Genomic DNA, 40,791 nt, shown 5'->3' on the forward strand with positions numbered 1-40,791 from the left:
ATGACGAAAGCAGGTATGCCTGAAAGTGTGCGTATTGCCTGAAAACACAACCCGCTACGGGGGAGACTTACCCGAAATCTGATTTATTCAACAAAGCCGTCAGGTGATTGAAACACGCCGCCAAGATATTCAAGCGGCAGGAGGAATCATCAATGCTATTCATGACGGCAAAGAAAAGGTTCGAAAAGTACAATCAAATGGTGGCAAAAATGGTGGCCGCCCAGGGATATTTGAGTCTTATATCAGAACATATCTTGACGCGATTGAAGAGGGTACGCATGCGCTGCCCAAAAAAAAGCCAGAAGATGATTTTATTAACTGGCTTAAAGAAAAATATAAAGATGCCGTGACAGAAAAGCCGGATGGCCTAGTTGAGCTGGCCGTTGAAGATGATGATGTGAGAACCGCACAGAAAGATTCGATAAGGCAATCGATAACGAGAGTGAAAAAAAAAACGGGAGGCGGACGATAACTGACTTATCTCGATATCTGGGGTGGCATTCTTAGCTCTACGGACTACCCGTGATACTAACAAGCTATCGAGGCATATATGTTAAAACCGAGCTATATCAGACCGAAAAATCTTGCTGAAGAATTAGGTATTTCAATGCCGTCATTATGGCGCTGGGTTAAAGCTGGAAAGATGCCGAAGCCGGTGAAACTATCCCCCAGAGTGGCGGCGTTCTCAACTGCGGAAATCAACTCATGGCTGGCGGCCAAAAAATGAAGAACTGGGAGAAAATCCTGATTACTGCGCCGTTGCACACTATCCCTAAGCCAGGCACAAAGGCATATCGAATCTGGCGCGCGCTGGTTGATGGCCCTGTTTGTGAAGACGAATTACTTCAAATAGCAGGTAAACACTATCGCTCACCATTGCAGCAATTAATGAACGATAAGCATGGCTGGTGGTTCATTCATGAGGATACGGATGAAAGAGGCGTTATCGTAAGCAGGTATCTAGATGGCCGCCACCTTTCATGCGATTGGGAGTTGGATGCTCAAGCCAGAGCCGAAAGGCGCGAACAGTTAGCCAAAAAATCAGCCGACAAAGCTGAAGCAGAGGCAGCGCGGACAGCAAAGGCAATCAGAGAATTGGTTAAGGCTGAAGACTTGCTGGAGGAAATTAATGACCGGATAAAGCAAAACGGCACCCCAAAGGATGCCGATTAGCACTACTAAAAACATATTAATTCATTCGCTGGCGGTGAAGTTTGGCGACCAATCCGCCAGCGCATAACAGGTAAAAGTATATATGAGTACACTTCAAAGACAATCACTGTCTGACACCATGCGCGAAGCTGGTGTAATTCCTTGCGAGCTGCCGGAACTAATACCCGGTAACGTAGTCCGCTTTCGTATCGAGGGCGATAAATCCGGCTCACTTAATGGCTGGGCTTACCCATTCCCTGATGGCGCGGGCTGTGCTTTTGGTAGCTGGAAAACTGGCATAACCGCGTGTCACTTTGCCGATGGTGTACAGGTCAACAGCATTGAACGTAAGCGCGTGATGATGGAAGCACGCCGGGCAATTGGAGCGATACAGCGTAAAGCTGAGGTTGCCGCCGCTGCCGAATGTAGAGCCAAGATTAGTAGCGCAGTTCCCGCCAGTGATAATCACCCTTACCTATTGCGCAAAGGTGTTGGGGCGCATGGCATTTATCAATCTGGTGACTGGTTACTGATTCCAATCCATGATCAGTACGGAAGTGTACAGTCCATTCAGTACATTATGCCGGACGGCACAAAGCGCTTTAAATCTGGCGCACTATTGAAAGGTGGACGCTATTGGCTGGGCGGGTTAGTCGTCAATGACAAAACCATTTTCATCGCTGAAGGCTATGCCACCGCCGCCACCGTTCGAGAAGTAACGGGCTGCCCGGTCTGTGTCGCCTTTACTGCCGGAAACCTGCGAGAGGTATCTGAGAGTGTGCGCAGTGAATTTCCACGCGCCCGCATCATCATTGCTGCTGACAATGACGCCAATACTGACGGCAACCCCGGCTTAACTAAAGCGCTGGACGCCGCACGGCGCTACCGTGCGGAAATACTCACTCCATCATCTAACGGCGACTGGAACGACCATAAAGACGAACTGGCGGAACAATGGAAGGTGATGGCATGAGCACGAACAACGTGATTGATTTATCAGTCCACAAAGACAACCCGCCAGCCGAAAAGCTGCCGCCGTTTTACTGGGTACATCGGGAGTACGACAGGGAACGCGGGGATGCTGGCGTTTACTTCTACAGAGCACCAACGGAGAAAAACCCCAATCCGGCACCCGTCTGTATATCTGATGTTATTGAGGTCACTGCGGAAACCAGAGACAACGATAACGAGTCGTGGGGCAAACTTCTGTCATGGTGTGACCGTGACGGGATGCCAAAGAAATGGGCGATGCCTGCGACTTCACTTTACGCAAATGGCGGAGCTGAAGCCATTAGCATTCTGGTTAACGGCGGCCTGCGTATCTGGGATGAGAAGGCTTTTATCCGTTACCTCAAAGGGCAATCCCACCAAAACCGATTAACCTGCGTTACGCGCTGTGGCTGGTTTAAGCCTGCTGTATACGTGACCCCGGTACGGACATTTAACCCAATCGATAAAGATATGGTTGTCTATCAGGTGAATGCCCGCGTCAAACCAGAGCCATTCTGCGGCACGCTAGATACATGGCGTGATGAGGTAGCGGCGTTGTGTGTTGGCAATAGTCGTCTGGTTCTGGCTGTGTCTACTGCCTTCCTGTCCCCTATGCTCACCATGCTGGGAGTTGATGGGTTCTGCTTCCATTATGTAGGGGCGTCATCTTCAGGCAAATCCCGCTCAATGACAGTTGCTGCTTCCGTTTTATCTGACCCTAAAGAATATATTCGCTCATGGAGGGCTACCGATAACGGGCTAGAAGGTATCGCCGCACGCCATAATGACGGCCTTCTGTGCCTTGATGAAATCGCACAAGTAGACGCAAGCAAAGCCGGGGAAATCGCGTACATGCTTCCGAATGGGAAAGGCAAGCAACGAAGCACCAAAAACGGAACAGCCAAAGAGATTCAGCAATGGTGTTTAGCGCTATTATCCAATGGTGAAATTGATCTCAAATCCCATGCTGATTCGGTTCGGAAAAGTACATATGCCGGGCAGGAAATGCGAGTGATTAACATACCTGCTGATAACTGCGAATTTGCCTGTTTTGAGCATCTTCACGGGGAAGCTAACGGAGCTTTGTTTGCCGACCTTCTGGACAAGGCAGTAAGAGAAAATCACGGTACAGCGTTTAACGCATGGCTTGATCACCTGACTATCAATTACGACACCATTAAGGAGGGCTGGCGCGATTTTAAATCGGCCTTTCTTAATTCTGTAGCTGAAGACCCTTCCGGTCAGATCGGGCGTGTTGCTGAGAAGTTCGCCATAGCGGCCTATGCTGGCGAACTGTCTTCTGAGATAACGGGTTGGAGTCCGGGAACTGCGACAGAAGCGGCGAAAGTCTGCTTTACCGCATGGATTGAGCGTAGAGGAGGTACGGAAAGCCATGAAGATAATGAAATCGTTGAACGTATCAGACAAACCATAGTGCGTGACGGGGCGCGTTTTCAGGACGTAAATAAACCATGCGAAGTGCCAACGGCACGCATAGGCTTTATCGACAATGATGATTATGTTATCCCGGCTGAAGGCTGGAAAATTATCTTTGCCGGACTTGATGCCAGACGAGCGGCTAACGTTCTGCAAGAGAAGGGAATAGCTAAGAATGAGCGGCGATACCTCCCCGGCCTGTCCCGAATCAGGTGTTATGTCATTCATCGTGACAGCCTCGCAGACTAACAACCGATACCCGCCACCGAGCGGGTATTTTTTTGCCCGAACCGCTCAAAGTACAACCGCCACAACATTCAATGGAAAACTTTTGTCCCGCTCTGTCCCGTGTTTTGTCCCGGTTTTGTCCCATGCAACTGCTAGTAACTAATTGAATTTATTTAATACTTACAAAACGGGACAGATGGGACACGTGGGACAGACAAAAACAACAATCTTATTTTCTGCCAGACTTTTAAGTAATTGCGTGCTTAAAGCGTGTATGTTGTATCCAGCCATTGGTCGGAGGTTCAAGGAATGAAAAAAATTGCTATAGCAACGCTATTGTTATCAACGGGCGCAGCGCAGGCTATGAGTGAGTATTACTTAGAGTCAATTGCCACAGCTCAGCAAGAGCTGTTAATCGCAGCTACTGCTGCCTTTGGTAAAGCAGATGGCGAACGTTTTAGTTCTGCTCACATCGCAACCATTAAAAATACTATTGATGGGTTTTTGGCAACGAATCTCGATGCTAACTGTAACCAAGTTAAAAATTGGACTGAGACTGAAACAAAACATCTTTTTCTTGGGGATGATGCCAAGGATTATATGAAACAAGGTTTGAAGGGCAAAGCAGCTGAAATGACTGTCGTAATGAAAAAATCAGGATGGTTGGCATTTGAGTATTGTAATGCCAGGCAATCAGATGTTGGTTAAGCAAGATTATCTCAGGACGCCACTGACCCATTTACTAGAAGCCCTCTAATTCGCGCCACCTGAAGCAGGCGTTTAGCAGGAGGGGAAACATAGCTTGCGGATAAATCTTCAATAGGCTGGATTTTTTGTTGCCCTACTGACCCCAGATTAACCTTTGGTTGATAGCGGGAGGTCGCCATCGTGCTTGCTTTTGATATGTTACTGACGTCAGATTAATCGTCGCTCGATAGAGAAAGCCTTCGTTCTGGTCAGGGTAATGTCAGGGTGATGCTTACATTTTATGACTATTTTAGTTAGCAATAGTTAGCAGCCTACTCAAATCAAAACTTCTCAAAGTTAATTCCTAAAACGAAAAAGCCCCCACATTTCTGTAGGGGCCGTTTCGTCATTCTGCGCTTGATGGTCGGAAGGATGGCCGACAAATATATACTATCTCTTTATGTACTCATGAACCAGTACGATAGTACAATAAGCCGTCAATTCTTCAAAATGATGGTGATAGCGATGAACGAAGTAGATTCAATTCTGGCAGAGCAGAAAAGAGCCGCAGAACAACGCCGCTTGGCTAATGAGAAGAAGCGCCATCCATCCGGCCTGTACGCTGCGGGTGATGGGTGGTATGTGAAGCAAATCGAAGAGCTTCACTCCCCGCTGGGTCTCAGTAAGGTGGTTCTGGTAAGCCCTGATGATGTTTGTGTGAGATATCAGCGCCAATATGGCAAAGCACTCACCACTGCCAAATTGAAGGAATGGAGCAGGGACGGGAACTTCCCGTTGCCGCGCTCTATTAATGGGGTTATCGGTTGGGAATCGAAGGTTGTGACCAATGGCCTGAATGAACTGAGCAAAGCAGCCGGTCGAGGTTACACCAGTATTACACGAGGGTTTGCACGATGAGTAAAGCATCCGTAATCGAGGCATTGAGAAAAGCGCGTGAAGCGCGAGAGGGCAAAACTGGCACTTCCTTCAGTGGTAGCAGTCAATCTGACTTTAACAAGGCTTTTTATTCTGGTGGCAAAGCGGATAGTACGGGGATGAGTCAGAAGCTATTTAACCAGAACTTCTATGCGGGGAAATCATGACTGAGGCATATGCGCTCTGTGTGATGCTGTACTGCTACCTGATGCTTATCTGCCCGTAACCTTCCCTCACTGCCAAGCGCCGCCGAAAGGCGGTTCTTTTTTATCTGACGGAGTCCACTATGCTGAATGTGAATCGCCTGCCGAATAGTACACGTCTTGAAATCGCAGCAGCTATCGCTGATGAGGTGTACGGACTGGAACTGGATGAAGAGGCGCTAATACATGAGCTACGGCGGTATGGCTTTACCCAGGCATGGGCTGAGGCGGCGACTTATCGCTTTATGACGACAGCATTTGAAATCGCAGATCCACGGCGCGAACGTAAAACAAAAATGCCAGCGCCCACCTCTCACCCCGAATGGGTTTTTGTTGATAATGTTTTAATGAAGATCACGGCGTGACTTACACAAAATTACAATTGACCATAAATCACACAATAAAAATTGTAATCCCTGTAAATCCATGTACCCCTACGTGTACACAAGCAAAACAAGAAAAACAAAAATCATTTAAATATCAATACACATAACCCATTACTCAACATTCAGATTCAATATCGAGTAAGTGCTCCACTTTCGGGGCCGGCTTATCTGCGCGGCCCCGTTACTGCATTATGTCGCGTTAATTCGCGCTTTCTGTTTTTTGCTTATAAATATCCCGGTAGTGCTCCAGCCTTTCCAGATAAAACGCTATTTTTTCAGGGGGAACGGACTCCATCGCCTCATCTTGCTCTGGTGCTTTGTCTAAATACTCCATAAAAGCCTGAGTCGATGCCATAAAATCAACCATCTTATCTATAATACGATTCGCATTACTTCCGATAATAGCCACAGCGCCTCCCTTTCCATGAAAGATGTAGCTTTATAGATAGTTAAAAATATCCCCAGGCGCTTAGCGATTTCTGCTTATTTACACTCGGGAAAATAAGAATATAACGGCTACCGGTGAGTATGCGTTATTGGTCTATTCGTGGCCGTCATATTGATGCCTCACCCCTATAGATGGCGCCCGTCACCCGCAGGCATTACGCCAGGTAGCGCGCACTCACATGGCATTATATTTTCTAATCCAAAAGACAAAACAAAAAACCAATAACCCACTAAGATAATTAATGAAAACAATCACAATACATTAATTATTGTACTGCGAATAACCTCGCCTTAGAAAATCTCAATCGAGATAACCATCACGACTCGTTACCCTGCCTGCATCGGCCTTCAGGACTTACAGAATCACTCAACTATCATGTTACTGCATATTCTCTACTTGATCGGTATTACCGCAGAAGCGATGACCGGCGCCCTGGCAGCGGGTCGCCGCCGGATGGACACCTTTGGCGTTATTATTATTGCCACGGCTACCGCCCTCGGCGGGGGGTCCGTGCGCGATATCTTACTGGGTCACTACCCGCTGGGCTGGGTTCGCCACCCGGAATACGTGGTGATCGTTGCCGTCGCTGCTGTCTTAACCACTATTTTTGCCCCGGTAATGCCGCACCTGCGCAAATTATTCCTGATTCTGGACGCCCTCGGCCTGGTGGTCTTTTCCATTATTGGCGCGCAAATTGCGCTGGATATGGGGGAAGGCCCCATTATTGCCAGTATCGCAGCGGTAGTTACCGGTGTATTTGGCGGTGTACTGCGCGATATGTTCTGTAAGCGTATCCCGCTGGTATTTCAGAAAGAGCTGTATGCGGGGATCTCTTTTGCGTCCGCCGTGCTGTACATCGCCCTGGAGCACTGCGTCAGCAACCACGATGTTATCGTGATATCGACATTGTTATTTGGCTTTATTACCCGCCTGCTGGCCATCAAATTGCGCCTCGGCCTGCCGGTATTTCATTACCGCCATGCCAGTGAGTAGCCGCAGGCAGGGGAACAAACACCGGCACCTGCTGCGCCTGTAGCCACGCGATCAGGCGCGCAACCGCCGGTAACCGTAATGCCCCAGCCAACTGGTGCGCCCGCGTAACCCCCATCCCCGGAACACGCCGCCACTGGTGTTCATCCCGGGCGTAGAATTCCCTCCAGTGGCTACCCGCGCTGGCATTCAGGGCCGCCGCACTAACCGGCAGCCCCATCGCCATCACCCAGCGTGCCAGAGGTTGCCTGCGCGCCATATTAAACCGATGCCACAATTGCAGCCCCCGGGCGCTGGATAGTCCCGGCGTGGACTGGAGCTGTTCACGGCTTAGCCCCAGCCAGGAGAAGATGTGCTCAAACCCCCATGCCTGATGCAGTAGCCGCCAGGTTGACGGCCCGATGCCGTTAATATCCAGCCCACCGGGGGAGCCAAGCCAGAGTAGCCGCGCCAGAAACTGAGGCTCACACTCCGGGGAAGAAAAATAACAGGTTAGCGGCGTAAATGTTCCTTGTGGCGGCTCTGGCCGCTGGCGATGGGTAACCCGCCAGATAACCTTATCAATACGCGGGATCCCCTGCCCGGCAAGGCTGATTTGCACCTGATCACCGGGCACTATATCCAGCGCCCGCCAGCGGGCAACCGTGCCGATATTTACCCGCCGGACCAGTTTGTCATCCAGTTGTACCGCCTCCAACTGGGCAACCGCACTGATTTTCCCGGTTTTTCCCACAGAAAAATGTACCGCTTTGATACCAGTAACCTGGGTGGCAGGCGGATACTTCCAGGCCACCATCCATACCCCCTGGCCGGGCCGCCAGTACCGCCCGACGGGGGTGGTTCCCTGGCGAACAATAACCCCATCGGACACAAACGGCAGTGCGGAGGTAAACCACGCCTGCCGCTGCTGCGCTACCGCCTCACTGCTGTCCACCCCAAGGGTATACGCCGCGCTATGGCTAAACCCGGCCGCCTTCAGGTGTGCGACCTATTCCATAATATGCGCCGGGCCATCCGGCCAGGCCCAGATAAATACCGCCAGCCGCTCAAACAGCGCGGAAGGCGCATGGCGCATCATGGCCCCGGCAACCTGCGCCCGGGCATTGACGCCCCCCATACGCTGCTGAATATGCCCGTCATGCCGCAGGAACAGTTCCCCCTGTAGTACGCTGTCCCGTAGCGGCCCGGAGACCACCTTCGGGATCGCCGCAATCTGAAGGGCGTTACGCGTCCAGTCCTCCCCGCGCAGGCCATCCCCGCGGCTAATGGCCCGGGTGAGCTTGCCTGCCTGATAAATCAGGGTAATAGCCACGCCGTCGACCTTCGGCTGGATCCATAAATCGGCTTTCCCCGCCATCCAGTGGGCCACCGCCTGGCGGGTCTTGAGTTTACGGGCCCCGGTATGAGCAACCGGATGTAATACCGTACCCGCAACGGGTGAGAGCGCCACCGCCGGCGTATCGTGACCGAAACACTGCCGCCATAGCGCCAGGCGGGCGACCAGCCTATCGTATACCTCGTCGCTGACCTCGCTGGCGCCGTTGAGCCAGTAATCGCGGTCCCACTGGCCTATCTGCTGATCTAACCGGGCAATTTCCTGCCCGGCCAGGGCAGGCTGCCAGTCAGGGCATAGCCCTTGCGCCACCTGACTCACCAGTAACAGTAATAATCCGCACCATCGCTGCATAACACCCTCCCTGAACGTCAGGAGATAGTGTTGCGGCATCCGGGCAGGCATTGCGAGGGGCAACGTTCACCCATGCGATCGGCTTTCAGCGATATGTCCCGTGTTGCTGTAATCCGCCCTAATATCGGGAAAACAGCACACAAAAAAGAACAAATCCGCAGGAAAAGTGTGACCAGGATTACGCCTGACGGCGACGATGTGTATAATAAGCGGTTATACGCACTCCGTTTTTGTATACCAACTCAATAAGACACTCATGGCTCAAGGCACGCTTTATATTGTTTCTGCGCCCAGCGGCGCTGGAAAATCAAGCCTTATTCAGGCGTTACTGAAAACCCAACCTCTGTATGACACGCAGGTTTCGGTTTCCCATACCACCCGGGCCGCACGCCCAGGTGAAGTGCACGGCGAGCATTACTACTTTGTCGATAAAGACGCGTTCCGGGCAATGATTGCCAGAGAGGCTTTCCTGGAACATGCTGAAGTGTTTGGTAATTACTACGGCACTTCACGGGAAACGATCGAACAAGTCCTGGCAACTGGCGTTGATGTCTTTCTCGATATTGACTGGCAGGGCGCGCAGCAAATTCGCGAAAAAATGCCCCATGCCCGCAGCATTTTTATTTTGCCGCCGTCAAAAATTGAGCTGGATCGCCGCCTGCGCGGTCGCGGCCAGGACAGCGAAGAGGTAATCGCCAAACGTATGGCCCAGGCCGTGGCAGAAATGAGCCACTATGCCGAGTATGATTATCTGATTGTTAACGACGATTTCGATATGGCACTGGCGGATCTTAAGATTATTATCCGCGCCGAACGACTGCGCATGAGCCGCCAGAAACAGCGACATGACGCATTAATCAGCAAACTATTGGCAGACTGAGGCGGGTTTAAGTATCATGCCCAGTCATTTCTTCATCTGTGGAGCATTTTAAATATGGCACGCGTAACTGTTCAGGACGCTGTAGAGAAAATTGGTAACCGTTTTGACCTGGTACTGGTCGCCGCGCGTCGCGCTCGTCAGATGCAGACCGGCGGTAAAGATCCGCTGGTACCGGAAGAAAACGATAAAACTACCGTTATCGCACTGCGCGAAATCGAAGAAGGTCTGATCAACAACCAGATCCTCGACGTCCGTGAGCGCCAGGAACAGCAAGAGCAGGAAGCCGCAGAACTTCAGGCGGTTACCGCGATTGCTGAAGGTCGTCGCTAATAATCCAGCAGGTCGCCCTTGTATCTGTTTGAAAGCCTGAATCAACTGATTCAACAATACTTGCCTGGAGACCAGATTAAGCGTCTCCAGCAAGCATACCTTGTCGCACGTGATGCCCACGAGGGTCAAACACGTTCAAGTGGCGAACCTTACATCACGCACCCGGTCGCGGTTGCCTGTATTCTGGCGGAAATGCGGCTAGACTACGAAACGCTGATGGCCGCGTTGCTGCATGATGTTATTGAAGATACCCCCGCTACCTACCAGGATATGGAACAGCTGTTCGGTAAAACCGTTGCTGAGCTGGTAGAAGGGGTTTCTAAGCTGGACAAGCTAAAGTTCCGCGATAAGAAAGAGGCCCAGGCCGAAAACTTTCGCAAAATGATCATGGCCATGGTGCAGGACATCCGCGTCATCCTGATCAAGCTCGCCGACCGCACCCACAATATGCGCACTCTGGGCGCACTTCGCCCGGATAAACGCCGCCGCATTGCCCGCGAAACCCTGGAAATTTATAGCCCACTGGCCCACCGCCTGGGTATCCATCATCTGAAAACGGAACTGGAAGAGCTCGGCTTTGAAGCCCTGTACCCCAACCGCTATCGGGTGATCAAAGAGGTGGTGAAAGCCGCCCGCGGCAACCGCAAAGAGATGATCCAGAAAATCCTCTCTGAGATTGAAGGGCGTTTACAGGAAGCCGGTATCCCTTGCCGGGTAAGCGGGCGAGAGAAACACCTCTATTCGATTTACTGCAAAATGGTGCTCAAAGAGCAGCGTTTTCACTCGATTATGGATATTTACGCTTTCCGGGTGATCGTGAAAGATGTCGATACCTGTTATCGGGTACTGGGCCAGATGCACAGCCTGTACAAGCCGCGCCCTGGCCGGGTAAAAGACTATATTGCTATCCCTAAAGCCAACGGCTATCAGTCACTGCACACCTCCATGATTGGCCCTCACGGGGTGCCTGTTGAGGTGCAAATCCGCACTGACGATATGGACCAGATGGCGGAAATGGGGGTGGCGGCCCACTGGGCATACAAAGAAGGCGACAGCAGCACCGCCGCACAGATCCGCGCCCAGCGCTGGATGCAAAGCCTGCTGGAGCTGCAACAAAGCGCCGGTAGCTCCTTCGAATTTATCGAAAGCGTCAAATCTGACCTGTTCCCGGACGAAATCTATGTCTTCACCCCGGAAGGCCGTATTGTCGAGCTTCCGGCAGGCGCCACGCCGGTAGATTTCGCCTATGCGGTTCATACCGACATCGGCCACGCCTGTGTCGGTGCCCGGGTAGATCGCCAGCCGTATCCGCTATCCCAGGCGCTGTCCAGCGGCCAAACCGTTGAAATTATTACCGCCCCGGGTGCCCGCCCCAATGCGGCATGGCTTAACTTTGTGGTCAGTTCCAAAGCCCGGGCGCGTATTCGCCAGATGCTGAAAAACCTCAAGCGCGATGATTCGGTCAGCCTTGGGCGTCGTCTGCTGAGCCACGCCCTTGGCGGCAGCAAAAAGCTGGCGGAAATCCCCCAGGAAAATATTCAACGTGAGCTGGACCGCATGAAGCTGGCCACGCTGGATGATCTGCTGGCAGAAATCGGCCTGGGCAATGCCATGAGCGTCGTGGTGGCGAAGAACCTGCTTCAGGGCGACATTTCAAGTAATCCATCCCAGGCCGCGCCAAGCCATAATTTGCCGATCAAAGGGGCTGACGGGGTGCTTATCACGTTCGCCAAATGCTGTCGCCCGATCCCGGGTGACCCGATCGTGGCACACATCAGTCCGGGTAAAGGTCTGGTTATCCATCATGAATCTTGCCGAAATATTCGCGGGTATCAAAAAGAGCCCGAGAAGTTTATGCCCGTTGAATGGGATAAAGAGACCGAGCAGGAATTTATCACTGAAATTAAAGTGGACATGTTTAACCACCAGGGCGCGCTGGCTAACCTGACAGCGGCGATTAACACCACCGGGTCAAACATTCACAGCCTGAATACCGAAGAAAAAGACGGCCGCGTCTATTCGACATTCATTCGGTTATCGGCAACAGACCGCGTGCAGCTGGCCAATATCATGCGCAAAATCCGCGTGATGCCAGATGTCATCAAAGTCACACGCAACAGAAACTAACGGCATGAACCCACAGCGGTACGCGCGAATTCGCGAAATGCTGGCATTACGCCAGCCTGACTTAACAGTCTGTATGGAGCAGGTACACAAACCCCATAATGTCTCTGCCATTATCCGCACGGCGGATGCAGTTGGGGTTCATGAAGTCCATGCGGTATGGCCCGGCAACCGGATGCACACCATGGCATCTGCCGCCGCCGGCAGCAACAGTTGGGTTGAGGTCAAAACCCATCCCACCATTGGTGATGCGGTTAGCGAGCTAAAACGCCAGGGGATGCAAATCCTTGCCACCCACCTGTCTGATAACGCCGTCGACTTCCGGGAAATCGACTATACCCGCCCCACCTGTATTTTGATGGGCCAGGAAAAAACCGGCATCACCCGGGAAGCCCTTAACCTGGCGGACCAGGACATCATCATTCCGATGATCGGTATGGTGCAATCCCTGAATGTCTCCGTCGCGTCTGCCCTGATCCTGTATGAAGCCCAGCGCCAGCGCCAGATTGCCGGAATGTACCAGCGTGAGCACAGCGCACTCTCCGATGCAGAGCAACAGCGCCTGCTGTTTGAAGGCGGCTACCCGGTGCTGGCCAAAGTGGCCACCCGCAAAGGGCTGCCTTATCCGCGCATCACCGGTAACGGTGAGATCGAGGCCAGCGCAGCATGGTGGGCCACCATGCAATCTGCGGAGTAATCGATGCAAGGCCGGTTACTGGATGCGGTACCGTTAAATGCCCTGAGCGGTGTGGGAGCCAGCCAGACCAGTAAACTGGCCAAAATTGGCCTGCACACCGTGCAGGATCTGCTGCTGCACCTGCCGCTGCGCTATGAAGATCGCACCCAGCTCTACACCATCACCGACCTGCTGCCCGGCGTTTATGCCTCAGTAGAAGGGGAGGTACTGAACTGCAATATCGTCTTCGGCCGCCGCCGGATGATGACCTGCCAGATTTCAGACGGCACCGGCATCCTGACGCTGCGCTTCTTCAATTTTAATGCCGCCATGAAAAACAGCCTCGCCACCGGCCGGCGGGTGCTGGCTTATGGTGAAGCAAAACGCGGGGTACACGGTGCTGAGATGATCCACCCGGAGTACCGGGTCCAGGGGGATAACAGCACCCCGGATTTGCAGGAAACCCTCACCCCGGTCTACCCCACCACCGATGGGGTTCGCCAGGCGACCTTGCGCAAGCTGACCGATCAGGCACTGGATTTACTGGATACCTGTGCCATCACCGAATTATTGCCACCAGAGCTATCCCAGGGGCTGATCAGCCTGCCCCAGGCGCTGCGCACCCTGCACCGCCCGCCGCCAAGCCTGCGGCTGGACGATCTGGAAAGCGGCCAGCACCCGGCACAGCGCCGGTTAATCCTCGAAGAGTTACTGGCCCATAATCTCAGTATGCTGGCGCTACGCGCCGGCGCCCGGCGTTACCATACCCTGGCGTTAGCCCCGGATGATGACCTGAAACAACGCTTTCTTAGCGCGCTGCCTTTTTCTCCCACCGGTGCCCAACAGCGGGTAACAGCGGAGATCGAGCGGGATATGGCGGCAGATGCCCCCATGATGCGCCTGGTCCAGGGGGATGTTGGCTCCGGGAAAACCCTGGTCGCCGCGCTGGCGGCGCTGCGGGCTATCGCCCACGGGAAACAAGTCGCATTGATGGCCCCCACCGAGCTACTGGCCGAACAGCACGCCAGTAATTTCCGCAACTGGTTCGCCCCGCTGGGTATCAACGTTGGCTGGCTGGCCGGGAAACAAAAAGGCAAAGCGCGCCAGGCGCAACAGGACGCCATAGCCCGGGGGGAAGTCGCGATGATAGTCGGCACCCACGCGATTTTCCAGGAGCAAGTGCAATTTAATGGCCTGGCACTGGTTATCATCGATGAGCAGCACCGGTTTGGTGTCCACCAGCGGCTGGCCCTGTGGGAAAAAGGTGAGCAGCAAGGGTTCCATCCCCACCAGTTGATCATGACGGCAACCCCGATACCGCGCACCCTGGCGATGACCGCCTACGCGGATCTGGATACCTCCGTGATTGATGAACTGCCGCCGGGGCGCACACCGGTGACTACCGTCGCCATCCCGGACACCCGTCGCCAGGAGATCATTGAACGGGTTCGCCACGCCTGCCATGAGGAACACCGCCAGGCATACTGGGTATGCACCCTGATCGAAGAATCCGAGCTGCTGGAAGCCCAGGCGGCGGAAGCAACCTGTGCGGAGCTGCAAATCGCCTTGCCCGATCTGCATATTGGCCTGGTGCATGGCCGGATGAAAGCCAAAGAGAAGCAAGCGGTTATGGATGCCTTCAAGCAGGGCGACCTCGATCTGCTGGTTGCCACCACGGTGATTGAAGTGGGGGTAGATGTGCCTAACGCCAGCCTGATGATCATCGAAAACCCAGAACGGCTGGGGCTTGCGCAACTCCATCAGTTACGCGGCCGCGTGGGGCGCGGGGCTGTCGCCTCCCATTGTGTATTACTCTATAAATCGCCGCTGTCTAAAACGGCGCAGCTACGTTTGCAGGTATTACGCGACAGTAACGATGGTTTCGTGATTGCCCAGAAGGACCTGGAAATTCGCGGGCCGGGGGAATTACTCGGCACCCGCCAGACCGGTAATGCAGAGTTTAAAGTGGCGGATTTACTGCGCGATCAGGCGATGATCCCCGAGGTGCAGCGAATTGCCCGTCATATTCACCAACGTTACCCCCAGCAGGCCAGCGCCCTGATTGAGCGCTGGATGCCAGAGACCGAACGTTATTCCAACGCCTGATATCAGCCAAACACGTGATCAGCCAAACATGGGCAGCATCAGGTACAGCTTAATCACCAGCGCATTCACAATATCAATAAAGAACGCCCCCACCATTGGCACCACCAGGAATGCCACATGAGAAGGCCCGAAGCGTTCGGTTATCGCCTGCATATTGGCAATCGCCGTAGGGGTTGCGCCCAGACCAAAGCCACAATGCCCCGCCGCCAGTACCGCGGCATCGTAATTTCGTCCCATGATCCGGAAAGTCACAAACCCGGCATACAGCCCCATCGCAATCGCCTGAACAGACAGAATCACCAGCATCGGTAACGCCAGGGAGGCTAGCTCCCACAGTTTGAGGCTCATCAGCGCCATGGCGAGGAATAACGATAAACTGACGTTACCCAGCACGGACACCGCCCGGTCAAACACCTGATAAAACCCCGCCAGCGCCAGGGTATTACTCAGTATCACGCCAATAAACAGCACACAAACAAAGGTGGGCAGCTCAAATGCCGTTCCCTGTAAGGCTTGCGCAACAATGCGCCCCGCCGTCAGGCAAATCGCGATCAGCGCGATGGTTTCAATCAGCACCAGTGAGGTGATCATCCGCCCGGTATCCGGTTTTTCAAAGGCCGAGGGATCAATACTGTCGTCCGGCGCCCCCTGGGGAGTGGTGGTATGTTTAATCAGGCAACGCGCCACCGGCCCGCCAATCAATCCACCGAGTACCAGGCCAAAAGTGGCACAGGCGAGCGCCACTTCGGTGGCGTTCTGGAAGCCATAGCGTTCAGTAAACACTTTGCTCCAGGCGGCCCCCGTGCCGTGGCCACCGGAGAGGGTAATCGACCCGGCCAGCAGCCCCATCAGCGGATCGATCCCCAGCAACTTTGCCATACCAATACCGATGGCATTCTGCATCACTAACAGCCCCACCACGGCAATCAGGAAGATAGCGAGGTACTTCCCCCCCGCCCGCAGGCTGGCGAGGTTGGCATTGAGGCCAATCGTCGCGAAGAAGGCCAGCATCAGTGGGTCCCGCAGCGACATATCAAACTCAATCACCAGACCAAAAGCCTGATTGAGGAGCAATAGCGCCAGCGCAACCAGCAATCCGCCAGCCACCGGCTCAGGAATGGTATATTTCTTTAGCAGCGCAACGGAATGCACCAGTTTGCGCCCCAGCAGTAAAACCAGCGAGGCAGCCACCAGTGTGGCAAGTGTGTCGAGATGCAACATAACAGACTCCATGTTTGGGGTAATCCATTGTTATTAGTGTATTATTGAGCGATTTTCAGCGTTTCCTGCGGCAGGGTGTTACCGGATATTAACAAAAAACAGGCGCTGGTTATATGTGCAACGCAGGTTATTCGATCTGTGAATTATTACCCACTGAAAGCAAACGTTTGCTTTTGCCGCCGTATCCATTAAAATCACCGCTTTTCCACTACGGGATTTCCTCTGATGTCAGTAAAAGCTGTTGAGTCTGAGACCGGAACACCAGAAACTCAGACCCGCCCCAGCGAACTTATCTATCGTCTTGAAGATAAACCACCGCTTCCGCAAACACTCTTTGCCGCCTGCCAGCACCTGCTGGCCATGTTTGTGGCAGTGATTACCCCTGCCCTGCTGATTTGCCAGGCGCTGGGCCTGCCGGCGGCTGATACGCAACATATTATCAGTATGTCGCTGTTCGCCTCCGGTGTGGCGTCGATTATCCAGATCAAAGCGTGGGGGCCGGTAGGTTCAGGATTACTGTCCATTCAGGGAACCAGTTTTAACTTTGTTTCACCGCTTATCATGGGCGGTATGGCCCTGAAAAATGGCGGGGCCGATATCCCCACCATGATGGCGGCGCTCTTTGGCACACTGATGCTGGCCAGCTGTACGGAAATGCTTATCTCCCGTGGGTTGCACCTTGCCCGCCGGGTGATTACCCCGCTGGTGTCCGGCGTGGTAGTGATGATTATCGGTTTGTCGCTTATCCAGGTTGGGCTGACCTCTATTGGCGGCGGCTATGCGGCCATCAATAATCATACTTTCGGCTCACCGTCTAACCTGCTGTTAGCCGGAGCGGTCCTGGTGGTGATTATTGCACTGAACCGCCAGCGTAACCCGTACCTGCGGGTGGCCTCGCTGGTCATCGCCATGGCGGTGGGTTATCTGCTGGCGTGGTTTATGGGGATGCTGCCGGAAAATATTACACCGACCAATACCGATCTGCTGATGGTGCCCACCCCGCTCTACTATGGTCTGGGTATCGACTGGAGCCTGCTTATCCCGCTGATGCTGATCTTTATGGTGACCTCCCTGGAAACCATCGGTGATATCACCGCGACCTCTGACGTTTCGGAACAGCCGGTTTCCGGGCCACTGTATATCAAACGCCTGAAAGGCGGGGTACTGGCCAATGGCCTGAATTCCTTTGTCTCGGCGGTGTTCAATACCTTCCCGAACTCCTGCTTTGGTCAGAACAACGGGGTTATCCAGTTAACCGGCGTTGCCAGCCGCTACGTTGGCTTTGTGGTGGCGCTGATGCTGATCATCCTCGGCCTGTTCCCGGCCGTCAGCGGTTTTGTCCAGCACATTCCTGAGCCCGTGCTGGGCGGGGCAACCATCGTGATGTTCGGCACCATTGCGGCATCTGGCGTGCGGATTGTCTCCCGGGAGCCCCTGAACCGCCGGGCAATTTTGATCATCGCCCTGTCGCTGGCCGTGGGCTTGGGTATTGCGCAGCAGCCGCTTATCCTGCAATTTGCCCCAGACTGGCTGAAAACACTGCTGGCCTCCGGGATTGCCGCAGGCGGCATTACCGCAATTGTGCTGAATCTGGTGTTCCCGGAAGAGCCACCGGCTGACAAGCGCTGATATCCCCCGTGACGGCCCGCCAGGGCCGTCACGATACTACGCCATCACTATGCCATCACTACGCCAGCACCATAACAACGCCATAGCACCCGCCCCGCCACACCGGCACAACGCGCATCCTTACAATCCCCCGCTTGAGCTCATCCGCCAATCGTGCATAAATCAGTCAATTCATGGTGAATAGGATGAAAGATGATAAATTCGCTCAAAAAGCTGCTTCCCGGCCTGCTGATTGCCATCGTGGTTGTCATCGTGGCCCTGTATTTTCTGGCCCAGACCCAGTGGGGTGCCCGCCAGATAACGGACCAGATCAACGCCCGTCAGCCGTGGCATATCACCGTTGGTAAGCTCAGCCACAGCTGGTCCTCGCCTGCCCATCTGGTTCTCAATAACATCACCGTTGGCCAGCCTGGCCAGCCGCCTCTGCTGGTTGCGCAACACCTGGATATTGGCCTCAGTACCCGGCAGCTGACCGCGCCTGGCCATGTGGATAGCCTACTGATACAACACGGCACGCTCACCCTTCCCGCGGACACGGCCCCCGCACTGCCGGTACAGGCCGATCGTCTGCAACTCAGTGATATGGCCGTTAACGGTGCTATCGCTGGCTGGCGCCTCAGGGCACAGCAGGTTCAGGGCGGCATAACCCCGTGGAATATCACCGGCGGCACACCGCCACCGGATAGCCAGTTTCAATTCAGCGCCGGGCAATTGACCCTGAATGACATTCCCGCCAGCCAGGTGCTGATCGCGGGCAGCACCGGCAGCAACGGCCTGGTGATACGCTCACTGGGGGGTGACGTCGCCAGGGGTACCATCAGCAGCAGCCTGCGGCGCGAGGCTGACGGCCGCTGGCAGGTGGATTCTCTGCGTATTAATGACTTGCGCTACCAGAGCGCATCCTCCCTGGCGGCATTTATCGCCCCGCTGACGGCTCTGCCCCCGGTGACCTTCCATAACCTGGACATCGCCAATACCCAGCTCCAGGGGCCGGACTGGGCAGTGGCTAACTTGGGTATCGGGTTACGCAACGTCACGCTGGAGAACGGTAACTGGCAGGCACAAGATGGTTCAGTCTCCCTGAGCGCCAGTGAAGCGCTGTATGGATCGCTACATTTGCTGGACCCAATCATCAACGCCAGCCTGTCGGCACAAGGGGTCGCCATCCAGCAATTTACCTCCCGCTGGGCCGGGGGATTGCTGCGGGCCACCGGAAGCTGGCAGCGCAGCAACAAGGCGCTCACCCTCAATGAGCTAACCATCGCCGGTCTGGAATACACCCTGCCGGCGGACTGGAAACAGCGCTGGGCTGCCCCAACACCGGACTGGCTGAACAGCCTGCGGGTTAACCGGCTCTCAGCCAGCCGCAACCTGCTGATTGATATTGATAGCGCATTCCCGTTCCAGTTTACCGCCCTGGACAGTGACGGTACGCAGCTGCAGCTGATTCGCGATAAGCAATGGGGATTATGGGGCGGGCGCCTGAGCCTGAACGCCGCTGCGGCAACCATCAACCGGACGGATCTGCGCCGTCCGTCAATGGTGCTGGAGGCTACCTCCTCCACGGTTAATGTCAGTGAGCTGAGCGCGTTTGCCGGGCAGGGATTGCTGGAGGCCACCGCCACCATGTCGCAGTTGCCGCCCTACCAGACTGTGCTGTCGCTGCATGGCCGCGCCATTCCGCTTGATACCCTACAGCACTGGGGGTGGCCTGCGCTGCCGCTCCAGGGGGATGGCAATCTACAGCTGAGGGCCACCGGTGACCTGCAAAGCAATAGCCCGCTGCGGCCCACGGTAAACGGCACCCTGAGCGCAACAGATGCCAAAGGCCAGCAGGTTCAGCAAACCATGACCCGGGGAGCGGTAACCGGTAGCTGAACCCGTGGCGTTACTCTTCTTCGTTACCGCCCTCTTCCAGAGGGCCAAATGGCCTGGCCGGGAGCACCATAAAGATGCCTTCAAAAACCGCCCCTGGTTTATCATCCCCGGACAGGTCAACCCTGAGCTGAACCCGGGACTTACGCCCCCGGGCCAGCCGGTCAAGATCGCCACTCAGGGAGCCGAGATCCGCCGTCGCGCCAGGGCGGCCGCTAATAGGCTGGCTGTAGCGGATGTGCGCATCGGCCAGAATAATGGTGCCGCCGAGGTGCCTTTCACGCAACATCAGCCAGATAAGCCCCCAGCCGGTAAGTGTCGCCAGTGAAAACAGGCTCCCGGCAAACAGCGTATGGTTCGGGTTCTGGTTACCGGCCTCCGGCATGGTGGTGATAAATTGCTGGCCGGTGTACTGCACAATCCGCACCCCCATTTTTTCACTCAGGGGAATATGCTGATACCAGGCCTGCTGCAACTGCCCGCACCAGTCCGCCCGGTGCAAAATATCATCAAGAGAGGCAATTTGCTTAATCATTAAAAAATGACGCACCGGCGTAGTCTGAGGGGCAGTAATCTCCCCTTCGTTGCGAAAACCTAGCTTGGCAAAAAAGGCCACCGCATCTTCCCGGGCGCTACAGGTCACGCGCCTGACCCCTTCCTGGCGGGCAACGGACTCCAGCGTCATCGCCATCAGCGTGCCGAGCCCTTTTTCCTGTACCCCAGGATCCACGGCCATAAAGCGAATAGACGCTTCGTTCTCAGCATTGATATACAAGCGCCCCACCGCCACCGGGTTGCCCTGTTCATCCACCACCATCTGGTGGTGAGCCATCGCATCCCAGGCATCCCTTTCCGAGCCGCGGGGCTGATGGAGCGGCTTGCGCAGCATCTCCCAGCGGAACTGGTAGTAAATTTCCAGCTCTTCCCCGGTCTTCGGTACTCGCAGATGATACATTGCCGCACCCTCCTGGACTGTTCTCATAAGATTATTGTAGCCAGATCACACCTGGAGCCAGAATGTCACCGGGCCATCATTGACCAGCGACACCTGCATATCCGCCGCAAAACGCCCGGTACCCGCTCTAACCCCTTGCTCACGGCAACAGCCCACAAAATATTCATACAGCGACTCGGCCAGCGCCGGGGCCGCACCGCCGGAAAAACTCGGCCGCATCCCTTTGTTGGTATCCGCCGCCAGCGTGAACTGCGACACCACCAATACACTTCCCCCCACCTGTTTCAGGTTGAGGTTCATTTTGTCGTCTTCATCGCTAAAAATACGGTAGCCAAGAACCCGCTCACACAGGCGTTTGGCTTTTTGTTCGGTGTCCTCTTTTTCCACACCCAGTAACACTAACAATCCCTGGCCAATTTCGCCGGTCACTTCCCCGCCAACGCGCACACTGGCGCTGGTTACTCGCTGAATTAATGCAATCATGATGGTTCTTTTTTAGTGCCTCTGGCACGTTGTTTGAGATGACGATAGGCCCCGAGAGTGACAGTAATTTCGGCGCCGAGCAAGACAATGCACCAGCTCCAGTACACCCAGACAAACAGAATGGGGATCACCGCCAGGACGCCATAAATTAACTGATACGAGGGAAACATGGTGACGTACAGCGCAAAGCCTTTTTTCCCCAGCTCCACCAGCAGGGCGGCAATAAACGCCCCGGCCAGCGCATCTTTACTGTTCACTCTGACTGTGGGCACCAGGCTGTACAACAGCCAGAATGCCAGCCAGGAAAGCAATAACGGGAACAGGCGTAACACCTGATCGATCATTGAGGTCAAATCGCTGGCCCAGCGCAATGACAACAAATAAGAGCTGATGGCCAGGCTGGCCCCCACCAGCAGCGGACCGAGGGTCAGGATCATCCAGTAGATGGCAAACGAGTAGACCCGGGGCCGGTGGCGCTTGCTGCGCCAGATAGTATTCAGGGCGCTGTCGATGGAGTACATCAACAATAACGAGGTGACCACCAGCCCACAGGTGCCCACCACTGTCATGCGGTTAGAGTTCGCCACGAACTGTTCAATATAGCGCTGAATAATATCCCCCGTGGCGGGGATAAAATTGGCAAAAATAAAGTGCCGCAGCTGAACGCTGATATCGGCAAACATCGGAAACGCCGCGAACAGCGCAAAAACCACCGCGACCAGCGGCACCAGGGATAATAACGAGACATAGGCCAGATTTCCGGCCAGGGTGGTCATATTGTCCTCTTCTACGCGCCGCCACAGCAGCTTGAGCCACAACAGCAGGGGCCGCAGTGGACGGGTAAACCGGCGTGGCCTGCGCATCACGGTCGCACTCAGGAAAAATAGCCGGTAATGGCGGCTTTATCGTTGACCAGAATACTGGTGATCCCCACCTGGCGCGCCCCGCGGATGTTCTCTTCGTTATCGTCAAAGAACACCGCATCGGAGGGGCTGAATCCTTCGGCCTCCAGCACTTTCCGGTAGATCTCCGGCTCTGGTTTACGGGTACCAAGCTCGTGGGATAAGTAGACCGCATCGGCAGTGGCGTACACTTGCGGATAGAGCGCCGGCCAATGGGTGGTATGTAAATTGTTGGTATTGGACAGGACCACTACCCGGTGCCCCTGCTCACGCAAACGGGCCATGATGTCGATAACTTCCGGGCGCAGCGACACAAATACCGCCTGCCATCCGGCGGCAAATTGCTCATAACTGAGGGGCATATTCAGCGTGTGGCACAGGGCACTGGCGAATTCTGTATCGGAGATTTCCCCACGCTCATGTTGGTGGAACGCCTCTCCCATCATAAAATCTTTTTGGAGTCGTGCCAGCGGGATACGGCTGTAATCACTCCAGACGCCCATCACCCGGTTAAAATCGATATCGACAATGACATTCCCTAAATCAAAGATATACAACATCGTGCTACCTCCAGACAGCATGGAGAATTAACTGTAGCGGGAAAGCGTCACTTTGACTATCGCCAGGCGAGGCAGGGGTAACATTCGCGGCGTAAATCGCAAAAAGCGGGAGGCGCATCGCTGTTCGTCTGTGCAGAGTGAGATGGCGGCCATAAAAAAGCCGCTGTTTTCACAGCGGCTTTTAGCCCGTTTTCCGTTACCGGAAATTAGCGGTTATTAGTCTTTCGGACCACGGTTCGCACGGCGACGATCGTTCTCGGTCAGGTGACGTTTACGCAGACGTACAGACTGCGGTGTCACTTCTACCAGTTCGTCATCATCGATGAACTCCAGCGCCTGCTCCAGCGTCATTTTGATGCACGGAGACAGGGTGGTGGCTTCGTCAGTACCGGAAGCACGCATGTTGGTCAGTTTTTTACCGGTCAGGCAGTTCACAGTCAGGTCGTTAGAACGGCTGTGAATACCGATGATCTGGCCTTCATACACTTCAGCACCGTGGCCCAGGAACAGCTTACCGCGATCCTGCAGGCTGTACAGTGCGTAAGCCACTGCTTTACCCTGGCCGTTAGAGATCAGTACGCCGTTCTGGCGCTGGCCGATTTCACCCGGACGCAGATCGTCATAGTGGCTGAAAGATGCGTACAGCAGGCCAGTACCGGAGGTCATGGTCATGAACTCAGTACGGAAGCCGATCAGGCCGCGGCTCGGGATGATGTAGTCAAGACGTACACGACCTTTGCCATCCGGCATCATGTCGCGCAGTTCGCCTTTACGCAGACCCAGCGCTTCCATGACGGAACCCTGATTCTGTTCTTCAACGTCCAGAGTAACCTGTTCGAACGGTTCCTGGCGGCGACCGTCGATGTCACGGAAGATAACTTTCGGACGGGAAACCGCCATTTCGAAACCTTCACGACGCATGTTTTCGATCAGTACCGACAGGTGCAGTTCACCACGGCCAGATACGCGGAACGCATCCGGGTCAGCAGTTTCTTCAACACGCAGCGCCACGTTATGAACCAGCTCTTTGTTCAGGCGGTCCAGAATCTGGCGAGACGTCACGTATTTACCTTCTTTACCGCAGAACGGAGAGGTGTTTACGCAGAAGAACATGGTCACCGTCGGTTCATCAACGGTCAGTGCCGGCAGCGCTTCAACATTCTGCGGATCGCAGATGGTGTCGGAGATGTTCAGTTCACCCAGACCGGTGATGGCAATGATATCGCCCGCTTCCGCAGAAGCAGATTCGATACGCTGCAGACCCATATGGCCCAGAACAGTGCCCACTTTACCGTTACGGCGGTTGCCTTCAGCATCAACGATAGTCACTTGCTGGTTAGGTTTAACCACACCACGTTTGATACGGCCAATCCCGATAACACCAACGTAGTTGTTGTAGTCGAGCTGGGAGATCTGCATCTGGAACGGACCATTCATGTCAACGTTCGGTGCTTCAACGTGTTTGACGATGGTTTCGAACAGCGGAGTCATGTCTTCAGCCATGTCTTCGTGATCCAGACCCGCGATACCGTTCAGCGCAGAGGCGTAAACGATCGGGAAGTCCAGCTGTTCATCAGTAGCACCCAGGTTTACGAACAGGTCAAACACCTGATCGACAACCCAGTCAGGACGCGCGCCAGGGCGGTCGACTTTGTTAATAACCACGATCGGTTTCAGACCATTGGCAAATGCCTTCTGGGTCACGAAACGGGTCTGCGGCATAGGGCCATCCATTGCGTCGACAAGCAGCAGAACGGAGTCGACCATAGACATTACACGTTCAACTTCACCACCGAAATCGGCGTGCCCCGGGGTATCAACGATGTTGATACGGTAGTCACGCCAGTTGATAGCCGTGTTTTTCGCGAGGATGGTGATCCCACGCTCTTTCTCCAAATCGTTGGAGTCCATGACACGTTCGGTCAGTTCACTTCTCTCACCGAAAGTACCAGATTGTTGCAGCAGCTTGTCAACCAGGGTGGTTTTACCATGGTCAACGTGCGCAATAATGGCGATGTTACGCAGATTTTCGATCACAACTTTGCCTCAGGCATTAGAAATAGCGCGTTATTGTACACGTATTAATCGACGGACTAAACAGGATCACAATAAACCTTTACAAACAACCCTCGTTGCCGGGCTTTGTGATCGTCTTCACTGAGCAAAACCAGCGCCCAAAACAAAAATCGCACCAATAGAGTGCAATGCGTTCCCACATTTGCACTATATTGGTGCAATAATTCCATCCTGGTGCAGCCGTTTTGCACTATGACGCGCATGATAACGCCTTTTGCACCCTTTTTAAAAGTTGGCACAGATTTCGCTACGTAAGAAATTAGTAGAATCACTGCAAAAAGCCACATTTTAGAAGTGTGCAAGACCTCGTTACCACGACGACAATGATAAAACCCGGGAGAGTTAAGTATGTCCGCTGAACACGTTTTGACGATGCTGAATGAACATGAGGTGAAGTTTGTCGATCTGCGCTTCACCGATACCAAAGGTAAAGAACAGCACGTCACTATCCCTGCCCACCAGGTAAATGCTGACTTCTTTGAAGAAGGTAAAATGTTCGATGGCTCCTCCATCGGCGGGTGGAAAGGCATCAATGAATCTGACATGGTGCTGATGCCGGACGCCTCTACCGCGGTTATCGATCCGTTCTACGAAGAACCGACCCTGCTGATCCGCTGTGACATCCTTGAGCCAGGCACCATGCAGGGCTATGACCGCGACCCGCGTTCCATCTCTAAACGTGCTGAAGACTACCTGCGCTCTACCGGTCTGGCTGACACCGTACTGTTCGGGCCAGAACCTGAATTCTTCTTGTTCGACGATATTCGCTTCGGCAGCTCTATCTCCGGTTCTCACGTGGCTATCGACGATATCGAAGGCGCGTGGAACTCCGCTACCAAATACGAAGGCGGCAACAAAGGCCACCGTCCGGGCGTGAAAGGCGGTTACTTCCCGGTGCCGCCTGTTGACTCTTCCCAGGACCTGCGCTCTGCCATGTGCCTGACCATGGAAGAAATGGGCCTGGTGGTAGAAGCGCATCACCACGAAGTGGCGACCGCTGGCCAGAACGAAGTGGCGTGCCGCTTCAACACCATGACCAAAAAAGCGGACGAAACTCAGATCTACAAATACGTGGTGCACAACGTGGCGCACCGCTTCGGCAAAACTGCGACCTTTATGCCAAAACCGATGTTTGGGGATAACGGCTCCGGCATGCACTGCCATATGTCCCTGGTCAAAAACGGGGTGAACCTGTTCGCCGGTGACAAATACGCGGGCCTGTCTGAAATGGCGCTGTACTACATCGGCGGCGTTATCAAACACGCAAAAGCAATTAACGCCCTGGCAAACCCGACCACCAACTCCTACAAACGTCTGGTCCCGGGTTACGAAGCACCGGTTATGCTGGCTTACTCTGCCCGCAACCGCTCTGCCTCTATCCGTATTCCCGTGATTGCCTCCCCGAAAGGCCGCCGTATCGAAGTCCGTTTCCCGGACCCGGCAGCCAACCCGTACCTGTGCTTTACCGCACTGCTGATGGCGGGCCTGGACGGCATTAAAAACAAAATTCATCCGGGCGAAGCCATGGATAAAAACCTGTATGACCTGCCGCCGGAAGAAGCGAAAGAGATCCCACAGGTTGCCGGCTCTCTGGAAGAAGCACTGAACGCGCTGGATCAGGACCGCGAGTTCCTGAAAGCGGGTGGCGTGTTCTCTGACGACAGCATCGACGCTTACATCGAACTGCGCCGCGCTGAAAACGACCGCGTACGCATGACGCCGCACCCGGTTGAGTTCGAACTGTATTACAGCGTGTAACCCTCGCTGATGGCTTCCTGGCCGGTAGCGCCACGCGGCCGGGAAACCAGAAATGTCGTTTTTTGTTGCCGTGGAAACTTTTCAGCCCATCTCCGGATGGGCTTTTTTCACCGACACGACACGCCGATATCGCCTGATTCCGGGTCAGAACGCTACAATGCACTAAAACAGTGCAATCCGAGGAGGCTGCAAATGGCAACCGGAGTATTGCCCGATGCCGGGCAGATCCTTAATTCTCTCATTAACAGTATTCTGCTGGTGGATGACACCCTGGCGGTGCATTACGCCAACCCGGCAGCGCAGCAACTGCTGGCACAAAGCGCCCGCAAACTCTATGGCACGCCACTTCCTGAGCTGCTGAGCTATTTCTCATTAAATATCGATCTGATGCGAGAGAGCCTCAATGCGGGCCAGGGCTTTACGGATAACGAAGTGACCCTGGTACTGGATGCCCGGTCCCATATCCTCTCCCTGACCGCACAGCGGCTGCCTGATGGCTATATCCTGCTGGAGATGGCCCCGATGGATAATCAGCGCCGGCTCAGCCAGGAGCAATTGCAGCATGCCCAGCAGATAGCCGCCAGAGATCTGGTGCGTGGCCTGGCACATGAAATTAAAAACCCGCTGGGCGGCCTACGCGGTGCGGCGCAATTACTCAATAAAGCGCTGCCGGACCCGTCGTTAACCGAGTACACCAAAGTCATTATTGAGCAGGCCGACCGGTTACGTAACTTGGTGGACCGGCTGTTAGGGCCTCAGCACCCCGGGATGCACGTGACGGAAAGCATCCATAAGGTGGCCGAGCGGGTGGTGAAACTGGTCTCGATGGAGCTACCAGACAACGTGAAGCTGATCCGTGACTATGACCCGAGCCTGCCGGAGCTGGCCCACGACCCCGATCAAATCGAGCAAGTCCTGCTGAATATTGTGCGTAATGCGCTTCAGGCACTGGGCCGCGACGGCGGCGAGATAATCCTGCGCACCCGCACGGCATTTCAGCTCACATTACACGGCGTGCGTTACCGGCTCGCCGCCAGGATCGATATTGAAGACAATGGCCCGGGTATCCCTGCCCAGTTGCAGGATACCCTGTTCTACCCCATGGTCAGTGGCCGGGAAGGTGGTACCGGGTTGGGGCTGTCGATAGCCCGCAGTCTTATCGATCAACATTCAGGGAAAATTGAATTTACCAGTTGGCCAGGCCATACCGAGTTCTCGGTTTTCCTGCCTATTCGGAAATAGAGGTGTTTATGCAACGTGGGATAGCATGGATCGTTGATGACGATAGCTCCATTCGCTGGGTGCTGGAACGGGCGCTGACCGGTGCGGGCTTAAGCTGTGTTACGTTTGAAAATGGGCATCAGGTACTGGAAGCACTGACCACCAAAACCCCCGATGTGCTGCTGTCTGACATCCGCATGCCCGGCATGGACGGGCTGGCATTGCTCAGCCAAATTAAGCAGTTGCACCCGATGCTACCGGTCATCATTATGACGGCACACTCCGATCTGGACGCCGCCGTCAGCGCCTATCAGCAAGGGGCTTTCGACTATTTGCCCAAGCCGTTTGATATTGACGAAGCGGTGGCGCTGGTTGATCGCGCCATTAGCCACTATCAGGAACAACAGCAGCCGCGTAACACCCAGGTCAACGGCCCCACCACGGATATTATCGGTGAAGCACCCGCGATGCAGGATGTCTTTCGGGTGATAGGCCGCCTGTCCCGCTCATCGATCAGCGTTTTGATTAACGGCGAATCCGGCACCGGTAAAGAGCTGGTCGCCCATGCGCTGCACCGCCACAGCCCCCGGGCCAAATCGCCGTTTATTGCGCTAAATATGGCGGCAATTCCCCGGGATCTGATTGAATCTGAGCTATTCGGCCACGAAAAAGGCGCCTTTACCGGCGCTAATCAGATTCGCCAGGGCCGTTTTGAACAGGCCGATGGCGGCACGCTGTTCCTGGATGAGATTGGCGATATGCCGCTGGATGTCCAGACCCGCCTGTTACGCGTGCTGGCTGATGGCCAGTTCTACCGGGTGGGGGGCTATGCACCGGTAAAAGTGGATGTGCGCATCATTGCCGCCACCCATCAGAACCTGGAGCTGCGGGTACATGAAGGCAAGTTCCGTGAGGATTTATTCCACCGCCTGAACGTTATCCGGGTTCACCTGCCGCCCCTGCGCGAACGCCAGGAAGATATTCCCCGTCTGGCGCGCCATTTCTTGCAGGTTGCCGCCAGGGAGCTGGGCGTGGAAGCCAAACAACTGCACCCGGAAACGGAAGCCGCGCTCACCCGTCTGGCCTGGCCGGGTAACGTCCGCCAGCTGGAAAATACCTGCCGCTGGTTAACGGTCATGGCCGCAGGCCAGGAAGTGCTTATCCAGGATTTACCGCCCGAATTATTTGAAGTGAGTGTGCCGGACAGTACCGATCAATCGCTACCGGATAGCTGGGCAACCCTGCTGGCACAGTGGGCCGATCGGGCGTTACGTTCCGGTCATCAAAACCTGCTGTCAGAGGCACAACCGGAGATGGAGCGCACCTTGCTGACCACTGCACTGCGCCACACTCAGGGCCATAAGCAAGAGGCCGCAAGGTTATTAGGCTGGGGGCGCAATACCCTGACGCGCAAACTCAAAGAGCTGGGTATGGAGTAAGGGCTGGCCATCGCCGGGGCGGGGAGAATTGCTGTTATTTTCGCCTTTACTGTGACTAAAAGATACGTATGATCATGCCCGTTCACTCGGGGGAATAAACATGCTGGAATCACTCATCAATATGGTAACGCAGACAGCCGAAGTGGGCAGTGCTGCGGGCCATACACCGCAGACGGCTGTCGCCGCGCTGCTGTGTGCTGCGCTGATAAACTTCTTCAGCTAATAAAAAAACGGGCATTGCCCGTTTTTTTATTTTATATCACCCGGGAGAACTGCTGCAGGTGTGCCTTACGGCGCAAATAGATATCGAAGCACATACAAATATTGCGGATCAGCAGCCGGCCCCTGCCGGTAACCCGAATCCCTTGTGTATCCATCTCCACCAGCCCGTCAGCGGCCAGCGGCGTCAACAATGCCAGGTCATCGGCAAAATAGGTCGAAAATTCCAGCCCCCACTGCCGTTCAATATCGCCATAAGACAGCTGGAAATTGCAAATCAGCGCCTTTATCACATCCCGGCGAATACAGTCGTCCCGGGTCAGGGCCAGGCCGCGCCATAGTGCATCACCCTGCTCATCAACCTGCTGATAGTAAGCCTTCAGCTCTTTCTGGTTCTGGGCATAACAATCGCCAATCATACTGATGGCGGAAACCCCCATCCCCAGCAGGTCAGTATCTCCCTGGGTGGTGTAGCCCTGGAAATTACGGTGCAACACCCCATTGCGCTGGGCAATGGCTAGCTCGTCCGTTGGCCGGGCGAAATGGTCCATACCAATAAACTGATAACCCGCAGCCGTCAGGCTGGAGATGGTCTCTTGCAGAATATCCAGCTTCTGCTGTGCGCTGGGCAAATCGCTGTCTTTGATTTTCCGCTGGGCGGCGAACAACTGCGGCAAATGGGCGTAATTAAATACGCTTAGCCGATCCGGGTTCAGCGCAGCCACCCGTTGCAGGGTAAAGGCGAAACTTTCCGGGGTCTGCTTCGGCAGGCCGTAGATAAGATCAATGTTGGTGGAGGTGAAGCCCACCTCTCTGGCGCGGTTAAGCAGGGCAAAGATAAAGTCTTCGTCCTGCTCGCGGTTCACCAGACGCTGGACCTCTTTATTAAAGTCCTGCACGCCCATGCTCAGGCGGGTGAATCCTTCCTGGCGCAGGTGATCGATAACATCTAGTGCTATCTCGCGGGGATCAACCTCGATAGACATTTCCGCATCGGGGGTGAAATTAAAATAGCGGCGCAGCAGGCCCACCAGCCGGCTGATTTGTGCTTTGGTCAAATAGGTGGGGGTACCGCCGCCCCAGTGCATCTGGCTGACGTGACGGCCGGCAAACAGCGGTGCGCGGTGGATTATCTCTTGTTCCAGTACATCCAGATATTGATCGGCTTTATGCTGCTGGCGGGTGACTAATTTATTGCAGCCGCAGAAGTAACATAGCTTGTGGCAGAACGGGATATGTACATACAGGGAGAGCGGGCGCTCAGGATAGCGCGCAATCGCCCGGGAGAAATCGGCGGCGCCAAACGCGTCACTAAACTCAAGCGCCGTGGGGTAAGAGGTATAACGCGGCCCGGAATAGTTATATTTCTGGATCAGGGCCAGATCCCATTCAATTAATTGCTCAGACATACTCACTCCTTGCGACGATGCCGTCCACGCCGGGAACCCGCAACCCTGCCCATCCCTCGGGCGGTGAGCTGGCTGCGCAGCCGCCGTTGGCGCTGCGACAACCGGTGTAGTTTAACGAACAACCAACCCAGATAACAAACTATCGGTAGGATAAGTAGCAGAACCACGTTGCCCATCATCAGACCGCGGGTTATTTACCCTTCAGCAGGCGCATCATGTCTTCCTGGGCTTCTTCTTCCTCTTCCGACTCGTCATCGTCATAGGAAAGGCCCAGCTGCTGCATCAGCGCATCAATGCGATCCAGCTTCTGATCAACCCAATCACGATCTTGCTGGCTCAGGGTCTCGCCTTCTTCCATGCGCTCCAGTAAGGCATCAAGGCGCTCATCATTTTCCAGTAATTCCAGCTCAGCCTGGGGTGTCAACATAGGTTTCTCACTCTTAGGTTTGTGCTGCGGTTTTACCGGTGCATCAGTGATGCCCAGTGCAATGGGTTTCTTGCTGCCGATACGCGGATCTTGCTGGGAGGTATTTTTACCACCGTTCTGGCTACTGCCTTGTGCGCGGCTACCCGCCGAATGGCCACGGTGTTTCTTCTGGCGTTTGCGCTCACGTCCTTCCTGATCTAACTCTTCACGCGTCTTGCGATACGGTTTTGCGCGCCCTTTTCCACCGCGCGCTGTGGATGCTTGTTGCTTCATAATTTCGCCAGCTTAAGTCGTTTTATTTAGTATAGAATTGCGGCGGAATCTAGCAGAAAGCAAGCAAATAAAAAAGGCGGCAAATCATTTGCCGCCTTTTTTATTTGCTCACCACCCATTATGGGCAACACATTCCCTGTTTGCTATCGACAACCCCTGTCTTTCCCTTAGCAACAACAATCCTTGTTGTGTTCCCTTTCCCTGTTATGCGTCTCCAGACGCCCGCCATCCTGGCTTGTCCTTCTGTGTCATCCTGACACCCCTGAACACTCATCCTGAGTGTCTTACTCCTTTAAGGCTCCCCCGCCTTGATGACTACTTTACCCTGATGCGTATGACAAACAAGTGACTTACCGCGTTTTTACGATGAGATCGTTATCACACGAACGATTTAATATTTTGTTTTATAAACGTATTTTTTTTCAGGCTTACTGTACGTTTCGCTAAAGTCGCAACCTGGTTATGGTCAATGTCTCACACGGTGTAAGGTTTTTGCCTACCGGGGCGGAAATAACGGCCTTTTGCTGCCGTTCAGGTATACTCTCCACCAGCAAGGTTTACGGGAGACGACCATTTTGACTAACTGGAATTACCAACAGACGCATTTTGTGATGAGTGCGCCCGATATTCGCCACCTGCCGTCCGATACCGGTATCGAAGTGGCATTTGCAGGCCGCTCTAATGCCGGGAAATCCAGCGCGCTGAATACCCTGACCAATCAGAAAAGCCTCGCCAGAACCAGTAAGACCCCTGGGCGTACCCAGTTGATCAACCTGTTCGAGGTAGCAGAAGGCAAACGCCTGGTCGACTTGCCCGGTTACGGTTACGCCGAAGTGCCGGAAGAAATGAAACGCAAATGGCAGAAGGCCCTTGCGGAGTACCTGCATAAACGCCAGTGCCTACAGGGCCTGGTCATTCTGATGGATATTCGCCATCCACTGAAAGATCTTGATCAGCAGATGATAGCCTGGGCGGTAGACAGCAATTTACAGGTGCTGGTATTGCTGACCAAGGCGGATAAGCTGGCATCCGGGGCGCGCAAAGCGCAGCTGAATATGGTGCGTGAAGCGGTGATTGCGTTTAACGGCGATGTACAGGTTGAGGTGTTCTCATCCCTGAAGAAACTTGGGGTGGATAAGCTGAAGCATAAACTGGATGACTGGTTTACTAACCTGTCCGCAGTGGAAGCCACCGAAGACCAACAACCGGCGGAATAACAGCGCGCGTAGAACATAAGGCCACTGCGGTGGCCTTTTTTATTGCCCGCGCCATGCCGGTTCATCGCGGCTGATAATAAACGCCAGACAATAAAAAACGCCCCGGCCATTTCTGACCGGGGCGGCTAAAATATTCAGCCAAATCCGATTACGTGAAGTAAAAGGTCTGAAAGATAGAACATCTTACCTCTGTACCCTACAAGAGTAACTTTACTCCTTTTCCCGAAAACTAAAAAGGAGTTTTTGTAGTTTTTTTTCATTTCCATATGACAATTTTGTGTATCCATCACAAAAAAAGATGGGTTATGTTGCTTAATTACATAAAATACCGCGTAAAACAAAGTATTTAGTGAGCCTGATCCCAATTATCCCCGGCACCCACTTCCACCAGCAACGGCACATCCAGCGTGAAGCAATTCTCCATAAGCTCATGAATACGTGCGCTTACCGCAGCCACATCATCCTTATGTACTTCAAAGACCAGCTCATCGTGTACCTGCATAATCATTCTGACCCGCGGCTGTTCCGTTACCAGCCAGTTATCAACGGCAATCATTGCCCGCTTAATAATGTCTGCGGCGGTACCCTGCATGGGGGCGTTGATTGCGGCCCGTTCAGCCCCGGCACGGCGGGCACCATTACTGGACTTAATATCCGGTAAATAGAGGCGGCGGCCATCCAGGGTTTCAACATAACCCTGTTCTTTGGCCTGCTGGCGGGTGCGCTCCATATACTCCAGAACACCAGGGTAGCGTTCAAAATAGAGATCCATATAGCGCTGGGCTTCTTTACGCGGGATGTTCAACTGCCGCGCCAGACCAAAAGCGCTCATCCCATAGATCAGGCCGAAGTTAATCGCCTTGGCGCTGCGGCGCTGCTCGCCGGTAACGCTCTCCAGCGGTAAGCCAAACACCTCCGCCGCGGTGGCCCGGTGGATATCTTTCCCTTCGGCGAAAGCGGTCATCAAGCCGTTATCCCGGGACAGGTGCGCCATAATACGCAGCTCAATCTGGGAGTAGTCCGCCGAGACAATACGATAGTCCTCAGGGGCAATAAACGCCTGACGAATACGGCGCCCTTCGTCATTACGTACCGGGATATTTTGCAAGTTCGGATCGGTGGAGGACAAACGTCCGGTGGCCGTTACCGCCTGATGGTAAGAGGTATGCACCCGGCCGGTTTTCTGATTGATCATCAGCGGCAATTTGTCGGTGTAGGTGGATTTCAGCTTAGCCAGCCCGCGATACTCCAGAATCACCTTCGGTAGCGGGTAATCCAGCGCCAGCTCCTCCAGTACTTCTTCAGAGGTCGACGGCGCCCCGCCCGGGGTTTTCTTCAGCGGCTTGATACCCTGCTTTTCAAACAGGATGGTCTGCAGCTGTTTCGGGGATGACAGGTTAAAGGCTTCTCCGGCGATATCGTGCGCTTTCTGCTCCAGTTCCACCAGGCGCTGGGCCAGTTCTGCGGAATGGGCATGGAGCACGTCAGGATCGATCATCACCCCATTGCGTTCGATACGGGAAATCACCGGCACCAGTGGCATTTCGATGTGCTTAAACACATTAAGTGGCCCGGTCTCCGTTTGCAGCTTTGGCCACATCTGTAAGTGCAGTTGCAGAGTGACATCAGCATCTTCCGCCGCGTAGCGGCCGGCTTCTTCCAGCGCTATCTGGTTAAAGGTCAGCTGATTTTTGCCTTTCCCGGCGATCTCTTCGAAGGTAATGGTTTTGTGCTGTAGCCAGCGATCCGCCAAGCTGTCCATGTCGTGGCGCCCGGCCACGCTGTCAAGAATGTAGGATTCGAGCATGGTATCAAAAGCAATACCGCGCAGCTCAATACCGTAGTTCGCCATGATGCCGCGATCATATTTCAGATTCTGGCCCACTTTCAGACAGTCAGGATCTTCCAGCAGGGGCTTAAGCTTCTCCAGTACTCGCTCTCTGGCCAGCTGGTCCGGGGCATCAATATAGTCATGGGCCACCGGAATATATATCGCTTTACCAGGTGCTACGGCAAAAGAGAGCCCGACCAGATTGGCGTTAATGTTATCCAGGCTGTCAGTTTCAGTATCAAACGCAATCACCGGCGCTTTTTTCAGTTCGGCAATCCAGGCATCGAGTGCAGCGTCATCCAGGATAGTGGCGTATTCATCATAAGAGATGGCCACCGCGTTTTGCTCAGATGCAGCGGGTTCAGCAGCTGGGGTAACCGCGGCCACAGGTTTCGCCGCCTTGCCGCCTTTCGCCTGCAGCCATTTACCGGCTTCAACATCGCTAACCCAGCGCTTAAATTCATAGCGGCTGAACAGCGCCAGCAGCGCCTCGCTATCCGGCTCATTCACCGCCAGCTGCTGGCAGCTTAGCTCCAGCGGGACATCGGTCTTAATGGTTGCCAGGGTGTAAGAGAGGTAGGCCACCTCTTTGTGCTGTTCCAGCTTCGCCGCCATGGTTTTTGCCCCACGGAAGGTAAGCCCGGCAATTTTTTCCGGGTGCTGGTACAGCGTATCCAGCCCACCCAGCCCTTGCAGTAATGCCTGGGCCGTTTTCTCACCCACCCCAGGTACCCCGGGAATGTTATCGGACGAGTCACCCATCAGGGCCAGGAAGTCGATAATCAGTTCCGGCGGAACCCCATATTTGGTCACCACTTCCTCAGGCCCGAGGACGGTATTGGTCATGGTGTTAATCAGGGTGATAGCCGGGGTAACCAGCTGCGCCATGTCTTTATCGCCGGTGCTGATCAGTACCGGCTGCCCGGCACGTTCGGCTTCCCGGGCCAGAGTACCGATAACGTCATCGGCTTCAACCCCGGGAACCACTAACAGCGGCAGGCCCATGGCTTTTACCATGGCGTGCAGCGGCTCGATCTGCACCCGCAGATCGTCCGGCATCGGCGGTCGGTTCGATTTATAGCTTTCAAACAGCTCGTCACGGAAGGTTTTACCTTTGGCATCAAACACCACCGCAATGTGCGAAGGATGGAACTGCAGCAACAGGCTGCGCAGCATGTTCAGCACACCGTACATCGCCCCTGTCGGCTCGCCTGCGCTGTTTGTCAGAGGGGGAAATGCGTGATACGCCCGGTAAAGATAAGAAGAGCCATCGACCAGGATAAGGGGGTTTTCTGCAATCTGGACCATAATGTTCCGTGCCTGATTATGAATTCATAGGTCAAGGATGCCATAGGCGGGCGATAAACATGAACTTTTGCCGCCAGAAAGCTGAAAAGAAATGCCCGATTTGTCGATCCCTGACAGGATCTTCCTGTGGATAAGTTTGTGTGTAATTTCCATGGTAATTTCCCGGGAATATATTTAAGCAGCACGACACTTATATAATACATTTTATTTCAATAACTTATTGTTGCTCAAAGGTTAAATAACGTTTGCCACAGGTAACATATCAATGTGGATATAAACGCCAGTTTGTACGCCAGCAGCGCACTATTCTGATGCGGCAGTGTAGTTTTTCGCATGGTTCAGGTTTACTTAAGTCGCCAGGGCACTTTTTCTGGTAAAATCTGCGTCTTATTACACTTTTTTAGCGGCATAACCTTGCTAACTAACTGATAAACAAAATGATGTCGAGATTGATTGCCGCGATTACTTTATTACTAAGTGTCGTTCTTACTATCCTGGTTACGATTGCCTGCTCCGTACCCATTATTCTGGCCAGCATTATTAAGCTGCTGCTACCGATCCCTGTCATCTGGCGTACTGTCTCTGCGTTTTGTAATTTCATGATGTATTGCTGGTGTGAAGGGCTGGCTATCCTGTTGCGGCTGAATCCCCACCTTCAGTGGGATGTGGAAGGGCTCAATGGCCTGAGCAAGAAAAACTGGTATTTATTGATCTGCAATCACAGCAGCTGGGCTGATATCGTGATCCTGTGCGTGCTGTTCCGTAAGCAGATCCCGATGAATAAATACTTCCTCAAACAGCAGCTAGCCTGGGTGCCTTTTATTGGCCTGGCCTGCTGGGGGCTGGATATGCCGTTTATGAAGCGCTACTCCCGCAGTTATCTGCTACGCCACCCCGAACGTCGCGGCAAGGATGTGGAAACCACACGCCGTTCTTGTGAGAAATTCCGCGCCCACCCCACAACGATTGTTAATTTCGTCGAAGGCTCGCGGTTCACACCAGAAAAACATCACCAGACACGTTCGACTTATCAGAATCTGTTGCCCCCTAAAGCCGCCGGTATCGCAATGGCGCTGAACGTACTGGGCGAACAGTTCGATAAACTATTAAACGTCACCCTCTGCTACCCGGAGAACCGACATTCGCCCTTCTACGATATGCTAAGCGGTAAGCTGACCCGGATCGTTGTGCGGGTGAATCTGGTGCCGATTGAAGGTGAGCTGCACGGGGATTATGTGAATGATAAGAACTTTAAGCGCCGTTTTCAGCGCTGGCTAAACAGCCTGTGGCAGCAGAAAGACGAGCAGTTGACGCAAATATACCAAGATAATAAAAAAGCCGGTCAGTGACCGGCTTTTTTTGTCTGACGCGCTTATTTTTTCGCAACCAGCGCGCTTACCGTGTTCGCATACTGCTGAACAAAGACGTTCATGTCGCTGGTATCCATACCCTGCGGGTTAAGCATATATTTACCGTTCACATACATCGCCGGTACTCCCTGAAGCTGGAAGTCAGCGGCGGCTTTCTCCTGTTGTACTACCAGGGATTTCACCACAAAGCTGTTCCACGCAGCGTCGTACTCTTCTGGTTTAACCCCCGCGTCAATAAACACCTGACGGATATCCGCTACATTCTGCACAGTCTGGGTTTTCTGCACTGCGTCAAACATCGGATTGGAGATTTTATCTTCCACGCCCAGCGCCATAGCAACACCCCAGGCCTGGGTCAGATCTTTACCCAGCGGCCCGAGGAACTCGACGTGGTAACGGGCCATTTTGACCCCTTCAGGCAGTTTCTTTTCTACACTTTCAGACACGTGCAGTACGTGCTCAAACTGGTAGCAATGCGGGCAATAGAAGGAGAAGAATTCAACAACCTGCGGCGCGCCAGCAACCGGTTTATCCAGCGTAATATATTGTTTTCCGTTCTCGATCTGGGCAGCAGAAGCACCAAATGCGAGAACCATCCCCGCCAGCGCCAGCAAAACTTTTTTCATCTCAATATCTCCTGAAAGAGTCACATTAATACATCGGCATTAATTGTAATGGCGGTTCATTCAGAACCTTAACCTGCTCATTAAAGGTGGCAGTCTGTCTTCGCCAGAAATCTTCCTCCCGTAGCCAGGGGAAATTTCCAGGAAATGCGGGGTCGTCCCAGCGCCGTATTATCCACGCCAGATAATAAACCAATCGCATCGCGCGTAAAGGTTCGATCAACGCAATTTCTTTGGGATCAAAGCGCTGGAACTCTTCATAGGCTTCCAGCACCGTTTCAAGCTGGATGCGCTGTTCCTGACGATCGCCATTCAGCAGCATCCACAAATCCTGCACTGCCGGGCCATTACGCGCATCGTCTAAATCCACAAACAGCGGCCCGTCGCGCCACAGGATATTCCCCGGGTGACAGTCGCCGCGCAGGCGCAGTGTGGTGACGCTATCAGACCAGCGCGGGATCACCGCAGCGATCAGCGCATCAGTGGCCTGTAGAAAAGCGGCTTTTAACCCAGCGGGGATCAATGGTGTCTGCTCATAGATATTGCGCGGCTGATGCAAATATTCATCCAGCCCGATATCCGGCCGGTACGTAAAGCGGCAGCGCTGCCCGATTTGATGAATACGGCCAAGATAGCTGCCGACCCATTCCAGTTGATCAAGATTATCGACTTCAAACTGGCGGCCACCCAGGCTCGGGAAGACAGCAAAAGAGAAGCCGTCATGTTGTAGCAGCGTCTCGCCATTAAGTATCAGCGGCGCCGCGATGGGCACATCATGTTCCGCCAGTTCGAGGGCGAACTGGTGCTCTTCCGCAATTTGTTGTGTGGTCCAGCGCTGGGGACGGTAGAATTTGACGACATAACGCCGCCGATCTTCATCCTGAAACTGGTAAACCCGGTTTTCATAGCTGTTAAGCGGCGTAAGCCCGGAATCAACCCGGATCCCCTGGGCAAATAATGCATCAAGGATAGTATCCGGGTGTAATGTCTGAAAATTAAATGCGTTATCTGTCATTCCGATATCCGCAGAGTGGCACGAATATAGCAGAATAACATTTCACGGCGCCAACGGTGGCGTCTCTTACAAGCTTTTACTCTTTAATAACACCGCGGGCCTTCAGCAACGCGGTTTTGAAGTCTTCTTCGTAGTCTTTTTGCAGACCGGGGATCGCGGCATCTTTACTGCTACTGCGCATTTTCAGATGGTAGATCAGAATATCATCGGTCAGATCAACCAGATCACCGTTAAAGCCTGCTTCGCTGGCCAGTTTCTGTAAAAATTGCAGCAAGTTTAGATCGGGCTCTTTCTGCCATTCTGGCTGGAGCAACTCGATCACTTCGTTAAGACGTTTGCATTTCATGGTGGTACTCCTTTTACTTGATAGCAACACGTTAGCAGGCTCAATCCCACATGAAAAGGGGCGATATAGTAATGAGATTATCCCAGCTACAGGGGGCAATTCTGGCCGGAGGCCGGGCCACCCGTATGGGGGGCCAGGACAAAGGGCTGGTTCAACTCAACGGCCAGCCACTCTGGCAGCGGGTATATACGCGTCTGGCCCCGCAGACTGGCGGGGTGATGATAAGCGCCAACCGCAATATTGCCGAATACCAGAAAAGTGGCCTGCCTGTTGTTCAGGATACGCTATCTGGCTTCCCCGGCCCCCTGGCAGGCATGCTCGCGGTACTGGCATCCAGCGACAGAGAGTGGTTTCTGTTTTGCCCCTGCGATGTCCCCGGGATCCCGCAAGACCTGGCGCGGCGTCTCTGGGAAAATAAGCAGGCTGCTCCCGCCGCCTGGGTACATGACGGCGAGCGCGATCATCCAACAATAGCCCTGGTTCACCGCCGCCTACAGGCGCCCCTGAGGGAGTATTTGCAGGCCGGAGAGCGGCGGGTTATGGTTTTTCTGCGGCAGGCCGGTGGGGTGCCGGTTTCCTTTGCTGGACAGCATAGCGCCTTTGCGAATGTGAATAGCCCTGACGATCTCATTCTATGGCAGGAGAATAATTAATGGTCCCTTTACTGGCGATTGCTGCATTTAGCGGTACCGGGAAAACAACGTTACTTAAGCAACTGATCCCGGTGCTTACTGCCCAGGGTATTCGCGTTGGGCTGATTAAACATACCCACCACAATATGGATGTCGATAAACCCGGTAAGGACAGTTATGAGTTACGCAAAGCCGGTGCTGCCCAGACCCTGGTTGCCAGCAATCAACGCTGGGCGCTGATGACTGAAACCCCGGATGCCGGAGAGATGGATTTGCATTATCTGGCATCGCGGATGGACGCCAGTACGCTGGATCTGATCCTCGTGGAAGGATTTAAGCATGAGGTGGTGGCGAAGATATTGTTGTTTCGCGCCGCAACCGGCCATAGCCTGGCAGAGCTGGGGATTGATGCGCATACCCTGGCGGTGGCCAGTGATGAGGTACTCGATATTGATGTGGCCCAACTGGATTTGAATAATGTTGCGCAGATAAGCCAGTTTATCCGTGAGTGGCTACAGGGGCAGAAATAAGCGCATGGTGGGTTAGCACCCACCAGATAGTAATACCTGACGTCAGTCAGTAAATCGCAGACACAAAAAAGCCCTGTCTTGCGACAGGGCTTTTCCGTTTAATTAAAGCCTGGCAGTTCCCTACTCTCGCATGGGGAGACCCCACACTACCATCGGCGCTACGGCGTTTCACTTCTGAGTTCGGCATGGGGTCAGGTGGGACCACCGCGCTA

Annotated in this window: 39 protein-coding genes, 1 rRNA gene and 1 pseudogene; 25 read left to right on the forward strand and 16 right to left on the reverse strand. The window is 54.1% G+C overall.

Translation table 11 applies throughout. The annotated features are described in order from the left end of the window. The first annotated feature begins 103 nt into the window (after nt 1-103). From F9C28_RS13960 to F9C28_RS14000, 9 genes are all read left to right on the forward strand, one after another. Entirely contained in the window at nt 104-472 is a 369-nt protein-coding gene (locus F9C28_RS13960) for a hypothetical protein (protein ID WP_233149083.1), read from the forward strand. Between the two features lie 78 nt (nt 473-550). Further along, a complete protein-coding gene (locus F9C28_RS13965; protein ID WP_199015974.1) occupies nt 551-727 on the forward strand; it encodes a helix-turn-helix transcriptional regulator in 177 nt (58 codons plus the stop codon). Further along, nucleotides 706-1,173 carry a hypothetical protein gene (locus F9C28_RS13970; protein WP_199015975.1) on the forward strand — a complete coding sequence of 156 codons (468 nt, stop codon included), beginning with the start codon at nt 706-708 and terminating at the stop codon, nt 1,171-1,173. Before F9C28_RS13965 ends, F9C28_RS13970 begins: the two co-directional genes overlap by 22 nt. Nucleotides 1,174-1,255: 82 nt before the next feature. After that, a complete protein-coding gene (locus F9C28_RS13975) occupies nt 1,256-2,125 on the forward strand; it encodes a toprim domain-containing protein (protein WP_199015976.1) in 870 nt (289 codons plus the stop codon). Next, nucleotides 2,122-3,828, forward strand: a complete 1,707-nt coding sequence (locus F9C28_RS13980) for a DUF927 domain-containing protein (protein ID WP_199015977.1) — start codon at nt 2,122-2,124, stop codon at nt 3,826-3,828. The genes F9C28_RS13975 and F9C28_RS13980 overlap by 4 nt, the downstream gene beginning before the upstream one ends. A gap of 288 nt (nt 3,829-4,116) precedes the next feature. After that, nucleotides 4,117-4,515 (forward strand): hypothetical protein, encoded by a 399-nt coding sequence (locus F9C28_RS13985; protein ID WP_061280821.1) that lies wholly within the window; start codon nt 4,117-4,119, stop codon nt 4,513-4,515. Nucleotides 4,516-4,926: 411 nt separating this feature from the next. Further along, nucleotides 4,927-5,412 (forward strand): hypothetical protein, encoded by a 486-nt coding sequence (locus tag F9C28_RS13990; RefSeq protein ID WP_233149084.1) that lies wholly within the window; start codon nt 4,927-4,929, stop codon nt 5,410-5,412. Beyond that, the gene (locus F9C28_RS13995) at nt 5,409-5,597 is read left to right on the forward strand and encodes a hypothetical protein (protein ID WP_063091371.1); all 189 of its coding nucleotides are present in this window, start codon (nt 5,409-5,411) and stop codon (nt 5,595-5,597) included. Before F9C28_RS13990 ends, F9C28_RS13995 begins: the two co-directional genes overlap by 4 nt. A 119-nt stretch (nt 5,598-5,716) precedes the next feature. Next, a complete protein-coding gene (locus F9C28_RS14000; RefSeq protein WP_061280813.1) occupies nt 5,717-5,998 on the forward strand; it encodes a hypothetical protein in 282 nt (93 codons plus the stop codon). 220 nt (nt 5,999-6,218) lie between these two features. Here F9C28_RS14000 and F9C28_RS14005 read toward each other — a convergent pair whose 3' ends face one another. Then, nucleotides 6,219-6,428 (reverse strand): hypothetical protein, encoded by a 210-nt coding sequence (locus F9C28_RS14005; protein ID WP_199015978.1) that lies wholly within the window; start codon nt 6,426-6,428, stop codon nt 6,219-6,221. A gap of 414 nt (nt 6,429-6,842) precedes the next feature. Here F9C28_RS14005 and F9C28_RS14010 point away from each other — a divergent pair, with 414 nt between their 5' ends. Beyond that, a complete protein-coding gene (locus tag F9C28_RS14010; protein WP_199015979.1) occupies nt 6,843-7,460 on the forward strand; it encodes a trimeric intracellular cation channel family protein in 618 nt (205 codons plus the stop codon). Here the strand turns inward: F9C28_RS14010 and ligB are convergent. Further along, a pseudogene (gene ligB / locus F9C28_RS20485) lies at nt 7,408-9,144 on the reverse strand (NAD-dependent DNA ligase LigB). The gene F9C28_RS14010 and the pseudogene ligB sit on opposite strands and share 53 nt — an antisense overlap. A 256-nt stretch (nt 9,145-9,400) precedes the next feature. Here ligB and gmk point away from each other — a divergent pair. From gmk to recG, 5 genes are read left to right on the forward strand one after another with little or no spacing between them, the layout of a single operon-like run. Beyond that, nucleotides 9,401-10,024 (forward strand): guanylate kinase, encoded by a 624-nt coding sequence (gene gmk, locus F9C28_RS14020; RefSeq protein ID WP_199015980.1) that lies wholly within the window; start codon nt 9,401-9,403, stop codon nt 10,022-10,024. 54 nt (nt 10,025-10,078) lie between these two features. Beyond that, entirely contained in the window at nt 10,079-10,354 is a 276-nt protein-coding gene (gene rpoZ, locus F9C28_RS14025; protein WP_002442542.1) for a DNA-directed RNA polymerase subunit omega, read from the forward strand. A gap of 18 nt (nt 10,355-10,372) precedes the next feature. Further along, complete coding sequence (gene spoT, locus F9C28_RS14030) at nt 10,373-12,481, forward strand: bifunctional GTP diphosphokinase/guanosine-3',5'-bis pyrophosphate 3'-pyrophosphohydrolase (protein ID WP_199015981.1); 2,109 nt, start codon at nt 10,373-10,375, stop codon at nt 12,479-12,481. Between the two features lie 4 nt (nt 12,482-12,485). Next, nucleotides 12,486-13,175 (forward strand): tRNA (guanosine(18)-2'-O)-methyltransferase TrmH, encoded by a 690-nt coding sequence (trmH, locus tag F9C28_RS14035; protein WP_199015982.1) that lies wholly within the window; start codon nt 12,486-12,488, stop codon nt 13,173-13,175. A gap of 3 nt (nt 13,176-13,178) precedes the next feature. Then, on the forward strand, nt 13,179-15,260 hold the full coding sequence (gene recG / locus F9C28_RS14040) for an ATP-dependent DNA helicase RecG (protein ID WP_199015983.1): 2,082 nt from the start codon (nt 13,179-13,181) through the stop codon (nt 15,258-15,260). An 18-nt stretch (nt 15,261-15,278) separates the two neighbouring features. On the opposite strand, the gene gltS is transcribed toward recG, so the two are convergent. Further along, a complete protein-coding gene (gltS, locus tag F9C28_RS14045) occupies nt 15,279-16,481 on the reverse strand; it encodes a sodium/glutamate symporter (RefSeq protein WP_199015984.1) in 1,203 nt (400 codons plus the stop codon). A 225-nt stretch (nt 16,482-16,706) separates the two neighbouring features. Here gltS and F9C28_RS14050 point away from each other — a divergent pair, with 225 nt between their 5' ends. Both F9C28_RS14050 and F9C28_RS14055 read left to right on the forward strand, forming a co-directional pair. Beyond that, nucleotides 16,707-18,110, forward strand: coding sequence for a nucleobase:cation symporter-2 family protein (locus tag F9C28_RS14050; RefSeq protein WP_199015985.1), 1,404 nt, complete (start codon nt 16,707-16,709; stop codon nt 18,108-18,110). Between the two features lie 195 nt (nt 18,111-18,305). After that, the gene (locus F9C28_RS14055) at nt 18,306-19,988 is read left to right on the forward strand and encodes an AsmA family protein (RefSeq protein WP_199016004.1); all 1,683 of its coding nucleotides are present in this window, start codon (nt 18,306-18,308) and stop codon (nt 19,986-19,988) included. 10 nt (nt 19,989-19,998) lie between these two features. Here F9C28_RS14055 and fabY read toward each other — a convergent pair whose 3' ends face one another. From fabY to typA, 5 genes are all read right to left on the reverse strand, one after another. Further along, the gene (gene fabY / locus F9C28_RS14060) at nt 19,999-20,940 is read right to left on the reverse strand and encodes a fatty acid biosynthesis protein FabY (protein ID WP_199015986.1); all 942 of its coding nucleotides are present in this window, start codon (nt 20,938-20,940) and stop codon (nt 19,999-20,001) included. A gap of 45 nt (nt 20,941-20,985) precedes the next feature. Further along, complete coding sequence (dtd, locus tag F9C28_RS14065) at nt 20,986-21,423, reverse strand: D-aminoacyl-tRNA deacylase (protein WP_199015987.1); 438 nt, start codon at nt 21,421-21,423, stop codon at nt 20,986-20,988. Further along, nucleotides 21,420-22,286, reverse strand: a complete 867-nt coding sequence (locus F9C28_RS14070; protein ID WP_199015988.1) for a virulence factor BrkB family protein — start codon at nt 22,284-22,286, stop codon at nt 21,420-21,422. Before F9C28_RS14070 ends, dtd begins: the two co-directional genes overlap by 4 nt. A gap of 11 nt (nt 22,287-22,297) precedes the next feature. Next, a complete protein-coding gene (gene yihX / locus F9C28_RS14075; RefSeq protein WP_199015989.1) occupies nt 22,298-22,885 on the reverse strand; it encodes a glucose-1-phosphatase in 588 nt (195 codons plus the stop codon). Nucleotides 22,886-23,101: 216 nt separating this feature from the next. Beyond that, the gene (gene typA, locus F9C28_RS14080) at nt 23,102-24,922 is read right to left on the reverse strand and encodes a ribosome-dependent GTPase TypA (protein WP_199015990.1); all 1,821 of its coding nucleotides are present in this window, start codon (nt 24,920-24,922) and stop codon (nt 23,102-23,104) included. Between the two features lie 387 nt (nt 24,923-25,309). Here typA and glnA point away from each other — a divergent pair, with 387 nt between their 5' ends. The 4 genes from glnA to F9C28_RS14100 all read left to right on the forward strand — a co-directional run bounded on the left by glnA (nt 25,310) and on the right by F9C28_RS14100 (nt 29,602). Next, nucleotides 25,310-26,719: a glutamate--ammonia ligase gene (gene glnA / locus F9C28_RS14085; RefSeq protein WP_199015991.1), complete on the forward strand. Its 1,410-nt coding sequence runs from the start codon at nt 25,310-25,312 to the stop codon at nt 26,717-26,719. A gap of 192 nt (nt 26,720-26,911) precedes the next feature. Beyond that, nucleotides 26,912-27,961 carry a nitrogen regulation protein NR(II) gene (gene glnL, locus F9C28_RS14090; RefSeq protein WP_199015992.1) on the forward strand — a complete coding sequence of 350 codons (1,050 nt, stop codon included), beginning with the start codon at nt 26,912-26,914 and terminating at the stop codon, nt 27,959-27,961. An 8-nt stretch (nt 27,962-27,969) separates the two neighbouring features. Next, nucleotides 27,970-29,379 (forward strand): nitrogen regulation protein NR(I), encoded by a 1,410-nt coding sequence (gene glnG, locus F9C28_RS14095; protein ID WP_199016005.1) that lies wholly within the window; start codon nt 27,970-27,972, stop codon nt 29,377-29,379. Nucleotides 29,380-29,479: 100 nt separating this feature from the next. After that, nucleotides 29,480-29,602 (forward strand): YshB family small membrane protein, encoded by a 123-nt coding sequence (locus F9C28_RS14100; protein ID WP_199015993.1) that lies wholly within the window; start codon nt 29,480-29,482, stop codon nt 29,600-29,602. Between the two features lie 31 nt (nt 29,603-29,633). Here the strand turns inward: F9C28_RS14100 and hemN are convergent, their stop codons facing one another. Both hemN and yihI read right to left on the reverse strand, forming a co-directional pair. Then, on the reverse strand, nt 29,634-31,007 hold the full coding sequence (gene hemN / locus F9C28_RS14105; protein WP_199015994.1) for an oxygen-independent coproporphyrinogen III oxidase: 1,374 nt from the start codon (nt 31,005-31,007) through the stop codon (nt 29,634-29,636). 190 nt (nt 31,008-31,197) lie between these two features. Further along, the gene (gene yihI, locus F9C28_RS14110) at nt 31,198-31,707 is read right to left on the reverse strand and encodes a Der GTPase-activating protein YihI (protein ID WP_199015995.1); all 510 of its coding nucleotides are present in this window, start codon (nt 31,705-31,707) and stop codon (nt 31,198-31,200) included. 575 nt (nt 31,708-32,282) lie between these two features. On the opposite strand from yihI, the gene yihA reads away from it, so the two are divergent. After that, entirely contained in the window at nt 32,283-32,924 is a 642-nt protein-coding gene (gene yihA / locus F9C28_RS14115) for a ribosome biogenesis GTP-binding protein YihA/YsxC (protein ID WP_199015996.1), read from the forward strand. Between the two features lie 134 nt (nt 32,925-33,058). Here the strand turns inward: yihA and F9C28_RS20555 are convergent, their stop codons facing one another. Then, nucleotides 33,059-33,106, reverse strand: coding sequence for a spot 42 RNA, inhibition of DNA synthesis (locus F9C28_RS20555; protein ID WP_071892919.1), 48 nt, complete (start codon nt 33,104-33,106; stop codon nt 33,059-33,061). 164 nt (nt 33,107-33,270) lie between these two features. Next, a complete protein-coding gene (gene polA / locus F9C28_RS14120; RefSeq protein ID WP_199015997.1) occupies nt 33,271-36,063 on the reverse strand; it encodes a DNA polymerase I in 2,793 nt (930 codons plus the stop codon). Nucleotides 36,064-36,503: 440 nt separating this feature from the next. Here polA and F9C28_RS14125 point away from each other — a divergent pair, with 440 nt between their 5' ends. After that, on the forward strand, nt 36,504-37,412 hold the full coding sequence (locus tag F9C28_RS14125; RefSeq protein WP_199016006.1) for an acyltransferase: 909 nt from the start codon (nt 36,504-36,506) through the stop codon (nt 37,410-37,412). 23 nt (nt 37,413-37,435) lie between these two features. Here F9C28_RS14125 and dsbA read toward each other — a convergent pair whose 3' ends face one another. The 3 genes from dsbA to F9C28_RS14140 all read right to left on the reverse strand — a co-directional run bounded on the left by dsbA (nt 37,436) and on the right by F9C28_RS14140 (nt 39,417). Further along, nucleotides 37,436-38,059, reverse strand: a complete 624-nt coding sequence (gene dsbA, locus F9C28_RS14130) for a thiol:disulfide interchange protein DsbA (protein ID WP_199015998.1) — start codon at nt 38,057-38,059, stop codon at nt 37,436-37,438. Between the two features lie 25 nt (nt 38,060-38,084). After that, nucleotides 38,085-39,071, reverse strand: coding sequence for a serine/threonine protein kinase (locus F9C28_RS14135; RefSeq protein ID WP_199015999.1), 987 nt, complete (start codon nt 39,069-39,071; stop codon nt 38,085-38,087). A 76-nt stretch (nt 39,072-39,147) separates the two neighbouring features. Beyond that, nucleotides 39,148-39,417, reverse strand: coding sequence for a YihD family protein (locus F9C28_RS14140; protein WP_199016000.1), 270 nt, complete (start codon nt 39,415-39,417; stop codon nt 39,148-39,150). A gap of 71 nt (nt 39,418-39,488) precedes the next feature. Here F9C28_RS14140 and mobA point away from each other — a divergent pair, with 71 nt between their 5' ends. Further along, nucleotides 39,489-40,070: a molybdenum cofactor guanylyltransferase MobA gene (gene mobA / locus F9C28_RS14145; RefSeq protein WP_199016001.1), complete on the forward strand. Its 582-nt coding sequence runs from the start codon at nt 39,489-39,491 to the stop codon at nt 40,068-40,070. After that, nucleotides 40,070-40,579, forward strand: coding sequence for a molybdopterin-guanine dinucleotide biosynthesis protein MobB (gene mobB / locus F9C28_RS14150; RefSeq protein ID WP_199016002.1), 510 nt, complete (start codon nt 40,070-40,072; stop codon nt 40,577-40,579). Before mobA ends, mobB begins: the two co-directional genes overlap by 1 nt. A gap of 107 nt (nt 40,580-40,686) precedes the next feature. Here the strand turns inward: mobB and rrf are convergent. Then, nucleotides 40,687-40,791, reverse strand: a 5S ribosomal RNA gene (rrf, locus tag F9C28_RS14155); the annotation flags it as partial.

It is taken from the genome of Shimwellia pseudoproteus (assembly GCF_016415625.1).
Lineage (GTDB): Bacteria > Pseudomonadota > Gammaproteobacteria > Enterobacterales > Enterobacteriaceae > Shimwellia > Shimwellia pseudoproteus.

Bases quoted from the DNA above. Each gene is read 5' to 3' on its own strand.
- F9C28_RS13965 (WP_199015974.1), top strand. From the start codon at position 551: ATGTTAAAACCGAGCTATATCAGACCGAAAAATCTTGCTGAAGAATTA.
- F9C28_RS13970 (WP_199015975.1), top strand. From the start codon at position 706: ATGGCTGGCGGCCAAAAAATGAAGAACTGGGAGAAAATCCTGATTACT.
- F9C28_RS13975 (WP_199015976.1), top strand. From the start codon at position 1,256: ATGAGTACACTTCAAAGACAATCACTGTCTGACACCATGCGCGAAGCT.
- F9C28_RS13980 (WP_199015977.1), top strand. From the start codon at position 2,122: ATGAGCACGAACAACGTGATTGATTTATCAGTCCACAAAGACAACCCG.
- F9C28_RS13985 (WP_061280821.1), top strand. From the start codon at position 4,117: ATGAAAAAAATTGCTATAGCAACGCTATTGTTATCAACGGGCGCAGCG.
- F9C28_RS13990 (WP_233149084.1), top strand. From the start codon at position 4,927: ATGGCCGACAAATATATACTATCTCTTTATGTACTCATGAACCAGTAC.
- F9C28_RS13995 (WP_063091371.1), top strand. From the start codon at position 5,409: ATGAGTAAAGCATCCGTAATCGAGGCATTGAGAAAAGCGCGTGAAGCG.
- F9C28_RS14000 (WP_061280813.1), top strand. From the start codon at position 5,717: ATGCTGAATGTGAATCGCCTGCCGAATAGTACACGTCTTGAAATCGCA.
- F9C28_RS14010 (WP_199015979.1), top strand. From the start codon at position 6,843: ATGTTACTGCATATTCTCTACTTGATCGGTATTACCGCAGAAGCGATG.
- gmk (WP_199015980.1), top strand. From the start codon at position 9,401: ATGGCTCAAGGCACGCTTTATATTGTTTCTGCGCCCAGCGGCGCTGGA.
- rpoZ (WP_002442542.1), top strand. From the start codon at position 10,079: ATGGCACGCGTAACTGTTCAGGACGCTGTAGAGAAAATTGGTAACCGT.
- trmH (WP_199015982.1), top strand. From the start codon at position 12,486: ATGAACCCACAGCGGTACGCGCGAATTCGCGAAATGCTGGCATTACGC.
- recG (WP_199015983.1), top strand. From the start codon at position 13,179: ATGCAAGGCCGGTTACTGGATGCGGTACCGTTAAATGCCCTGAGCGGT.
- gltS (WP_199015984.1), bottom strand. From the start codon at position 16,481: ATGTTGCATCTCGACACACTTGCCACACTGGTGGCTGCCTCGCTGGTT.
- F9C28_RS14050 (WP_199015985.1), top strand. From the start codon at position 16,707: ATGTCAGTAAAAGCTGTTGAGTCTGAGACCGGAACACCAGAAACTCAG.
- fabY (WP_199015986.1), bottom strand. From the start codon at position 20,940: ATGTATCATCTGCGAGTACCGAAGACCGGGGAAGAGCTGGAAATTTAC.
- dtd (WP_199015987.1), bottom strand. From the start codon at position 21,423: ATGATTGCATTAATTCAGCGAGTAACCAGCGCCAGTGTGCGCGTTGGC.
- F9C28_RS14070 (WP_199015988.1), bottom strand. From the start codon at position 22,286: ATGCGCAGGCCACGCCGGTTTACCCGTCCACTGCGGCCCCTGCTGTTG.
- yihX (WP_199015989.1), bottom strand. From the start codon at position 22,885: ATGTTGTATATCTTTGATTTAGGGAATGTCATTGTCGATATCGATTTT.
- glnA (WP_199015991.1), top strand. From the start codon at position 25,310: ATGTCCGCTGAACACGTTTTGACGATGCTGAATGAACATGAGGTGAAG.
- glnL (WP_199015992.1), top strand. From the start codon at position 26,912: ATGGCAACCGGAGTATTGCCCGATGCCGGGCAGATCCTTAATTCTCTC.
- glnG (WP_199016005.1), top strand. From the start codon at position 27,970: ATGCAACGTGGGATAGCATGGATCGTTGATGACGATAGCTCCATTCGC.
- F9C28_RS14100 (WP_199015993.1), top strand. From the start codon at position 29,480: ATGCTGGAATCACTCATCAATATGGTAACGCAGACAGCCGAAGTGGGC.
- hemN (WP_199015994.1), bottom strand. From the start codon at position 31,007: ATGTCTGAGCAATTAATTGAATGGGATCTGGCCCTGATCCAGAAATAT.
- yihI (WP_199015995.1), bottom strand. From the start codon at position 31,707: ATGAAGCAACAAGCATCCACAGCGCGCGGTGGAAAAGGGCGCGCAAAA.
- polA (WP_199015997.1), bottom strand. From the start codon at position 36,063: ATGGTCCAGATTGCAGAAAACCCCCTTATCCTGGTCGATGGCTCTTCT.
- F9C28_RS14125 (WP_199016006.1), top strand. From the start codon at position 36,504: ATGTCGAGATTGATTGCCGCGATTACTTTATTACTAAGTGTCGTTCTT.
- dsbA (WP_199015998.1), bottom strand. From the start codon at position 38,059: ATGAAAAAAGTTTTGCTGGCGCTGGCGGGGATGGTTCTCGCATTTGGT.
- F9C28_RS14135 (WP_199015999.1), bottom strand. From the start codon at position 39,071: ATGACAGATAACGCATTTAATTTTCAGACATTACACCCGGATACTATC.
- F9C28_RS14140 (WP_199016000.1), bottom strand. From the start codon at position 39,417: ATGAAATGCAAACGTCTTAACGAAGTGATCGAGTTGCTCCAGCCAGAA.
- mobA (WP_199016001.1), top strand. From the start codon at position 39,489: ATGAGATTATCCCAGCTACAGGGGGCAATTCTGGCCGGAGGCCGGGCC.
- mobB (WP_199016002.1), top strand. From the start codon at position 40,070: ATGGTCCCTTTACTGGCGATTGCTGCATTTAGCGGTACCGGGAAAACA.